The sequence below is a fragment of the Candidatus Tumulicola sp. genome (assembly GCA_035601835.1).
GTDB lineage: Bacteria > Vulcanimicrobiota > Vulcanimicrobiia > Eremiobacterales > Eremiobacteraceae > DATNNM01.
The window spans coordinates 1-57,671 of record DATNNM010000001.1; the positions used below are offsets into that span (position 1 = coordinate 1).

The window sequence follows — 57,671 nt, forward strand, 5'->3', positions numbered from 1 at the left end:
CGGGCACGGCGGCGGTGAGGGCGGCGGTGGTGGTGGCGGCTGCGGCGGCTACAGCGGCGGTTGTAGCGGTGGCGTTTGTGGGGGTGGCTAAAGGCGTTGCCTGCAGCGCGTAGAGCCTGTGCCGCTCTGGTCGTCGCGCTCGCGCTTGCCGCGTGCGCCAAGCAGCAGCAGGCGGTGCAGGCGACATCAAGCGCGACGCCTACTGCGGCTGCGGCCCCAACCATGACGCCTGCAGCTGCGCAAACGGCGTCGCCGCAAGCCGTCGGAAGCGAGACACCTTCGCCGACGCCGACCCCAAGCCCGAATATGCTCACGTTCGAGCAGGGCGCGATCATGCGCGCGTGGCCGCCCACCGAAAAGGATAACGCTCCCGCGGGATTCCTCGCCGGGCAGGGTTGGGAGTGGAAATCGCGCGCCGGCGCATCTGGACCGTTCACCTTCGTGTTCGAGTTTCCGGTGCCGACGAGCATCGAGCGCATCGAGTTGACCCGGCGATCGGGAACGCCGCCCCCAAGCCCTCAAGAGCCCAACACCGAATCGCTGCACCTCGAGGGATCGAGCACCGCAGGAGACTCCGGCTACAGCGACCTCGGCACGTTCCAAATCAAAGCCGATAGCCAGCCGGAGGCGCAGTCGATCGCGCCGGGAGCCAAAGCCCGCTGGCTGCGCGCGACCATCCAGCCGCCGAGCGGCGAACAGGCAGCAGACCTCTCAGAACTCGCGGTGTACGGCACGCCGGACGCAAACCTGGCGAACAAGCCGCTTGCCGGCACGTGGTTGCTGTTCTGGAATCCGGAGAGCACCGACGATCCCATGTTTGCCTCCGGCAAGCTCACGGACTCACCCGATTGGAAAAAGAACAACGCTCAGCACTACTTGTGGAAGATCATCCAAAAGGGTTCGGAGCTTCGCGGTATCGAGTGTGACGAAAGGGGCGGTTTCTACGAGGAGATCGGCGCCACGCAGGACGGGCCACACATCACGTGGGTGCCGATCGGCGTCCGCACCGAGCGGAATCCCGGCATTCTCTATCCTGAAGGCAACGTGCTCGTCGGCGGCGGCCGCAGCAACTATATCGCCATGCGCATCAGCGACGCCAACAACTGCAATCCGCCCAGCAAGCCGTACGGACACGGCAAGAAAGTGCTCGTGCTGACGCCCAACGCCGACGCCGGGCAATACTTGCCTTATGAGTTCGCGTCGCGCGACGATCCGCTCTACAACGGCTTTCGCTACATCCCCGGATACGCCGCGCTCTTCCAAGCCTCGGAACTGGCCGGCATCGATACCGTCGCCCTGATCGACGTGTGCGGTGCCGAGAGCGAATTTGCGAAGTGGCAATCGGCCTCGTTCAACGATTTTATCGCGGCAGGGCATAAGCTCATCATCCAAGACTCGGACGCGTGCACGAAGACCGGCTACTCGTTCTTGCCGTATCCGTTTACGACCTCAAACCCGGGCGCGCGCGGAGAGCACGGCAAGAATCTGATCCTCGTCGAGTCGAGCACCCTGGGCAGCGACAAGACCGATCCGGCCCACTTCATCGACGCGACCGCGTATGCGAAAAGCTTGTACAATCAACTCGGCGACGCCAACACCGTGACGTCGCAGGATCCGCATTGGTGCGGACACTTCTTCGGAACGAACGCGCTCAACGTCAATGGATTCATGCACATGTTCGCGACGTATGGGCGCGGAATGATCATCTACGACGGATTCGATCGCGACGACAACTCAGTCCCGGAGTACCAAAAATTGGTGCGCCTCGAGCTGCAGCAGAAAGTTCCATACGACTTCAAATGCACGCAGCTGGTCACCAGCGGATTTCTCGTGTCGCCGTCTGTCGAGCAAAAGCTCATGCCCGGCGCTGCCAAGACGCTGAAGTTCCCGCTCGAGGTTCTGGCCAACCAGGGCTATGCGGGTACGGTGACGCTGGCGGCGGCAGCCCCGCCGGATGCGCCGTGGCACACCGCGCTTTCAAAGACTGAGGTCGAGCTCAAGGGCGATACCAAGCCGTTTGTGTTGTCGCTCGACGTTCCGGCGAAGGTCAAAGCCGGCCGTTACATGTTCACCGTCACCGGCACGGATGCGAAGAATCAAGCCGCGCACGCGACCATCGTGCTGCTCGTCAGCAAGCCGGCGCTCGAGAGCGCTTTGACCAAGAGCAAGCGCATCCGCATCTACGGCATCCACTTCGACTTCAACAGCGCCACGGTCCGACCGGAGTCCGGACCGGTGATCCACGAGATCGCTGACGCGCTAACGCATCACCCGGAATGGAAGCTCACGATCGAGGGTCATACCGACAACGTCGGCGGCAACGCCTACAATCTCGACCTGTCGAAACGGCGCGCCGCCGCGGTCAAGGCGATACTGGTGGCGCAGTATCGTATTCCAACGGCGCGGCTTGCCACTGCGGGATACGGCGCGACACGCCCGGTCGCGACGAACAATACAGACGCCGGCCGCGCGCTGAACCGCCGCGTCGAACTCGTGCGGCAATAACCACGCTGGCATGTAGGGTTCCGATCGAAGCTCGGATGTAGTTATGTAGCGTTCCGAGCGAAGCTCGGATGTAGTGCCGGGGCTTTAGCCCCGGAAAGGATTCGATGCAAAAGGCGCTTCTGGTGGTATTTGCGGCGATTCTAATCGTCGGCTGCGCGAAGCAGCAGGCAGCAGTGCAAGCGACGCCGAGCGCCACAGTCGCGGCGACCACCACGCCGGGAGAAGGCGCCAGCGAGTCGCCGCAGCCGGCTGAAAGCGTGACGCCTTCGCCGACCCCAACTCCGACGCCCGTGCCCAACCTGCTCGCGCAGAGCGCGATCGTGCGCGCATGGCCTCCAACAGCCGCCGACAACTCGCCCGCAGCGCTGCTCAACGACGAGCAATGGCAGTCGGCACCGGGCGCGACCGGCACTCTGATCTTTGTCTTCGAGCTGGCGGCGCCGGCGAGCGTCGGACAATTCGTCCTTTCGCCTTCCAGCACACCGGCGACCGACCCGCAGAAGGTGAGGGTCGAAGGTTCGTTGAGCGGCGCCGATACGGGCTACAGCGACATCGGCACGTTCACGATCGATTCCACGGGCAACGTCACGACCTTCCCAGTCGAGCCGCCGGCGCACGCGCGTTGGCTGCGAGTCTCGTTTGAGCAGCGCGGCACAACAGGCACGACGCTCCACCAATTCGAGGCGCATGGCGTGCTCGACGCGATCGCGCCGGCGAAGCCGATGGCTGGTACATGGCTGCTCGATCAGTGGACGAAGATGCCGAAGGCGACCGATGCGATGTGGAAACTGCCGGGCAGGCTGCCGCAAAGCTTCGATTGGAAGGCCTTTAAAGACTCGCACTCGCTGCTCAAGGTCATCGCGCTCGGGAACGAGTTCCGGGCGCTCGAGTGCATCGACCTTGGCACAAGCGGGATCGGCTACTCGGGCACGCAAGCCCTCACCCAGGACGGCGCAACTGTGCTTTGGCAATCCATCGGCGAGCGCATGACCTTCGGACCCGGAACGCTGAACGTCGAAGGCAACGTGCTCGCAGGGAGCGGATACATGGCGCTGCGCCTCAGCGACGCCGTGAAGTGCAACCCGCCAGCGCCTCCCAAAGGCCACGGCAAGCCGGTGCTGGTGCTGGCTCCGGGCGGCGATCCGACCACGTTTTCGCCCTACGATGATCCCGAGACGTACCCTGGCTTTCGTTTCATTCCGCAATATGTAGGACTCTTCGAGCCATCGCAACTAGCGGGGATGGACAGCGTCATCCTGCTCAACGTGTGCGACGGGAGCACGATCTTCGCGAAAGCCCAAGCATCCGCGCTGCTCGAGTTCGTCGCCTCCGGGCACAAACTCATCATCCGCGACGCCGACAGCTGTACGCAATCGGGCTACGCTTTCATGCCGTACCCGTTCACGACGAACAACCCCGGGGCAAAAGGCAACCACGGCAATAACCTCGTCCTCGTGGAATCGAGCGAACTCGGCAGCGGCGACCGCGGCGACCGTGCGCATTTCATCGACGCGAGCGCCTATGCGAAACATCAATGGAATCAGCTGGGCGACGCGAATACCGTCATTTCGCAGGATTCCCACTGGTGCGGACATCTATTCGGCACGAACTCGAACGGCGTGAACGGCTTCATGGAGATGTTCGCTCCGTACGGTCGCGGCCTTCTCATCTACAATGGATTCGACGTCGACGACTGGCGCGTTCCCGACTACCGGAAGCTCGTCAAATTGGAGCTCTCGCACCCCGTGCCTTACAACCCGCCCTGCACGCAGCCGGTTTCGAGCAGTTTCTTGGTCTCGCCATCGACGAACAGGCAGCTCGCGTCGGGCACAGCGTCTCGGCAGAAATTCGATCTCATGGTGCTCGCCAATCAGGGCTACGCCGGCTCGGTCAGTCTCGTCGCCAAAGCGCCGGCCGAGGCGCCGTGGGTCACAACGCTTTCGAAAAGCCAGGTCGAGCTCAAGGGGGACACCAAGCCGCTGACATTCTCGATCGACGTTCCGGCGGACGCGCGACCGGGCTCGTACTCTTTTTTGGTCAAGGGCATCGACGCGAAGGGGCAGTCGGCGCAAGCGACCATCACGCTGACCGTGGCCAACCCACCGCCCAAAAAGATCGAGCGCGCGCTCGAGAAGAGCAAGCGTATCGCCATCTACGGCATCCATTTCGATTTCAACAGCGCGACGGTGCGCAAAGAATCGCAGCCGGTCATCCGCGACATCGCCGACATACTCAAACAGCATGCGGATTGGAAGCTGACGATCGAGGGTCACACCGACAACGTCGGCGGCGCCGCCTACAATCTCGATCTTTCGAAGCGGCGCGCCGAAGCGGTGAGGAGTATCTTGGTGACACGCTATGCCATAGCGGCGGCTCGGCTGTCCTCGGCGGGTTACGGCTTCACCCACCCAAAGGCGTCTAACGCCACCGAAGCGGGTCGCGCCGAAAACCGCCGCGTGGAGCTGGTCCGCCGCTAAGCCTGCAGCGCCGCCACGAATTCGCGAACGGCCGAGGCATCAGCCGTGCCATTCGCGCCGTCAATCGTGACGAAACCGCGGGCTCCGGCCGGCGCCCGCGGCGGCGTGCCGTTGAGATAAGCGACGAGCAGGACGGTTTCGGTCAGGAGCGGCGCCCACTCACCGGGCGAGGCGGCGAGCGCGCCCAGCGGCAATGCGCAGCGCAACCACGCTGAATCGCATTCTTTGAGCGCGCGCTTGCAGTCTTCCGGCGTCGCGACGAGCATGCCGCCGGTCGGCTCGAGCGCGAGCGTGACATTGCGCAGTTTTGCGTGGCCGCTCGCGTGCTTCAAACCGCGGATGAGCTCGCGCCACGCGATGCCGGGAGACCCGGAAGCAGCGCCGCATGAAAAGCGGACCAGCGGTGCGCCGATGGCGAGTGCGACGTCGAGCGCTTCTTTGATTTGCTCGACGTCGGAGTCGACGTTCGCCCCGAACGCGACTTCGGACTGGGCACCGGCGACCGTCAGAGCGCGGTCCACGCAGAGCTTTTTGATCTGAGCGAGATATTCGACGTCAGTGCGAGGGAAGTGGGAAACGCACGGCTCGATCCCGTCCAGTGGCAGATCGCCGGCGCACAGGTCGATCCACTCGAGCTGCGTCATGGAGCCGTCGCGAAAGGCTTGAGCGAATGGACGCGAACTGCACGAAACCTGCATGACCTGCCCGGCGTTCTGCGGCATGTAGGTGCACGCCCTTCGAGCGGGCGAAATGAGCCCCTCATGGCAAAGACCGAAAGACCGCTCGTGCTCTTCGTGTGCCAAGGCAACATTTGCCGAAGCCCGATCGCCACGGCGCTGGCCGCCGACGCAGCGCAACGCGTTGGACTCGATATCGAAGTGGCGAGCGCGGGGACGTCCGCACTCATCGGCGATCCAGCCGAACCTGGCGCGCTCGCGTGCATCGCGGAGCTGGGTTTGGACATCGGCGCCCACCGCGCGCGCCAAGTCACGCCTGAAATGATCGAGGGCGCGATCTTCGTGGTCGCGGCGACCGCAGCGCAACGCGACTGGCTGCAGCGCTTGGTTCCGGAACGGCGGGATCGCATCGCCTCCTTTGGAGACATCACGTCGCTCGGCGACATCCCGGACCCGTGGGGGCGAAATTCCAGCGAGTACCGGCGCGTGCGCGCGCTCATCGAAGAGGGCATGCCGGCGCTGATGGCCGCCGTGCGCGAGCGCCACAGCGCGGCAAAGGGCGCGCCCTCGCGTTAGCGGAACGGACGCAACGTAGGATCATGTCCAAAAAAGTCTTTCGCATCGCCGTGGGCTGCGATCACGCCGGCTTCCTTTACAAGACCAAAATAGCGGAGCGTCTGCGCGCTTTAGGTCACGAAGTCGTTGATTTCGGCACCTACTCAACGGACCCGGTCGACTATCCGCTCGTCGGTTTCAAGGTAGGCGAAGCCGTCGCCGGCGGCGAGTTCGAGCGCGGCGTCTTGGTGTGCGGTTCGAGTTTGGGCATCGCCATCGCCGCCAACAAGGTCAAGGGCGTGCGCGCCGTGCCGATCAGCGAGCCGTATTCAGCGCGCCTTTCGCGCCAGCACAACGACGCGAACATCATCTGCTTCGGCGAACGGCTGACCGGCTGGGAGATGGTCGAAGAATGCCTCGACGTCTGGCTGCACGCGGAAGCGGAAGGCGGGCGGCACGCGCGCCGCGTCGGCGAGATCAACGACTACGAACCGGCGGGCAAGGAGCGGGTATAGCATGAACGCGCGACTGCTCGAGCAGACGGCCCTAGCCGCCACCGACCCCGAGATCTATCAAGCCATACTCAAAGAGGAAGAACGCCAGCGCCGCAATCTCGAGCTGATCGCGTCGGAGAACTACGTGAGCGCGGCGGTGCGCGAAGCCGCCGGCTCCGTGATGACCAACAAGTACGCCGAAGGCTACCCCGGCCGGCGCTACTACGGCGGATGCGAGTTCGTGGACATCGCCGAAACGCTGGCCATCGAGCGCGTCAAAAAGCTGTTCGGAGCGGAGTATGCCAACGTGCAGCCGCATTCGGGCGCGCAAGCCAACATGGGCGTGTATTTCGCCGCGTTTTCGCCCGGCGACACGATCCTCGGAGCCGCGCTCGACCACGGCGGCCATCTCACCCATGGCAGCAAGGTCAGTTTCAGCGGCAAGCTGTATCGCGCGATGACCTACGGGGTCAACGCCAAGACCGAGCAGTTCGACTATGACGAGATCCGCGCGCTCGCGCGAGAGCATAAGCCGAAGATGGTCGTCACCGGATGGAGCGCGTACTCGCGCATTCCTGATTGGAAGGCGTTCGCCGACATCGCGCACGAGGTCGGCGCGGTGTTGTTGGCGGACATCGCCCACGTCGCAGGCTTGGTGGCGGTAGGGATCCACCCGTCGCCGGTCGGCGTGGCGGATTACGTCACGACGACGACCCACAAGACGCTGCGCGGGCCGCGCGGCGGCGTGATCATGTGCGATGTCGAGCGCGGCAAAGGCATCAGCAAGACGATCTTCCCCGGCATTCAGGGCGGCCCGCTGATGCACATCATCGCTGCCAAAGCGGTGGCGTTCGCCGAGGCGTCGCGGCCCGAGTTCGCGGTCTACGCGCGCCAGGTCGTCGCCAACGCACAAGCCCTGGCGAGCGGGCTCGTGGCGCACGGGCTGCGCATCGTCAGCGGCGGCACCGACAATCATCTGATGCTGGTGGACGTCTCGGTGCGCGGGCATACCGGCAAGGACGTCGAGACGTATCTCGATGCGATCGGGATCACCGTCAACAAGAACACGATCCCATTCGACAAGAATCCGCCCGCAGTAGCCAGCGGCGTGCGCATCGGCACGCCGGCGATCACCACGCGCGGGATGAAAGAGACCGAGATGCGCGAGATCGCGGACATCATCGGCGCGGCGATGGACGATATCGGGGCCCGCGCGCGAGTGGACGCGCTGCGCAATCGCACGTTCGCCTTGACCAGCCAGTTCGGTGTGCCGTGACGCATGCTGAGGCCGGACTGAAATCCGGCACACCACATGCTTTTGCGAACCTCACGCTCGTCGAGCACCCGCTCGTACAGGATAAGCTAGGCCGGCTGCGCGACGCTGCGACTCCCGACAAAGAATTCCGGGAGCTCTGCACCGAGCTCGCCACGCTCGTGGCGTTTCCGGCGACCGCCGACCTCGAGACGACCGAGACGACGGTGGCCACGCCGCTGGACTGGTGCCCTGCCCAAAAATTGACGCGCGTCCCCCTGCTCGTGCCGATCCTGCGCGCCGGTCTCGGACTCGTGCCGGGGTTCCATGCGCTGATGCCACAAGCGCACGTCGCCCATATCGGCGTGTATCGAGATCCCGATACGCTGGAGGCCGTGCCGTACTATTTGAACCTGCCTGACGATCTTCGCGGGCGCCGCGCTTTCGTGCTCGACCCCATGCTCGCGACCGGTGCGTCGGCGGTGGCGGCCGTCAACCTGCTGGTCGAACGCGGTGCAGCGATCGAGGACCTGCGTCTCATCGCATTGATCGCAGCGCCCGAAGGCGTGTCACGCGTCTGTGCGGCGCACCCGAGCCTCAAGATGTTCTCGTGCGCCCTGGACAAGCATCTGAACAGCCACGGGTACATCATTCCGGGTTTGGGCGACGCCGGCGATCGCCTTTTCGGCCGCGGCGCCGGACGAGTTCCGCAGACGCGCGCGCGATGAAAGAAGTTTTGGCCCAAAAGCCCGGGTCCGCGGACGCCGATCGGCCTTCATGGGACGAATACTTCATCGCCATCACCCGCGCAGTCGCCACGCGCGCGACCTGCTCGCGCCGCTCCGTCGGCGCGGTCATCGTCAAAGACAAACGCATTCTGGCGACCGGCTACAACGGCGCGCCGGTCGGCATGCGCCACTGCGACCACTCCGACGGCGGCGACATGCGCAACGGCCATTGCACCCGCTCCACTCATGCCGAGCAAAACGCGATCGTCCAGGCCGCACGCTACGGCATCCCGATCGCCGGCGGCTCGATGTATTGCACCGATAGCCCCTGTCTGACGTGCGCGAAACTCGCCATCAATGCAGGGCTCGTGCGTATCGTGTATGAGGACGCCTATCCGGACGAACTCGCCGCTCAGATGTTGTTCGAGGCCGGGGTGAAAGTCGAGCGCATGGGCGGGAGCACGGCGTGATCCAGTTCGCGCACTTCGACTTCAATATCTACGTCATGTGCGGCGCGACGTTTGCCGTGGCGCTCATCGTCTGCCTGCTGTTCACGCCGCTCGTGCGTCGCATGGCCTTCAAGGTCGGCGCCTTCGATCAGCCCGACGGCGACCGGCGCGTCCATGTCGAACCCACGCCGCGCCTCGGCGGCATCGCCATCTACCTGAGTTTCATGTTGTCGCTGTTCGTCATCCTCAATATCGCGCTGAACAACAACCTCGTGATCGTGCGTTTCTTGAGCGACCGCGACCTCGCGCACATCATCGGCTTGCTCTTCGGCGGAACGCTCATGATGGGAGTCGGGTTGTGGGATGACATCATGCATATGAGCCCGCAACGCAAATTCGCAGCGCAGTTCGTCGTGGCGCTCATCGCAACCGTGCTGTACGGCTTCACGATCTATCATTTGAAGATCCCGTTCATCGGTCCAGTCGATCTCGCGTGGTTCGGCATCCCCTTCTCGTTGTTCTGGTACCTCGGCATGGTCAACGCCATAAACTTCCTGGACGGGCTGGACGGCCTCGTGGCAGGTTACGCCGCGATCGCCTGCGTCAGCCTCGCGATCGTATCGATCATGCACGGACAGTATCTGGTGGCGATCATCGCCTCGACGCTGGCCGGGTCCGCGCTCGGCTTCTTACCTTATAACTACAATCCGGCGCGCATCTTCATGGGCGACAGCGGCGCGCTCTTCATCGGCTTCGTGCTGGCCAGCATCGGGGTGATGGGCACCGAGAAGGAAGCGGTCGCCATTTCGCTGGCCGTGCCGCTGCTCGTGCTGGCCCTGCCGATCCTCGACACCGCAAGCGTCATCGTTCGCCGGATCCGCAACCGCACGCCCGTGTTCGCCGCGGACCGCGAGCACATGCATCACCGCTTGCTCGATCTCGGGCTGTCGCAACGTCAGGCGGTCATGCTGTTCTACGCCGTCGGCGGCCTGCTCGGCGCCGCGGCCATCGCGCTCTCGCGGTTTGGGGGATCGCGCACCTTTTGATGTGCCCCCTGCGCGTCGCCGTCGTGTTCGGCACGCGGCCCGACGCCGTCAAGATGGCGCCGGTCGTGCACGCGCTCTCCGCCGACTCGCGTTTCACGTGCGTGACGGTCGCCTCGGCGCAGCACCGCGAGATGCTCGACGAAGTGCTTGGGCTCTTCGGCATCAGGCCCGAACACGATCTGGAGGTGATGAGCGAGGGCCAATCGCTCACCGATGTGACGACCCGCGTCTTGGAGCGCCTCGATGCGGTGCTCGCAGACGTCCGTCCCGACGAGGTGCTCGTGCACGGGGACACGACGACCTCGACCGCCGCGGCCCTCGCCGCATATTATAGGAAGATCCCGGTCGGCCACGTCGAGGCAGGCCTGCGCACCGACACCATCTACGAGCCCTTTCCCGAGGAGATGAACCGGCGCCTGACCGGCGTGATCGCGACGCACCACTTCGCGCCCACGCCCACCGCGCGCGCCAACCTGCTCCGCGAGGGCAAGGCTCCCAACAGCATCGTGGTCACCGGCAACACGGTGATCGACGCCTTTTTGTGGGTGCACGAACGCATCGGGCCGGACGACGTGCCTGAGGTCGCTACCAAGCGGCTGTTGTTCGTGGAGGCGCACCGCCGCGAGAACTTCGGCGAACCGCTCGAAGCCGTCTGCCGCGCGCTCGGCTCGGTCGTGGAGCGGCACGGGGATCTCTCGCTCATTTGGCCGGTGCATCCCAACCCTGCGGTGGTCGAGACCGCGCGCCGCCTGCTGCAAAACCGGCCTCGCGTGCACTTGGTGGCACCGCTCAGCTATCGAAAACTCGTCGGCGCGATCAGCCGCGCGACGCTTGTCGCCACCGATTCAGGCGGATTGCAAGAAGAGGCGCCGTGTCTAGGCAAGCCCGTGATCGTGCTGCGCCGCGTCACCGAGCGGCCTGAGGGATTGGCGGCGGGGACCCTTCGCTTGGTCGGCACCGATGAGAAGGTCATCGCCGACGCGCTCAACGAGTTGCTCGACGACCCGGCAGCGTACGAGCGCATGGCGCGCGCTTCAAATCCGTACGGCGATGGTCAAGCCGCACGCCGCGTCGCAGACGCGTTGTGGGCGTTCCATCGCAACGCTCCGATGCCCGACGAATTCGATCCGTCAAGGCCCCCGACGCTGCCGAAAGCGGTGCGATGAAACCGAGCGAGCCGCTCGCGTTGTCGCGTCTGAGCGGCGCGGGGTTCACCGTGGTCGGCACGATCATCGTCGGTTTCGCGCTTGGGTTGCTGGCGAACAAGTTCTTGCACGCGCCGTGGGCCGTGCCGGTCGGCATCGTGGCCGGCTTCGTCGCGGGCATGGTCTCGATGTTCCGCCAACTCGCCCGCTAGGTAATGTAGTGCCGGGGCTTTAGCCCCGGAGTTCCTCAAGACAGGACGCTCCTTCCGCGCGCGCGAAAAGCCGTCGTTCCTATGGAAGGCTTCCGCCAATTTTGGGCAGCGGTGGCAATACGCAGCCTCATTTTGACGGCTGGCGGCCTCGCCGTGCTGTTCGTGGTTCGAGAATGGGTAGCGGCCCTAGCCCTGCTGGCCGGCTGCCTTATCGGCTTGGCCTATCTTTTCCACATCGCTGGAAGCTTCAACCGGCTGATGAAAGGCGGCAAATTCTATCTGCCGTTCCTCACGATCGAGTCGCTGGTCCGCGTGCTGCTTGCGGGCGCGGCGCCTTTCTTCATCGTCGGGCGGCATGGCTGGCTCGGCTATTTCACGTACCTTGCCGGATTTGTCGCACCGCTCGCCATGAGTCTTCTGACCTATAGCCAACAAATCAATGCGGACTGCGCGAAAACGGGCAAACGCCCGCGCGAAGTTCCGCTAGGATAAAGAAAGCATGCAGCAAGGCGTCGGCGAGCACCCTCTGTGGCACGTGCCGTTTCTGCCTGCGCCGTTCAACACGGTGCATGCCGACACGGTCGTGATCACATGGCTCGTCATGGCGATCGCGCTCGTCGCCGTCGGCGCTCTTGCCGCTGCGCATCCCATCACCGTCGTTTCCAAGCGCTACAGCGTTATGGAGTTGATCGTCAGCTTCGCCAGCGACCTGGCGACCGGCATCCTGGGCAAAAACGGCGCGCCCTACGTCCCGTTCGTCATATCGCTGTTCATCTTCATCCTGTTGATGAACGAGATCGGCTTGTTCCCCTTCATCGGCAAGTCTCCGACCGCCGACTTGAACACCACGGCCGCGCTGGCCGTCACCACGATCCTGCTCATCCAGCTCATCGGCATCCGCAATCATGGGCTCGGCTACTACAAGCATCTGATCATCAAACCGTGGGTTCTCGGCGTCTTGATGCTGCCGATCAACATCATCGACGAACTCGCGAGACCTGTGACGCTCGCCATGCGGCTGTTCGGCAACATCTTCGCGGGCGAGGTGTTGCTGCTCGTCATCGCCGTGGTCATCGGCGCGCATCTCGGTCTCATCTCGGCGGTCGCCAACGGCCTGCCGGTAGTCGTCTACATCTTCAACTTGCTGGTCGGCCTCATCCAGGCGGTGGTCTTCTCACTCTTGACCATCGCGTACCTCATCACTCCGACACAAGAGTCAACGGAACACTAAGAAGGGAGCACACGGACGTGGAAAACGCAATCCTCACCGCTTCGGTCATTTTGAGCTTCGCCCTCATGGTGGGCTTCGCTGCTTTCGGCTCGGCTATCGGCGACGGCATCATCGGGAGCAAAGCCGTCGAGTCCATCGCGCGCCAGCCGGAAGCCCGGCCGAACATCTTTTTCTTCTACTTCCTCGGCTTCGGCATCCTTGAGTCGTTCCCGATCATCGCGATCGCTCTCGCGTTCTTCTTGCTCATCGGCGGCGGCGGTCTTGGGATCATGAAGGCTCTCAAACCCCTTCTCGGACCGTGACGGCGCGATGCTGCTGAGCCTCGACGGCACCTTCCTCCTTCAAATCCTGAACTTCCTCGTGTTCTGGACGCTGTTGAATTTCTTGTTCATCGGTCCGACACAGCGTGCCATCGCGGGGCGGCAGCGCCATATCGCGGAGCTCTACGCCAAAGGCGACGAATACCTGGCGCAAGCCGGCGCGCTGCAAGCGGAAGCGGAAGCGATCTACGCAGAAGGGCGACGCGCGACCGACGAGATCATGCGCGGCGCCTCATCGCAAGCTTCCACGGAGGTCAGGGCGATCGAGAACAAGGCCGTCGAAGAAGGCAGCGCCATCGTCCAACTCGCACACGCGACGGTCGCGAGCGAGCGCGCCACGGCTGTGGCCGCGCAAGGGCCCTTCGTTCAAGAATTGGCGAGAAGCATGGTGGCGAAGGCCGTGAACGGAGACGCGGCGTGAACGGGGTATTCGAGTTCAGCGGCTTCGATCCGATCTTCGTGGCCAAGCTCATCGATTTCGTGATCTTTGTCGCGGGCCTCGTCTACGTCTACAACCGCTGGATCAAGGGAGCGCTCGTCGCGCATCAGGAAGCGCAGAATCGCGCGGTTGAGGAAGCGCTGATCTATCGCGACCGCGCCGAGAAAAGCGTGGAAGACGCCAAACAAGCGGTGGAAAAGGCCAAGCTGGATTGCGTGCGCATGCTCGAGCTCGCGCGCGCCCAAGCGCAGCGCCTCCTCGTGGACGAACGCACGGGCGCCGAAGAATATGCGGCGCGCATCGTCGCACACGCCCAAGGCGAGCTCGACCGCGAGCGCTACCGTGTGCGCCGCGAGCTGCTCGAAGAAACGGTGCAACGCGCGCACGCTGCGGCGCACGACATCGCCAAGAACGAATTGTCCGACGCGCAGCAGCGTGCGCTGATCGAGCGCTTCACGAACGAGTTGGAGAGCGCGCGCCGTGCTTAAAGAAAGCATCGCCGCACGCTACTCGGCAGCGCTTTTCTCGCTCGCCAACGAGCAAGGCGAATTGACCGAGACGGTGGAGCAGCTCGACGCGGTGGTGGCGGCGATCCACAAGGACGCCGCACTCGCATCGTTCTTCGCCTCGCCCGTCGTGGACCGGGAAGTGAAGCAAGGCATCCTCCGTCGCACGCTCGAGCGCAAGGTGAGCGAACTGGCGCTGAACTTCGTCCTGCTGCTGGTCAGGAAACGCCGCGAGACTTTGCTCGACATCATCGCGCGCCAGATGCAGGAGCTGCGCGAACGCGAAGCGGGCCGCCAAGCGGCGGATATCGCGACCGCCAAACCGCTGTCGAAGCGAGAGCTCGACTTGCTGGCCAAGCGGCTTTCCCAGATCCACGGGCGCACGATCATCCCGCAGCCCAAGGTCGTGCCCGAGCTCTTGGGCGGCGCGGTCGTGAAAGTCGGCGACCGCTACACCGACGCGAGCGTTTCGGGCAAGCTCGAAGAATTGCGCCGCCACCTGCTGGCGGTCGAAGACCTCCAGGCGCCGCTGTCGCCCAACGGAAAGGCATAGACTAGGCATGATCAACGCCGACGAAATCGCCGGAATACTCAAGCAGCAGATCAAGGCTGCGCACACCGAGACGCGCGAGGACGAGGTCGGCACCGTCATCGAGGTCGGCGACTCCGTGGCGCGCGTCTATGGGCTGAGCGCCGTCGGCCTGAACGAGCTGGTGCAGTTCCCCAATGGGCTTTACGGCATCGCCTTCAACCTCGAGGAAGACAACGTCGGCGTCATCATCTTGGGATCCGACGTGGAGATCAAGGAAGGCGCCACCGTGCGCCGCACGCGCAAGATCGTCTCGGTGCCCGTCGGCGACGCGATCGTCGGGCGTCTGCTCGATCCGCTGGGCCAGCCGCTCGATGACAAAGGTCCGGTCAACGCCGCAAAAACGCGCCCGATCGAAACGCAGGCGCCGGGCGTCGTGCAGCGCCAGCCGGTGCACCAGCCGCTGCAAACGGGCATCAAATCGATCGACGGGCTCATCCCCATCGGGCGCGGCCAGCGCGAGCTCATCATCGGCGACCGCCAAACCGGCAAAACCGCGATCGCGCTCGACACGATCCTCAATCAAAAAGGCCAAAACGTCATCTGCATCTACGTCGCCATCGGGCAAAAGGCGTCGACGGTCGCGCAGATCCACAAGCTTCTCACCGACAACGGCGCCATGGAGTACACGACCATCGTCGCCGCCAACGCCTCGGATCCGGCGAGCATGCGCTACATCGCCCCGTACTCAGGCTGCGCCATGGGCCAGGAGCTGATGTACGCGGGCAAAGACGTGCTCATCATCTACGACGATCTTTCCAAGCACGCGCAAGCGTATCGCGAGATCTCGCTGGTGTTGCGCCGGCCACCGGGCCGCGAGGCGTATCCGGGCGACATCTTCTACCTCCACTCGCGCCTGCTGGAGCGCGCGGCCAAACTCTCGGACGAACTCGGCGCCGGCTCGCTCACCGCGCTGCCGGTGATCGAGACGCAGCAAGGCGACGTCTCGGCCTACATCCCGACCAACCTGATCTCCATCACGGACGGGCAGATCTATCTGGAGACCGGACTGTTCTTCAACGGCATACGCCCGGCGGTCGACGTGGGACTGTCCGTGTCACGCGTGGGCGGCAACGCGCAGACCAAAGCCATGAAGGCGGTCGCGGGTCAGTTGCGCCTCGAGCTGTCGCAGTATCGCGATCTTGCGGCCTTCTCCAAATTCGCGTCCGATCTCGACAAGGCGACCCAAGCGCAGTTGACGCGCGGCGAGAAGATCACGGAAACGCTCAAGCAGCCGCAGTTCGAACCGCTGCCGCTCGAAAAACAGGTCATCCAGATCTACATCGCGGTGCGCGACTTCTTGGCAGACGTGCCCACCGAACGCCTCAGCCAGTTCCATCGCGAGTTCTTCGAGTTCTTGCAGACCGCGCATCCGGAGGTCGCCAAGACGATCGCCGAGAGCAAAGAGCTGGGCGACGACGTGAAAGCGACGATCGACAAAGCGATGCCCGAGTTCAAGCAACGCTTCGCAAAATCAGCGGTCGTAGCCGCGAAGTAAGATGCCGACACTCCGTCAGATCCGCGACCGCGTCAAGTCGCTGAAGAGCACGCAGCAGATCACGCGCGCCATGAAGATGGTGGCCGGCGCGCGCATCCGCCGCGCCGAACTCGCCATGCGCAGCGCGCGACCGTACGCGGACGCGATGGGCCGCATGCTCGGCGAGCTTGCGCGGGCCGGCGCGGGCCGCGACCATCCGCTGCTGCTGCCTCGCGACGTTTCGATTCGCGGCGTGGTGCTCCTGACCGCCGACAAGGGCTTGTGCGGTGCGTTCAATTCGAATCTGGTGCGGGCTGCGCTCGCGGAGGCGCAAGCAGCGCAAACGCGCCTGTACCTTGTCGGCACCAAGGGCGAAGTGCAGCTGCGGCGCCAGCCGCAACCCAAGGCGGCGTTCTGGCCGCTGCAAAGCAAGCCGTTTCCCGAACTCGCGCGCGAACTGGCCGCCAAGATCTCCGACGACTTCCTCGCGGGCGAGGTGGATCTCGTGACCCTCGTGTCGAGCCGCTTCGTATCGACGATGGTGCAGCGGCCTACCTCCCTGCAGTTGTTGCCCATCGCACCGCCTGCTGCCGACGACACGGCGGCGGAACAGCAGGGGCCGCGCAACGCGTTCGAGTTCGAACCCGATCCGAAGCACGTGCTGGCAGCGCTCCTGCCGAAGTACCTCGAGTTCACGCTCTACCAGGCGCTGCTGGAGACGCAAGCGTCCGAGTTCGCCGCGCGATTGATCGCCATGACCAACGCCACCGACAACGCCGGCAAGATTATCGACGAGCTGACGCTCGTCATGAACAACACGCGCCAAGCGGCGATCACCAAAGAGATATTGGAGATCGTCGGCGGCGCCGAGGCTCTGAAAGGCTAAGCGAGCATGGCAGGCACCGGAAAAGTCACTCAAGTGTTAGGCAACGTGGTCGACGTCTCGTTCAGCGCCGAGACATTGCCGAACATCTATACCGCGCTGCTGGTCGACCTGGCCGGCGCCGACGGCAAACAGCACGAGCTCACTCTCGAAGTGCAAAGCGAGCTCGGCAACAATCAGGTGCGCTGCCTCGCCATGGGCGGCACCGAAGGGCTGGTGCGCGGTCAGGACGTGCGCGACACAGGCCAGCCGATCACGGTGCCGGTGGGTGAAGGCACGCTCGGGCGCATTTTCAACGTGCTGGGCAACACGATCGACTCCGCCGCGCCGGTGAAAGCGGCGGCGCGCTATCCGATCCATAGACCGGCTCCCAAAGTCGACGAGCAAGACCCGACCACGATCATGTTCGAAACCGGCATCAAAGTCATCGATCTCATGGCGCCGTACGTGCGCGGCGGCAAAGTGGGTCTGTTCGGCGGCGCGGGCGTCGGCAAGACCGTCTTGATCCAGGAACTCATCCGCAACATCGCAGCCGAGCACGGCGGCTTCTCCGTCTTCACCGGCATCGGTGAACGCACGCGCGAAGGCAACGATTTGTGGATGGAGATGAAACATTCCGGCGTCATCGACAAGACGACGCTCGTCTTCGGCCAGATGGACGAGCCACCTGGGGTGCGGCTGCGCGTCGGACTTGCGGGCGTGACGATGGCGGAGTATTTCCGCGACGAGCAGGGCAAAGACGTGCTGCTGTTCATCGACAACATCTTCCGCTTCATGCAGGCCGGCTCGGAAGTTTCGGCGTTGCTGGGGCGGATGCCGTCGGCGGTGGGCTATCAGCCGACGCTCGCCTCGGAAATGGGCGCGCTCGAAGAGCGCATCACCTCCACACGCAAGGGTTCGATCACGTCGGTGCAGGCGGTGTACGTGCCCGCCGACGACCTGACCGACCCGGCCGTAGCGACGACATTCTCCCACCTCGACGCCACCACGGTGTTGTCGCGCTCGATTTCGGACAAAGGCATCTACCCGGCCGTCGATCCGCTGGCCTCGAACTCGCGCATCCTCGAACCGCGCTTCGTCGGCGACGAGCACTACCAAGTCGCGCGCCGCGTGCAAGAGATCTTGCAGCGCAACAAAGATCTGCAGGACATCATCGCGATCCTCGGTGTCGAGGAACTGTCGGAGGAAGACAAAGTCGCGGTGCGCCGCGCGCGCCGCATCCAGCGTTTCTTGAGCCAGCCGTTCTTCGTGGCCGAAGCCTTCACGGGCCGCTCCGGCAAGTACGTGCCGCTCAAGGAGACGATCGCGGGCTTCAAGGAACTCGTCGAAGGAAAACTCGACGATCTGCCGGAGCAGGCGTTCTACATGTGCGGCAACATCGACGAGGCGAAGGCCAACGCCGACAAGATGAAGTCAGCCGCCTAAGCCGATGCCGGCTCTGACCCATCTCTCGCTCGTCACGCCCGCCTCGATCAAATTCGACGGCGACGTCGAGATCGTCATCGCGCCGGGCGCGGCCGGCGACCTGGGCGTGCTGGCCAACCACGCGCCATTGCTGACCTCGCTGCGCGCCGGCGTCGTCAAAGCCAACGCCGTCGAAGCGGGGCGCATCGAGTTCGCGGTCGACGGCGGCTTCATGCAGGTCGTGAAGGATCGCGTGATCGTGCTCACCGAGACCGCGCTGACCGCCCAAGAGGTGGATGTCGAAGCCGCGCGCTCGGACCTCAAGCGCGCCGAGGAGGCGCTGGCTTTGAAAAAAGGCGGCGACGAAACGGACGAGCGCCAAGCCAAAGCCTGGGCGCAGGCCCGTCTCGACGTCACGCATCGACCCGTCAGCGCGTAAGCGGGCGGACAGGTCGCAGGCGCAGAAGACTCGTCTGAGTGGAAGAACGTCCGAGCTCGCTACGCTCGCTCGGAACACTACATTGGCCGCGCGGAGCCGATAATAGGGGTAGATGTTAGATCCTTTTGAGGGCCTGCACACCAGGCTGATCATCGAAGGCGGCAGACGTCTCGAGGGCGTTCTCGACGCGCCCGGCGCGAAGAACGCTGCGCTGCCGATCATGGCCGCTTCCGTCCTCGCCGAAGGCGAGGTCGTGCTGCATCACGTGCCGCGCATCACCGACGTGGACGTCATGGCCGCCATCCTCGAAAGTCTCGGCGCGCGCGTACGCGAACAACCGGGCGGCACGCTCGTCATCGACACGTCATCGGTCAACTCGCACGCGGCGCCGTACGCGCTGGTGAGCCGGCTCAACGCATCGTTCGACATCACCGGCGCGCTGCTCGCGCGTTTCGGGCGCGCCGAAGTGCCGCAGCCCGGCGGCTGCATTCTCGGTCCCCGCACCGTCGATCTGCACTTGAAGGGTTTCGAAGCGCTCGGCGCGGCCATCAATCTCGAGCACGGCTCCATCGTCGCGGTCGCCGAGCAACTCAGCGGCGCGAACATCGCGCTGGCGAAATCCAGCGTCGGCGCGACGAAGAACATCATGCTCGCGGCGAGCAAAGCTCGCGGCACGACGACGATCGAAAACGCGGCCCAAGAGCCCGAGGTCGTCGATCTCGCCGACTTCCTCAACCTCATGGGTGCGCGCGTGCGCGGTCAGGGAACGTCCACCATCCAGGTCGAGGGCGTGCGCCGGCTGCATGGCGCCGAGCACACCGTGATCCCAGACCGCATCGTAGCCGGCACCTATCTGATGGCCGGGGCGATCACCGGCGGCGACGTCACCGTGCGCGGCATCGACCCGGTCATGCTGGCCGGACTGACCGACAAGCTCGAAGCGACCGGCTGCCGCATCACGCCCGAAGGCGTCAGCGTGCGGGTCCAAGGGCAGCCGAAGTGGGCTCCGGTCGATGTGATGACCGCCCCATACCCGGGTTTTCCGACCGATTTGCAGGCCCCGTTCGTCGCATATTTAAGTCTTGCGGTCGGCACCTCGCTGGTGGAGGAGACGATCTTCGATGCGCGCTTCGTGTACGTGAGCGAACTCGCGCGCATGGGAGCGGATATCAAGGTGTCGGGGCGCAGCGCGGTGGTCCGAGGCGTCGACAAACTCAAGGATGCCGTGGTCGAGGCGCCGGACATCCGAGCAGGCGGGGCCCTGGCGCTCGCGGCTCTGGCGGCGGAGGGGACGAGCGAGATCGGCGGGCTCGAGTTCATCGACCGGGGCTATGAGTTCTTCGAGGAGCGCCTTGCGTCGCTGGGCGCGTCTGCGGCGCGGCGCAGCGGAGTCGCGCCCATCATGCCGAAAGCCGATATCACTATCACCGAAAAACTACCGCGCGTGGTCACGCCCTTCCGGGCGCGTTCGTAAAGGCATCAGAATTTGGAAATCGGGATCGATCTAGGGACGGCCAACGTTCTCGTGTACGTGCGCGGCAAGGGCATCGTGCTGCGCGAGCCGTCGGTGGTCGCGCGCGACACGCGTAGCGGTAAGACGCTCGCCGTCGGCGAGGAAGCCCGCTTGATGCTCGGCAAGACGCCGAGCTCCATCCAAGCCATTCGCCCGTTGCGCGACGGCGTCATCGCCGACTTCGAAGTCACCGAAGCGATGCTCAACTATTTCATCAAGAAGGTCACGCGTGACAACGGTTTCTTCTCGTTCCTCCGGCCGAAGCCGTCGGTCACGATCTGCGTGCCCGCCGAGATCACTTCGGTCGAGGAGCGCGCCGTGCGCGACGCCGCCAAACTGGCGGGCGCGAGGAGCGTGGACATCATCGAAGAACCGATGGCGGCAGCGCTGGGCGCCGGCTTGCCGATCGACGGTCCAAACGGCAACATGGTGGTCGATATCGGCGGCGGCACCACGGATGTCGCAGTGATCTCGCTCGGCGGCATCGTGGCCGCGCAATCGATCCGCGTGGCCGGCAACAAGCTCGACGAAGCGATCACGCGGCACATCCGGCGCGTCTACAACCTCATGATCGGCGAACGCACGGCTGAAGATATCAAATTGCAAGTGGGCTCCGCGTACCGGCTCGATCAAGAGCTGACGATGGACATCCGCGGTCGCGATCTCATCAACGGTCTGCCGAAGACGGTCACGATCACGTCCGAAGAGGTGCGCGAGGCCATGTCCGAGCCGCTCGGGCAGATCGTCGACGCCGTGAAGGCCGTGCTGGAGAAGACGCCTCCCGAATTGGGCGCCGACATCATCGATCGCGGGCTCGTGCTGACGGGCGGCGGCGCACTGCTGCGCGGCCTGGACGCGCTGCTCAGCGAGGTGACCGGCATCCCCGTGATCGTCGCGGACGATCCGCTCTCGTGCGTCGCGATCGGCACCGGTCTGCGGGTGCGTCTCTGACGTGAGATCCCTCGCGGCGGAGCCGGTCTACGCCGCGGACGACGGCGAGCCTGGCTACCGTTACCCTATCGACAGACTTCTCAACGGCACGAGCCTCGGCAACCCCGAAACGTTTCTCAAACTGACCCCGCAAAGCGACGTGGCGGGGTTGTGGAGCGCGCTCGACGATCAGGAGTATTGCGGGCGCTGGGTCACGCACGTCTACGTCGGCGGTGAACGGTCGCGGGCCATCGAGACGACCTTCCGCCCCGCCTTCCAAGAGACGGCATATAGCTGCGGCGCGCTGTCCGTTCGCAAGCGCACCTTTTTGCCCATGCTCGGCGAGCACTTGCAAGTGGTCTACCAAGTCGTCGAGGTCGAGAATCCGACCAACGAGCCGTATGACGCGGCCATCATGTGCGACGTGCACTACCCGGCGTTCGTGTGGCCGGGCATGTACAAGGTGCCCGACGAGGTGCAGCGGGCCAAGCGCATGGAGAACCGCGAGCAGAACCACGTCATCGTGTCGACGACCATCGGCCGCGAGCACGAAGTGCGCGTGTTCGGAGCCGACGCCGAAGTCGTCGCAACCTATGCGGGCGATCGTGGGTTCTCGCGTACCTTCCGCGCGCACGTGCCGCCGCGCGCGAGCGCGCGCGTGTCCGTGACGATGGTGATCAGCGACAAAGGCGATCGCGCGGCGCTCGCGTCGAACCGCAAAGCGCCGCGCGCTGACGTCGCGCTCGCGCAGACCGAAGCGTTCTACCGCGACCTGGCGCGCACCGCGGACGTCAAGACGCCGGATCCGCTGATCAATCGCGCGTTTGATTGGGCGAAGATCAACACCGTGCGCGTGCAGCACCGCTTTCCCGCCGGCTGGGGATTCACCAATGATCCCTCACAAGACATCGTGGTGGTGCGCGATGCGGCGTGGTACGCGATGGGATCCGACTATGTCACGCCGCAATTCACGCGCGGAATGATGGATCTGGTGGCCGAGCACGGCATCGAAGACGGCGGCAAGATCACCGAATATATCCTCGCGTGCGCCGATCCGCCGGTCAGCGCCGATTACGATCTCAACATCAATGATGACACGCCGCTCATGGTCGGCGCGGTGTATCACCACTATGCGGTCACGGGCGATCAGGACGTGCTGGCGCGCTACTGGCCGATGGTGCGCGGGGCGTGCGATTGGATCCTCGCGCAGATCGTGGACGGGCTCGTCTATTCGCATTCGCAGGAAGCCAACGTGTGGGGCATCGCGGGCTGGCGCAATATCATCCCGCAAAGCCAGATCAGCGGCACGGTGACGGAGATCAACTGCGAGTGCTCGTACGCGCTGCGGCTCGCCGCTCGGCTCGCACAGGACGCGGGCGACGGCGCGCGCGCGGAGAGGTACCTGCTCGCCTCCGAGCGCCTTCGCGATGAGATCAACCGCCGGCTGATCAGCGACAAACACGGCTTTTACCTCCTCAACATCGACCCCGAAGGCGTGCCGCACCACGACCTCACGGGCGATCAGATCTTTCCGGTGATTTTCGGCGTCGCCGACCAGACGCGCAAGCGAGCGATTTTGGACCTGCTCTACACCTCGAACTTTTGGACCCCGTTCGGCGTGCGCACGGTGGCGCGCGGCCAGGAAGAGTACGATCCCGACTACGGTCTGCAGCTCATGGGCGGCGTATGGCCAAATCTGACCGCCTGGGTGGCGTACAGCTCAAAGACATATTCGCCGCGCAAACTCACCGCGGGCATGCGCAACATCTGGAAGATCAGCGAAGTCGAGAACCCGCGCGCGTATCAGAACGTCGTGCCGGGGCTGTTCCCCGAACGGCTGTCGGGCGAGTCATACAAGAGCCGCGGCATGGCGATGAGTCCGTGGATGCCGCCGACGTACGTGTGGCTCACCTTCGAAGGACTGCTGGGCTTCGAGCCGACCGTCGACGGACTGCGCATCAATCCCCATCTGCCCTCCGACTGGAAATGGGCCGGCGTGCGCAACGTGACGGTGCGCGGCGAGACGATGTCCTGTTTTTATTACCGGCGCGTGTTGTACACGACGCGGCCGGTGGCATCGCGCAGCAAATGCGTCGTCTTGGACCAGGACGTCAGCGAGCACGTGGAAAGCGATGCGCCGTTCACGCTGGCGCTTCGCAACGCGGAGCGGACGCTCGTCTTCATCGGGACCGACGAGCCCGGCACGTACCGCGTGACCGTCAAACCGCCGCTTACGGGCGAGGTCGAACGGCATGAAGTCGTGCTGCGCGCCGGGGACGCGCGCATGCTCGAACTCCGCAAAAAAAGAAAATAAATCCTTGGTGTAGTGCCGGAGCTTTAGCTCCGGAGCCCCGGAAGTCAGCCCCTGATCAGCTTGACGATGTGCGCGCTGACCTTGAGCAGGCGATAGCGCGCGTTTTGCACGCGGGTGCGTGCGCGGCTGTGGAGCTCGCGGCCGATGGCCAGCGGTATGAGCGCGGCAGAGGTGGCCGCAAAGATAAGAGCGAGACCGGCGTAGAAGAGTTGCTCTCGGATGCGACCCATGCTCACTCGATTGGCCGCGACCGCACAAGCGGCCTTCACCGGATGAAATGCCCGCTCGGCGCACACTGCGCGTAAACGGCCTGCCCGATGCGGGCGCGCTTCGCGACGCGGCGGCGTGCGTGGCCGGCGGCGGCATTCTCATTTTTCCCACCGATACCGTGTACGGCATCGGTTGCGATCCCGACGACTTCCAAGCGGTCGCCGCGATTTTCTCCGCCAAGCGCAGAGCGGCGCATAAGCCGCTTGCCGTACATGTCGCCGAGCCGGACGAGGCGCGATTGTTCGCGCGCGTGCTGACCGTGGCCGCTGAGAGGCTCATGCACACGCTGTGGCCCGGTCCGCTGGCGATCGTCGTCGAGCGAGCGCCCGGTCGTGCCGCAGCCGCTGCATGCGATGGAGCGACGCTTTCGCTGCGCTGCCCTGACGACGCCGCATGCGCGAGCATTTTGCGTGCGACCGGTCCGCTTGCTGCGACGTCCGCGAACTTTTCGGGGAAAGCAGCGTTTACAGGAAAGAGTGAAGATGAGAGCATGCTGCCCGACGCCGACCTCGCGATCATCACAGGTCCGACTCGCGGCGGCCGAGAAAGCACCGTCCTCGATTGCACGAGCAATGCCGTCCGGGTGCTCCGCCACGGAGCACTTGAAGAAGCGCAGATTTCACGCGCCCTCGCAGGCTGCGAGGGCGTTTCGTTGGTGACGTAGACTGATTTTCAAAAAGATCCACTACCGGTTCGCTTCCGCAGTGTTGCTCGCGCTGACGGTCGTTGCGGCGCCTGCGGTCGCCGATATCGGCAGCGTTCGCATCGGCCGTTTCACGGTGGAGTTCAGCAGCGCGAACCTCAACCTCAAGAGCGGCGATTTCACCATCACCGGCGGACTCAAAGGCCACAGCAGCGACGGCGACTTCAGCGCCGACCGCGCCTTCGGGAATCGCGAGCGCAAGCAGATAACGTTGGTGGGTCACGTCGTCGCGCACCGGCACGGCGCGGGTTTTGGATCCCAACCCGTCGTCCTGACGAGCGATACGGCGGAAATCGATGAGAACCTGCGCCGCTACAGCGCGTCGGGAAACGTTCTAGCGGTCGAGGGCGCTCGCTCGATGAGCGCCGCGCGCATCACCATGGACGACGCCTCTCACCTCGTCACCTTGAGCGGCGGAGTGCACGTGTCTCAGCCGCCGGGAAACACGGTCGACACCGACACGATCGTGTATCATGACGACACCGGCGACATCATCATCCCGGGTCCGCTGCGCGGCTCGTCATCAGATGCCGACTTCCGCGCTGACCGCGCGCTCGGGAATCTCTCGCGCGACGAGCTGACGCTCATCGGGAACGTGGTCGCGCATACCAGCGGCGGCGGCAAGCCCGGCGAGGAGACGCAGCCGCTCACGGTACAAGCCGACCAAGTGCGCATGGAATCGGCCGTCAAACGATTCAGCGCCATCGGGCACGTGCGCGTCACCCAAGAGGGAAAGCCGGCGCCCGGCGCCACCACGACCGGTGCGCGAACGCTTGAGACCGAGAACGTCACGTACAATACCGACAGTGGCGACATCAAGGCTCCGGGCGAAGTGCGCGGTGAAGTCGACCAAGGCGCCTTTCGCGCCGATTCGGTCAGCGGCAACACGCGAACCCAGGAGTTCGATCTCGTCGGTCACGTCAAGGTGACGCGTACGCGCGCGACGGCCAAGAAGGCCTCGGCCTCAAAGCCCGTGACGTTGACGGCCGATCGCCTGCACGTCGCGCAGCGCAAGAAGCTCTACCTCGCGACCGGCAACGTCAAACTGATCCAAACCGATCGAACTATCGGCGCGCCGAGGATGACGCTCAATGACGTCAGCCACGTGGCGACCCTGACCGGTGGAGTCCACGCCGCGCAGGCGCCTGATCGCGTCGCCGACACCTCCCAGGTGAGCTATCACACCGATTCAGGCGATTTCGTGGTGCCGACCGAAATCACCGGGCACTCGAAGACCGACACGTTTCGCGCGGACCGCGCTTTCGGCAACGCCGCCAAGAACGTCTACACCCTGGAGGGCCATGTCAAACTCCAGCGCAGCGGCGGATTCGGCCAGGCTGACAGCTCGAGGCAGGCGACCGCGCTCGAGTGCGAGCGCTTTCGCATCGACGCCGCGGCCAAGATCTATACGGCCACCGGAAGCCCGAAGCTGACGCAGGGCCAACGCACGCTCAGCGGGCAGATCATCACGCTCGATGACAATACGCATCTGGTCCACGTCACGGGCGGAGCACATGCCGAACAGCCGCCCAACAGAAAATTCGATGCGCCGGAACTTGTCTACGACACCCAGACCGACAACTTCAAAGCGGTCGGAGGCGTGACCGTCACGTTCCCGGTGCAGCGCGCAACGCCGACGCCCACGCCCACTCCGGCGCCCAAGGGAAAGAAGGGCGCCACGCCGGCATCGTCTGCGACGCCCGCGCCGTCGCCGACGGCAGCCGCTACTTCGTCACCCTCTCGATAGCGGTGAGGTCGCGCACATCTTGCGGCTGCGGGGCCCCGTTGTGAAACGAGAAGTTGCCGACGAACGGCCTTTGCACTTTCATCCAGGATCGCGACTTTGAGATGTCGGCAGCGCCGTCGAGCATGAAGAACGCCATCTTGACGCGCTGCGCTCCGACCGCGCCGGTTCCGGGCATTTTGTACGCCGAGTAGCGCGCCTTGTAGAAGGCGACGACCTGTTCGAACGAATCGGTGCTCGTCCAGACCCCTACGTGCGTACCCGGCGCCAGCTTCTCCGCCTGTTTGGCCGAGGCCACATCGGGTTTGGAATGAGGATAGGGGACGAAGCTTTTGGCGGCTGCCAACGCAGCGGCCGGCAAGAGCGCGCATAGAACCAAAGCGGCAAGTAAACGCATGACGTCCTCCTCGGATGGTTATGGTTCGAAAATAGTCCGGTCTTTCAATGCATCGGGCAGATGCTGCTGTTCGACGACGGCGCCTTCGAAATCATGCGCGTATTTGTAATCTTTGCCGTAGCCGAGCTTCTTCATGAGATTCGTGGCGGCATTGCGAAGGTGCAGCGGCACGGGCAACGTGCCCGTTTCTTCGATAGCCTCGACCGCCTTGGCGTACGCGCGAAGGCCCGAGTTGCTCTTGGGCGCGAGCGCGAGATAGAGCGTCGCCTCGACCAGCGGCAGCATCGCCTCAGGCATGCCGATCGCGTGCGTGGCGTAGTGCGCTCCAGTCGCGACCTGCAAGGCCTGCGGATCCGCTAAGCCGACGTCTTCGGCGGCGAGAATCACGATGCGGCGAGCGAGGAACATCGGGTCCTCGCCCGCCTCGAGCATCCGCGCGAGCCAATACACGGCTGCGTGCGGGTCGCTGCCGCGAACCGACTTGATGAACGCCGAGATGAGATCGTAATGCTCGTCGCCCGCCCGATCGTAGCGCAGCGCGCGGCGCTGCATGGCCTCTTCGACGTCGTGGGCGTTCAGCAGCGTGGCGCCGCGACCGGCGGCGATCTCGACGGCGAGCTCCAACGCGTTCAAGCCCGAGCGCGCATCGCCGTCCGCCAACGCGATCAAACGCGCGCGCGCGTCGGGATCGAGCGTGACTAGGCCGGCCAGCCCACGGACTGGATCGGCGATCGCGCGATCCACGATCGTGCCGATCTCTTGATCCGTCAGCGCTTTCAAGACGAACACGCGGCTGCGCGACAGTAGCGCGTTGATGACCTCGAACGACGGATTCTCCGTCGTGGCGCCGATGAGCGTGATGTCGCCCCGCTCGACGTGCGGCAGCACCGCGTCCTGCTGCGCTTTGTTGAAGCGGTGGATCTCGTCGATGAACGCGATGGTCTGCCCGCGGCCGGCCGAGCGCGCACGCTTCGCATCGGCCACGATGCGCCGCAGATCGGCGACGCCTGCGGTGACCGCGGACAAACCGACGAAACGGGAGCGCACCGCCGCGGCGATCACGCGCGCGAGCGTCGTCTTGCCGCTGCCGGGCGGTCCCCACAGGATCATCGAGGGGATCTTTCCTTGCGCGACGGCTGCGCGCAACGCCGTGCCTTGCCCTACGATGTGCTCTTGGCCGACGAATTCTTCGAGCGTACGCGGGCGCATGCGCGCGGCGAGCGGCGCGCCCGGCGGGAGCGGCTCATCGCGCTCGCCGAACGGCGCGTCGATCGGAAACAGCGCAGGTTCATCGGACATCGTCAGCAGGGCTTCGCGCGCAGGCGCTCCAGACCCCGCGGCGAAGCGTGGTCAAGCGACCCGGAGACTAAGCTTGAAGACGGTTTATCTGGACAACGCAGCCACTACCGCCGTGCGCCCGGAAGCGCTCGAGTCGATGCTGCCGTTGCTGCGCGGCGATTTCGCCAACCCCTCGAGCGCGCACGCGAGCGGACAGCGCGCGCGCAACGCTCTCGATCAAGCGCGCCTAAAAACCGCTCGCGCGCTAGGCGCCGCCCCCAAAGAGATCGTGTTCACCGGCGGCGGCTCCGAAGCGGTTTGCTTGGCGCTTTTCGGCATCGTCGAAGCGCATGGGGTTCAGCGTCTCATCACGAGCGCGATCGAGCACCATGCCGTGCTGCACGCGGCGGATGCGTTGCGCGAGCGAGGCGTGATCGTCAGCGTGTTGCCGGTGAATCGCGATGGGTTTGTCGAGGTGGGAACGCTGGAGCAAGCGCTCGATGAGGGCACGTCTCCACCAACGCTCGTCAGCATCATGCACGCCAACAATGAGATCGGTACCATTCAAGACGTGAACGCGCTCGCGAAGCTGGCGCACGCGCGCGGAGCGTTTTTCCATACCGATGCCGTTCAAAGCGTGGGCCATATCGAATTGGACGTCCGTGCGCTCGGCGTCGATGCGCTTTCGCTCAGCGCGCACAAATTCGAGGGGCCGAAAGGCGTCGGCGCTCTTTACGTGCGCGAGGGCATGCGCGTCACGCCGCGTGTCTATGGCGGCGGCCAAGAGAGCGGCATGCGCGCGGGCACCGAAAATGTCGCCGGCATCGCCGGCCTTGCGGTCGCGCTTGACCTCGCGGTTCAAGAGCTCGCGAGCGAGCGGCCGCGCATCGAGGCGCTGCGCGATCGGCTCATCGACGGAGTGCTCAAGAGCATTCCCGGCGCGGCTCTCAACGGATCCCGCGAGCGGCGCCTTCCGAACAACGCGAATCTTCGCTTCGATCGCATCGAAGCCCACACGCTGGTACTGGGTCTCGACGTCGCGGGTTTCGAAGCTTCGACCGGAAGCGCGTGCACGTCCGGGTCGCTTGACCCCTCGCACGTGTTGACCGCGATCGGCACCTCGGGTCCGGCGGCGCGGGGCGCGCTTCGCTTTTCGCTCGGTCGCCAAACACAACCCCAAGACATCGACCGTTTACTCGACGTCCTGCCGGGTATCATAAGTAAGTTGCGTGCGCTCTCTCCGGTCCTCACCGTCGCCGGTTAGCCGTGGGGCAGGCAGGTAGCCGCCCCTCCAAGAATCAGTCAAGCCCTCGGAGGCCTGAACCGACGTCGTGACCTCACAAGACTTCATGTGGCTTGCCATCGGGCTAGCCAGCCTCATCATCGCGGGAGCGCTTGCTTTCGCGTTGGTCCGCTTCGCAGCGGTGCTCGGTCGTGCCGACGAAGCGCTCGGCAAAGCCGAGGAGAAGCTGGACAAACTCGAACCGCAGCTGACGCAAGCCCTCGGGCATGTCAGCGGCATCGCGGCCAACGTGGACACGATGGTCGGACGCGTGAACAAGATCACCGAGGTCGCAGAAAAAACCGTCGGCGTCGTCGCGAAGACCGCCGACGCCGCGCAACAAACCATCACGCCCGCGGTCGTCCGCTTCGTCGGGGTTCTGGCCGGGGTAAGCGAAGGTGCGCGGGCATTTTTCAGCTCGCGACAGAAAAACGGACCGACGAGCAAGCCCGGCCCAACGAAATCGCCGGGCGCTTCACGGACGGATTCAGGAGAATAGGACAATGGATAACGATCGCACAAGCTCCGGCATCGGCTTTCTTTCCGGGTTGGTGCTCGGCGCGTTCGCCGGCGCGATTCTCGCAATCGTGCTGACGCCGCAGAGCGGTCAGGAAACTCGTGATTTGATCATGGGGAAGGCGCAGGAAGCGAAGGGCAAGGCTCTCGATATGGCGTCCGACCTCAAGGATCTCGCCAACGATCTGGCCGAGGATCTACGCAAACAAGCCGATGATCTGGCCAAAAAGACCCGCGACACGTACGAAACGGCGCGCACGCGCGTGAACGACGCGCTGCAGACCGGCAAGAACGCCGCCAAGTCGAAAATCGACGATCTGAAGAATGGCTAATCACGTGGACATCGCCGTCAACGTCCGCTCGGTGCCGGGCAAAGACGACGTGCGCGTCGTCGATCTCAACGGCGAGATCGACGTGTACACGTCGCCGAAGGTCAAGGAGACCATCACCGAGCTCATCGACCAGGGTCACTACGCGCTCGTGATCAACCTCGAGAACGTCCGGTATATCGACTCGACCGGCCTCGGCGTGCTCATCGGCGGGCTCAAGCGCGTGCGCGAGCACAGCGGAACGGTGAACCTGGTCTGCACCAATCCGCAGATCAAGAAGATATTCGACATCACGGGATTGGTGAAGATCTTCGGCATCTACGATTCCGAGGCAGCCGCCACCGAGGCGTCATGATCTCACCCGAAATCCAAGGCGAATCGCCGAGCGTCATCGAGCTCCGGATGCCGAGCAAAGCGGAGTGGGTACGAGTCGCGCGGCTTGCGATCGCAGGCATCGCGAGCCGACTGAATTTCACGATCGAAGAAGTCGAGGACCTCAAGCTGGCGGTCGCCGAGGCATACACGAATTGCATCCAGCACGCGGCAGAAAGCGATGATGTTCGCATCCTGTGCGAGGTGCTGCCTGACCGTTTGACCATCACGGTCGAGGACCACGGCAAAGGATTCGACGGGCGGCCGGCAGCCGCCGCGGTCGAAGAGCCGAAGGTCGGCGGGCTCGGCGTTTTTCTCATCCGCAGCTTGATGGATGAGGTGAGCTACGCGGTTGATCCCGCGGCCGGCACGAGGCTCACCATGGTCAAACACCTGCGGAAATAAGGAGCGATGGACGCAACCTCGCGCACGGGTTACGACCAGCGCTTTGACCGGGAACGCGTACGCGCGCTGTTCGCCGAGTACACGAAGAGTCGCCAGTCCGCCCCGCGCGACGAGCTCGTCGTGCTCCACCTCAACCTGGTGCGCTACCTCGCCTCTCGATTCGCCAACCGCGGCGAGGCGCTCGAGGATCTGATCCAAGTAGGGACGTTGGGCCTCATCAAGGCGATCGATCGCTTCGATACCGGTCGCGGCGTCGAGTTCACCACCTACGCGACGCCGACCGTCATCGGCGAGATCAAACGCTACTTCCGCGATAAAGGCTGGGCGGTGAAAGTGCCGCGCCGGCTGCAGGAATTGAACCTGGCGGTGAACCGGAAGCTCGACTCGCTTTCCACATCGCTCGGACGATCGCCGACGGTGAATGATCTCGCGACGGCGTTGGGCGCCACCGATGAAGAGATCATCGAGGCGCAGGAACTGGGGCAGGTCTACAACCTGCTGTCGCTCGATTCGGAGCTGGCGAGCGAGGGTGACAAGAAATCGGCCACCCTGCTGGACTATCTGGGCGCCGAAGATCCCGAGTTGGCGATGCTGGAAGACAAGGCGCTGCTCGAGCGGGCCTTCACCGTGCTCGACCGGCGCGAACGCATCATCCTCTATCTTCGATACTTCGAGAACGTGTCGCAATCGGAGATCGCTGCGCGGCTGAACGTCTCGCAGATGCATGTGTCGCGGCTGCAGCAGCGCGCGCTCGAGAAGATGAAGCGCTGGCTGCAAGACGCCTGAAGGCCTAGAAGAGTAGCCGCCCCGACGCTGAAATCCCCACCGTAGCGACATGAAATCCCAGGACATACGGCGGTCCTTCGTCGACTTTTTCGAACGCAAGGACCACAAGCATGCGCCCGGCGCGACGCTCATCCCCGATGAGATGTCGACGACGTTGTTCACGATCGCCGGGATGGAACAATTCGTGCCCGCCTTCCTGGGCGACGTCTCCCCGCCCGCGCCCCGCGTCGTCACCGTGCAGCGCTGCCTGCGCGTCGCCGGCGGCAAGAACGACATCGAAAACGTAGGACGCAGCGGGCGGCACGGCACGTTCCTCGAGATGCTCGGCAACTTCTCGTTCGGCGATTACTATAAGCGTGAAGCGATCGCGTGGGCGTGGGAGTACTTGACCGAAACACTGAGGCTGCCGGCCGAACGGATTCACGCCACGGTGTACGTGGATGACGATGAGGCCGCGGAGATCTGGCATCGCGACATCGGACTTCCGAACGAGCGCATCAAACGCTTCCGCGAAGACAATTTTTGGGATATGGGGCCGACCGGTCCGTGCGGACCGTGCTCCGAGATATTCTACGACCTAGGACCCGAGGCCGGTTGTGGCAAGCCGACGTGCGGTCCGGGATGCGAGCATTGCGATCGTCACGTCGAATTCTGGAACCTGGTCTTCCAGCAGTACGATCGCGACACCGCCGGCGCGCTGCATCCGCTGCCCAAGAAGTGCATCGACACCGGCATGGGCTTCGAGCGCCTGTGCATGATCCTGGCCGGCAAGACCTCCATCTTCGATACGGATCTCTATCAGGGCATCATCGCAGCCCTGCCGCCGATTTCGGAGCGTCGCGCACCCGCTGCCGAACAAGACGTGCATCGGCGCATCATCGCTGACCACGCCCGGGCTGCGACGTTCCTGGTCGCGGACGGCGTCGCGCCGAGCAACACGGAGCGGGGCTACGTCCTGCGCTTCCTCACGCGCCGCGCGATACGAAGCGGCAGGCTGCTCGGCTTCGCGGACGGATTTCTGTCCGCGCTGGTGCCCGCCGTCATCAGCAGCTTGGTCGATGGGTACCCGGAATTGCGCGCCGAGGACGAGCGCATCATGCGCGTGCTGCAGGCCGAAGAGCATCAATTCGGCGCGACGCTGGCGCGCGGCTCCGCGCGCCTGCTCGAGCGGCTCGAGGAGCTCAAGAAGAAGAAGGCCGGCGAACTGCCGGGCGCCGACGCGTTCGAATTGTACGACACGTTCGGCTTTCCGGTGGACCTCACGCGCGAGATCGCTGCCGAAAGCGGCATCAAGATCGACATGGCAGGTTACCGTGCCGCCATGGAAGCGCAGCGCGAGCGTGCCCGCCAGGACGCGCGGACCAAGCGCGCCGACTTGAACGTGAAGGGAGACCAGGCTGATCTGTCTGAGACGACGAGCTTCGTCGGCTACGAGAGTCTCGAAGCGAAATCGCCGATCGCGGCGCTGCTCGACAAACGGGGCGAGCCGATCGCGCGCTTGGAAAGCGGCCAGGAAGGCGTGGTCGTGCTCGCGCGCACGCCATTCTACGCCGAACGCGGCGGCCAGATGGGCGATCGCGGCGTCATCGCGCGGACGGGCGCCAGTTTCGACGTGCACGACGCCCAGTACCGCGACAAATCCCATGCGCACGTCTTGCACAAGGGCCGCGTCACGGCGGGCGAACTGTCGGTCGGCGACGAGGTCGACGCGATCGTCGATCCGCACTGGCGCCGCGAGATCCGAAGGCATCACACGGTCACGCACTTGCTCCAGCGCGCCTTGAAGGACGCAGTGGGCGACGCGGTCGCGCAGCGGGGCAGCGCGGTGTTTCCGGATCGCACGCGCTTCGATTTCGACTCGCCCGTCGGCGCGCTCTCGAAGCAGCAGCGCGCTGATGTGGCGTCGCGCGTCAACGACCTGATCCGACGCGACTTCCACATCAACGAGACGACTCTGCCGTTCGCCGAGGCGATCGCGCGCGGCGCGATATATATGAAGGGCGAGCACTACGGCGACATGGTGCGCGTCGTGCAATTCGGACCCAGCGTGGAGCTGTGCGGGGGCACGCACGTCGGCTCCACTGGGGAGATCGGGCATTTCGTCCTGCTCGCGGAATCGGCCATCGGTGCCGGCATCCGGCGCGTCGAGGGCCTCGTGTCCGAAGCGGCTGACCGCTACGATAGCAAGCTGCGAGAGACGATCGAGGAGGTGGGCTCGACGTTGTCGACAACACCGGAGCAACTTCCCGATGCCGTCGCCCGCTTGACGCAGCGCCAGCGCGACTTGGAACACAGACTTGCTGCGCTGAGCACGCGGTTGGCGGCCGGAAAAGCCGCAGAACATATCGCAGACGCAAAGGAAGCGGACGGCATCGCCTACCTCACGGTTCGCTCAAGCGGCGATGACGGCGTGGGTCCGCGCGAACTCGCAGACTCGATCCGGGCCAGCTGGCCAAGCGGCGTGCTCGCCGTAGGCGGCGCCGCCGACAGCAACGCCTCGCTGATCGTCACGGTCAGCCCCGACCTCGTGAAAAAAGGCGTCTCGGCTAAGGTCCTGCTCGCGGCCATCATCGGCTTCGTCGACGGCAAGGGTGGCGGTTCACCGGCGATCGCGCAAGGCGCGGGCAAGAATCCGGCGGGTCTGGATGCCGCGCTAGCCGCACTGCCGGACGCGATCAGAAAGTCCCGTGGGAAGACCTAAGCGGGACCTTATGGTCCTGCTGGTGCTGATGCTCTTACCGGCACTTGCCGCGGCAGCGCCCCTGACGCCGGCGCTCGCGCTCGCGAGCTATCAGGCCGCGATGTCGAACCTGCGAAAGCCCCAGAACGTGGTTTTCGAATACGTGCAAACGCGCAGCGGTCCGCATCGCATCATCACCGAGATCCATCGCGTATACCGCGATCAATCAGGCGACGAGCGCAACGAGACGATTTCGGTCAACGGCTCAAAGGTCGCTCCGCCGATAACGCACACCTATCATGCCCGGCCGTGGCCGTACGACGCCGACAAGTTCGCCGCCATGCCCGGCGAGTACGATCTCACCCCCAACGGCAGGGGCCTCGTGTCGGGGAAATCCGTTTACGCATACATCGCAAAGCGGCGCGCGCCGGCGAGCTTCTCGATCGAAGCGCTGTATCTCGCGGTCGAGAGCGGTCTGCCCGTGCGCGCGCGCTTTGCGGTGAGGGGCCCGACCTGCAGCGGTCATGGGTCCATCGATTTCGGCGCATTCGGGTCGTACTGGCTGCCGGTGAGCGTGGCCGTCGGATGCGGCTCGCTTCAAGCCGCTGCGTTGACGGGGACGCCTGAGCCGACGCAATATCGCGAAACGCTCAAGTTCAGCAACTACAGTTTCCCAGCCCTGATGCCCCAAGAGATATTCAACCCGTGAACCGCTGGACCGGGCTGATCTACGTCGCGGCGGTTTTTGTTTTCGCGCTTGCCGCATATCTGGCGTCGTCGGGCGGGGCGGACACGCTCTACAACAACTACGTGCGTCTCGCGGACGCGTGGCTGCACGGCCGCGTTTGGGTGAACTACGCCGGGCCCGGCATCGATGCACTGCGCTACCAAGGTCATCTCTACATCATCGAAGCGCCGCTGCCCGCGCTTCTCGTGTTGCCGCTGGTCGCCATATTCGGACTCGGCGCAAACCAGGCGCTCGTGTGCGTGTTTTGCGGCGCGGCCGCGGTCGCCGCGGCGTACGTGATGCTCGGAAGGCTGGGCGTCTCGCAATCCGTGCATGTCTGGGTGTTGGCGTTCTTCGCGTTCGGCACCGGCCTGTGGTGGTGCACCGCATTCGGCGCGGTGTGGATGTTCGCGCACGTCGCGGGCGTGATGTTCGCGATGTTCGGCCTGGTCGAGTGGTACGGAAAACGCAGAGCATGGCTGCTCGGGCTGCTGTTATCGTGCATGGCGCTGTGCCGTTTCCCCATGGCGATCGCGGCCCTGCCGTTCCTGGCATGGCTGCTCCAGGAGACGCCGTCGCGCGAGCGCTTGCGCGTGCTGGCGGGAGCCGTAGCCGGTGCGCTGCCGCTCTTCGCGCTCTATGTGGTCTACAACGAACTGCGCTGGCACACCGCGTTCGACATCGGCTACACGAATTGGTACCATTTAGACCCAGCCGGACATCCGACCGGGAGTCCGTTCGGCGTGCAGTACCTGCCGCTGAATCTGTATAGCTTCTTCTTGCTGGCGCCGGCGTACGCGCAACATTTCCCGTGGTTCGTCCCCACCGGGATCGGCGTCGCGCTGACTTTCACGAGTCCAGGCATGGCTTTGGCCTTCTTCGCGCCGCTACGCAACCGCGAAGCCATCTGGTTGTGGGTCGCCGTGCTGCTCACGTGGCTACCCTCACTGCTTTACTACGTGAACGGCGCCGAACAATTCGGCATGCGCCACAGCCTGGATTTCCTGCCGTTTCTGCTGCCCCTGGTCGCGCGAGGCCTCGAACATCGGCCCTCCGTCTTCGCGTACTCCCTGATCGTGCTGTCGATCGCCGTCAATGCCTGGGGTCTGTGGTACTCGTGGGCGTTTCACGGTTTCACGGTGGTGCCGCGCCGGTGAAAGAGCCGGCGTTCTCAACGCGCAGCGCCATCGTCTTCGCGGCGGCGTTCCTGGGATATTTCCTGCTATCGCGCAACGATCACACCGCGTACAACAATTTCGTGCTGCTCGCCGATGCCTGGCTGCACGGGCACGTGTGGATCGCCAAACCGGAATCGTGGATCGATGCGCTGCCGTATAACGGGCACTGGTACATCATCAATGTGCCGATCCCGGCCGTGCTGCTGCTGCCGCTCGTCGCCGTCTACGGCGCGAACGCGAATCAGACGATCGTCAGCGTGCTGTGCGGCGCCATCGCGGTGGCCGCGGCCGACGTGACGTTCGGGCGGATGGGAGTGAGCGCGTTCTGGCGCGGTCGCCTGACGCTGTTCTTCGCCTTGGGAACCGTGTTGTGGTGGTGCGCGGCGAACGGCGCCGTTTGGATGTACGCGCATGTGGTCGCCGTCATGTTCGCGATGCTGGCGCTCGCCGAATGGTACGGCCGGCGCAGGCCGTGGCTTCTCGGGATTCTGCTCGCATGCGCCGTCTACTCGCGTTTCCCGATGGTGCTTGCGGTGCCGCCGCTGCTCGTGTGGCTGTGGTTGTCCGCGCCGGCGGAGCGCCGCTGGCGCGACCTCGCCTCATTCGCCTACGGTTTCGTCCCGTTCGTGGCGGCGTCGCTGGGCTACAATTATCTGCGCTACGGCTCGGTGATGGACGTCGGCTACACTCTGTTCTACCACATGGATGCGGTGGGCGGCGGCGGCAAGCAGTACTGCACGTCGTGCACGTACACCGGGTCGCCGACCGGCAGTCCGTTCGCGCTGCAGTTCCTCGCGAAGAATCTCTACAGCTTTTTCATGCTGCCCCCGCAGCTCATCGATCAAGCCCCGTATTTCCAACTGACCGGCCAGGGCGTCGCGCTCACCTTCACGAGCCCTTTGCTCTTCCTGGCGCTGGCCGCGCCGGTGCGAAAGATCGAATCGATCGTGATGTGGGCCGCGGCGTTGCTGGTCGCGGTGCCCTCGCTCCTCTATTACTTGAACGGCTGCGAGCAATTCGGCATGCGTCACAGCCTGGACTTCACGCCGTTCTTGATGGTGCTGCTCGCCCGCGGCGTCGAGCGCGTGCCGCTGCTCCTCTCGCTCGTGCTGTTGGCATACTCGCTGGCTGCCAATCTGTTCGGCATGATCCATCCGTTCACGCCGGTCCCCTGCGGCTAAGGCTTAAGATTGTGTTAAGCACGAGCGAACAGAGGGGGCGTGCGCCTGGTTCAGCGAACGCGTGCGAGTAGATGACCGACCAGCGGGCCGCGCCATCGGCCAAGATCCTCGTCGTCGACGACGAGGCGACGATACTCCAGACGCTGCGCTTCAATCTCGAAAAAAACGGCTATGCTGTGTGCACCGCCGGTGACGGGCGGAAGGCGTTGAGCGTTGCTGAATTGGAGAAGCCGGACCTGATCGTCTTGGACATCATGCTGCCGGAGCTTGACGGCATCGAGGTCTGCCGCGAGATCCGCAAACGCTCGAGCGCGCCCGTGCTCATGCTCACCGCCAAAGATCAAGAGATCGACAAGGTGCTCGCGCTCGAGATCGGCGCGGACGACTACATCACCAAGCCGTTTTCGATCTACGAGCTGTTGGCGCGCATCAAGGCGCATCTGCGCCGGATGCAAGCGACGCAGCAGCCTTCGGAGACCGCAGTGCTGCGCGGCGGCGAGGTCGAGCTCGACGCCGGCCGTCACCGCGTGACCAAACGCGGGCAAGCGGTCGAACTCGCTCCCAAAGAGTTCCGCCTGCTTCAAGTGCTGCTCGAGAACAAGGGCCGCGTCGTGACCCGGCAAGCGATGCTCGATCGCGTCTGGGGATTTGATTTCTACGGTGATCTGCAGACCGTCAACGTGCACATCCGCTGGCTGCGCGAAAAAATAGAGGACGACCCGAGCTCCCCGAAGCACATCCAAACCGTGCGCAGTCGCGGTTATCTCTTCAGGGAGTAGGCGCCGCTCTTACCGAGATCATGTCATTCCTCTTTGATCCGTTTCGCCGGAGCCGAGCCGAACAAACGGCTTCGCCGGTGAACCCTCCCGCCTCCGAAGCCGAGTTACTTGCGAACGCGCTCGCCGATCGCTTCGACGCGCTGGTGGAGGCGCTTCCGGTGGGCGTCATCGTGGTCGGCGCCAAGGGGCAAGTGCGGGTCTTCAATCAGGCTGCCGCTGAGATTTTCGGCGTCGCCCGCGAGCGCGCGCTCGCGCGCTCGCTCATCGAGAGCGTGCGCAGCTTCGAACTCGATCGCCGTTTGACGGCAGCTTTGCGCGACGGGACGGAACAGACCGCGGAACTCGAGTACGTGGCAGGCGTGGAACGTCGGATGGAGGTGACGACGCGCCCGCTGCGCAGCCCGAACGGACCGCGCGAGGCGGTCGCGGTCATCACCGACATCACCCGTGTCCGCGAACTGGAAGCGATCCGCCGAGATTTCGTGTCCAATGTCTCGCACGAGCTGCGCACTCCGCTGACCTCGGTGAAGATCATCGTCGAAACGCTGCAGGCCGGGGTCAACGCGGGTGTGCAGAAGGAATTTCTCGCGAACATCGCGCGCGAGACGGATCGCATGATCGCGCTGGTCGAGGATCTGCTGCGACTCGCCAAAATAGAAAGCGGCGCGATCGAGCGGCCTTTCGAGGCGGTGGACTTGGCCGAGCTGTGCCGCGAAGTCGTCGACATGCAAGCGCCGCGAGCTCTTGCTCTCAACGTCGACCTGCGCCTGATCGCGCCGCCGAATCCCGTCATCGTTTCGGGCGACCGAGACAAACTCGTCCAAGTCGTCGTCAACCTGCTCGACAACGCGTTGCGCATCGTGCCCAGCGGCGGCAAGATCGAGGTGGCGATCCACGGCGAGCCTCAATACGCGGAGCTCACCGTCGAAGACAATGGGCCCGGTATCCCGTCCGCGGCCCTGCCGCACATCTTCGAGCGGTTCTACGTCGTCGAGCGCTCGCGCTCGCGCGTCTCCGCGGGCACGGGTCTCGGCCTTGCGATCGTGAAACACATCATGGAGCAACATGGGGGCTCCGTCACAGCGGAGAGCGAGCTCGGAGTCGGCACGACCTTCCGCTGCCGCTTCAGGAAATCTTAACCGGTCGTAAGGCGTTGCCCAGAATGGTTTACAAACGGGCCGCACAGGCCTATAATTGTAGCGTTGTGAGCCAGCCTCGGAGTATGTAGCGTTCCGAGCGGAGCTCGGAAGAAGAGAGGTACCTTTTTCATTGGGTCGCGAAAGTTTTCATAGGATCCTCGATGAGACGCAGCAAGACGTGCTGCGTCTGGGCAGCCTCGTCGAAGAGGCCATCGCCCGAGCCGTCGATGCGTTGACGCGTTCCGACGTCAAGCTGGCCGAAGAGATCATAGAGGCCGATGACATCATCGACGACCTCAACGTCCGCATCGAGACGAATTGCCTGAATCTGCTGGCGCTGCAGCAGCCCATGGCCTCCGATCTGCGCACGATCGCGGCCATGCTCGACATCATCATCGATCTCGAGCGCATCGGCGATCACGCCTGCGACATCGCCAGGATCACGAAGAACCTTGCGAACGAGCCGCAACTCAAACCGTTCATCGACATCCCGCGCATGGCGAGCAAAGCGCGCGAGATGCTGCGCGAATCGCTTGACGCGTTCGCCAATCATGACGCCAGCATCGCGCACAAAGTGCCTGAGAAAGATGACGAGGTCGACCGGCTCTACCGCAACGTCTTCAAAGAGCTGATCGGGTTCATGGCCAAGGATCCCAAGGCCATCAACGTCGGCAGCAATCTCATTTTGGTCGCCCTGTATCTCGAGCGCATCGCAGACCACGCGACCAACGTCTGTGAGCGCGTCGTATATATGGTCGAGGGGGTTCCGAAGAACCTCAAGCGCTCCGTGGTCGAGATCAACGAGGCGATCGCCCGCAGCGACGCCATCCTGCAGGCCGGCAAGGCCGAGAGCGAAACCGCCGCCTCGTAGAAATCTCCTTAACCCGTTCTTAAGGCCGTCTTAACGTTGGGGTAAGCCCACTGCGCTACGGTTGATTCAGGTCGCCGCGTCGCCACGCCCATCCCACAAGAGGAGCCCACTAGTGAAGCGCAAGACTTTCACGCGAAGCCTGGCCGCCGTCGCGGCGGTCAGCGTTCTCGCCCCCGTCGCCGCGTTGGCCGACATGCAATTCGTCGGCGCGGGCGCGACGTTTCCGACCCCGTTTTTCTCACGCGCGTTCTATGCGTACAGCCAAGACCACCCCGGCATCACGGTCAACTACGCGAGCATCGGCTCGGGCGGCGGCATCGCTCAGCTCACTGCCAAGCTCGTCGACTTCGGCGCTTCCGACGTTCCGATGAACGCGAAGGAACTCGCCGCCGCCTGGGACGCCAACGGCAAGGTCATCCAACTGCCGGATACGCTCGGTGGGGAACCCATCGCCTATAATGCCCCGGGCCTTCCAAAACACATCAGGCTGACCGAAAAAACGCTCGCCGACATCTTCCTCGGTCACGTGGCGAACTGGAACGACCCGTCGATCGCCGCCGTCAATCCTGGGGTCAAGTTCCCGAACCTGGCGATCCTCGTCGTACATCGCGCCGATGCGAGCGGTACCAGCTACCACTTCACGGACTACATGGCGAAGATCAGCTCTGAATGGAAGACGAAGGTCGGCGTGGGCAAGACGGTCAACTGGCCGACCGGCGTCGGCGCCAAAGGCAACGAAGGCGTGGCCGGGCAGATCCAGAACTCGCCGGGCGCTGTCGGATACATCGAACTCGCCTACGCGCTGCAAAACGACATGGCGTACGTAGCGCTGCAGAACAAAGACGGCGCCTACGTCCTGCCGACGGTCGACACCATCAGAGCCGCTGCCGCGCAAAAGCCTAACGTCAATGCGGTTGATTTCTCGGTCACCGACATGGCGGGCAAGGACAGCTACGGGATATCGGGCTACTCGTGGATCATGGTCTGGCAGAACCAAGCGGACCCGGCGAAGGGGCGGCAGCTTCAAGATCTCTTGAAGTGGCTCGTCACCTCGGGTCAACAATATGCGAAGAAGGTCCACTACGTCGCCCTCCCCGATAACGTCCAGCAGGAAGCGCTCAAGGCGATCGCCAGCATCCACACCTAAGCGTGCGCGGGACGCACGACGTCGAAGAGGCGGTGTTGGCCCAGGCGACAAACCTGGGCCCACCGCCTTACCTGACTTCAGCGGGGAGCATGTCACAAGAAACCGTTGAACTCGCGAGCGCGACCGCCTCGAAAGTTCAGCGCACGCCGCATGTGCGGTCGTCCCCGTTGGGCGACCGGATATTCTCGATTCTCTTGTATGCGGCGGCGTGGATCGTGCTCGCGGTCGTCGTCGCGCTTTTCCTCGTGCTCCTCAAAGCCGCGATTCCCGCGATCCAGGCCACCGGCATCAAGCCATTGCTCAGTCAGGTCTGGAGTCCCAACGACGGACAGTTCGGCGTCCTGTCGTTCGTGTACGGCACGCTCGTCACGTCGATCATCGCGCTGGTGGTCGCCGGGCCTATCGGGATCGGCGCAGCGCTCTTCTTAGCGGAACTGGCCCCGCGTCGCTTAGCGACCCCAGTGGCCATGCTCGTCGAGTTGCTCGCCGCGGTGCCCAGTGTCGTGTACGGCGTGTGGGGGCTCTTCGCGCTCGCGCCGTTCATGCGCGTTTACATCGAGCCCGCGCTCGCCAAGACGTTCGGGTTCTTGCCGCTGTTCCAGGGGCCGATCTACGGCGTCGGCATGTTGACCGGCGGCATCATCTTGGCCATCATGGTCGTTCCCACCGTCGCCGCGATCTCGCGTGACGTCTTCGAGGCAGTGCCCAACGAACAGCGCGAAGGCATGCTCGCGCTCGGCGCGACCAAGTGGGAGATGCTCACAAAGGCGGTGCTGCCATACGCGCGCTCCGGCGTCCTCGGCGCACTCGTGCTCGGCGTGGGACGCGCGCTCGGCGAAGCGATGGCCGTGGTCATGGTCATCGGCAACAAGCCCGCAATCGCGGCGTCGCTCTTCGCGCCCGGTTACACGATGGCAAGCGTGCTCGCCAACGAATTCTCAGAAGCGACCGGCAAAGTCTACATCTCGATGCTGATCGAGATCGGACTGTTGCTCTTCGTCGTCAGCCTGATCGTCAACGTCGTCGCGCGGCTTTTGGTGTGGAGCGTCAGCCGGCGTGTGGGACGCTAGCGCGATGCTGAAATCGCTGCTCGTCCGCCGTTTCTGGAGCGCTTTCATGTCGGTCGTCGCGGCGTTGTGCGCCGGCCTTGCTGCCACCGTGCTCGCGCTCATCGTCGTGTTCGTCGTCACACGCGGAGCGAAGGCGCTCAATTGGGCGTTCTTCACGAAGTTGCCGATGCCGGTCGGCATGGAGGGCGGGGGCGTCGCCAACGCGATCGTGGGCAGCGGCGAGATCATCCTAATGGCGTCCCTGGCAGCGGTGCCCATCGGCGTGATCGCCGGCATCTACCTCGCGTTGTTCGGCCGGGGGCGCTTGGCCGCGTCGGTGCGCTTCTTCAGCGACGTGTTGACGGGCATGCCTTCCATCGCCATCGGCGTGTTCGCGTATGCGCTGGTGGTGCTGCCCATCGGGAAATTCTCGGCGCTGTCCGCATCGGTCGCGTTGGCGGTGATCATGCTGCCGATCGTCGTGCGTACGACCGAGGAGGCCGTGCGCCTCGTCCCTTCGACGATCCGCGAAGGCGCGCTGGCTTTGGGATTGCCGGCTTGGAAAGCGACCATGATCGTCACCGTGCCGAGCGCGCGCCCCGGCATCGTCACCGGCACCCTGCTCGCAGTCGCCCGCGTCGCGGGAGAGTCGGCGCCGCTGCTGTTCACGGCGTTCGGCAGCCAGTTCTGGGCCAAAACCGTGTTCGGGCCGACCGCCGCGCTGCCGCTGCTCATCTTCAACTACGCGATTTCACCCTACCCCGACTGGCAGCAGATCGCGTGGGGTTGCGCCTTCGTCCTCGTCGTGCTGGTGTTCGCGCTGAATCTCATCGCACGGCTTGCATTCTCGTCGCAGATCCACGCCCGCTAAGAAGTAAGGCAGGAACGCTCCGTGGCCACAACCGCAATCCAAACGAAATCCTTGAACGCCTACTACGGCCCGCATCTGGCGGTACGCGACGTCAATGTGGAGTTCCAGACGGGCGCCATCACCGCGCTCATCGGGCCGTCCGGTTGCGGCAAGACGACGCTGCTACGGTGCCTGAACCGCATGCACGAAGTCATCCCGAACGCGCGGGTCGAGGGCGAGGTGCTGCTCGACAACCAGAATCTCTATAGTCCGGGCGTCGACCCGACCGATACGCGCCGCCGTGTCGGCATGGTGTTCCAGCGAGCGAATCCGTTCCCGACGATGTCCATCTACGACAACGTGATAGCCGGCGTGAAACTGACCGGCAAGGTCCGCGGTCAAGCGGCGTTGCGGGAAGTGGCCGAGACCAGCTTGCAACGGGCGGCGCTATGGGACGAAGTGAAAGATAAACTGCAAGAGTCCGGATTGTCGCTATCCGGCGGTCAGCAGCAGCGTTTGTGCATCGCTCGCGCGCTCGCGGTCGAGCCGGAGGTGCTGCTCATGGACGAGCCGGCGTCTGCGCTGGATCCGATATCGACCACGAAGATCGAAGAGCTGATGCGCGAGCTCAAAGGCGCCTACACGATCATCATCGTCACCCATAACATGCAGCAAGCGGCGCGCGTGTCCGATTTCACCGGCTTCATGCTGGCCGGCGAGTCTGCGACCGGCGAACTCATCGAATTTGACGTCACGTCGAAGATGTTCACCACGCCGACAGACAAGCGTACGGAAGACTATATCACCGGCCGCTTCGGATAGTTTAGGTCGCTCAGAAACTACGGAATGTAGTGTTCCGAGCGAGCGAAGCGAGCTCGGAGAAGCCCCCGTAAGGAAATCCTAGGCACCTCGGCCAAGGCAAGCGCGTGGGTTTCTTCGAGCGCGCGTTTGTGTGGTTCGCACGATTGTGCGCATCGCTGGTGATCTGCATTCCCTGGCTGCTTGGCGCCGTGCTTGGCGCTGCGACGCTTGTCGCCATGGCGGGTTATTCGGCGCCCGAACGGTACACAGCGCTAGTACCTCTCGCGATCGCCACGATCGGCATCGGGCTCATCGCCACACTGATCGGCGCAACCGCGGGAACGGGCCTCGCCCTGCTGGCTCACGCGGTCGCGTCAGCGGGTACGCGCCGTCTGCTGCTCGTGATCGTCGGAATTCTTTCATCAACGCCGGCGATCGCAGTCGGTGTGGCCATGGTGGGGCTGCTCGCGTACTGGCACGGGGTCGCCGGAGCCGGACCGTTCGTTCCGGTGACGCTGGCGGTCGCGATCCTTGCGACGCCGCTCGCGAGCCGGCACGCGCTGCGGGAACTGGCGAAGTTACCGCCCGATCTGCGCCAAGCGGCCGCGGCAACCGGTGCTGATCCGGTGAGAATCGCCTTTAGCGCGATTTTTCCGGCGGCCCGACGCGGCATCGCGGCCGCATTCCTCGCGGCGTTCGCCGCCGCCATCGGCGAAGCAACAGCAGCGCAAGTCATCTTCGCCAACGTGCCTGACCCCAACGGCTCGGCCGGCCCCGCGACGCTCGCCGCTGTCGTGCTCGCCGGCGGCGCGGATGGGGTGGAGGCCGTAGCGCTCGCACCTGCGTGCCTGGTGCTCCTCGTCCTTGGGTTGATTCCGGTGATATTGAGCCGGGGCGTTGAGCGGAGCGCGTCGTGAGCGCGAAAATGCCGCTCGCGGCTTTGTGGTCCTGCGCCGGGTTTTGCGTGGCGGCGCTGGCGCTCGTGGCCGCGGGCTTAGGCATCAACGGTTGGAATGACTTCCTTTGGGTGCTGCAGGCACCGGCCCCGGTGGGGATCTGGCTTGCGCTTGAAGCGTCGGCCGTCGTCTTGGCTATCGCACTGCCGGCGGTCGCGCTCCTGGGCTTCGCGGCCGCCGGCGCCGCGATCGATGCGAAGATCGGCGGATTCCTGGCCAAGTTCACGGAACCGGCGGCAGATTCGCGGATCGCCACGGCTTCGGTGGTGGTGGGCACCGTCATCCTAATCGTGGTGGTCTCCGCCGGCTACCGGCCAGACATCCTCTCGGCGTCGCTCGCGCTGATCGTCGTCAATCTTCCGGCCATCACCGGCCGATTCGCGCGCGCCCTTCGCGCGGTATCGGTCGTCCGTCTCCAAGCCGCCGCCGCCACGGGCGCCGGTCCGGTCCACATCTTCTTTTTCGTGCTCGCGAGGGCAGCAGCCAAAGGCCTGGTCGCGGCGGTGCTCACCACGGCCGCCCAGATGCTCGGTGAAACCGCAGCGCTGGCCGTCGCTTCGCGCGCGGCGCTTGGAGGCTCGCATTTGAAAGCCAGCACGCTTGGGGCTTGGCCTCTCGCCGTCGATCTTTGGACGCGTGCGTCAGCTCACGCCGACTTGAGCGCTGTGTCAGCGGCGACGCTGATCCTCACCCTCATTATCTTGTTGTTGCGAAGCGTCGCGCATGCTCTGACCCCGCGCGCCGCGAATCCGAAACCAACATGAAGGCGACGCTCGCCTGGACGGGCCCGAAAGTCGAACTGAGCGACGTGAGCGTGCGCTACGCTGAAGCCGTAGCCTTGAACAAAGCCTCTTTGAAAGTTCCGCACCGCACGACCATCGCCCTGATCGGAGCGAGCGGCTGCGGCAAGACGACGCTGCTGCGGGCGATCAACCGCCTGCACGATCTCGACGAATCGGTTCGCATCAACGGCAGTGTGAAACTCGATGGGGTTGAGATGTTGGCGTCGGGCGTCGACGTGTATGCGTTGCGCCGTCGTGTCGGTATGATCTTCCCCCGCCCCACCGTCATGCCCGGCACGGTCGCTGACAACGCGGTGTTCGGCATGCGCGCGCAAGGCATTCGCGACCGACGGGAGCTCGAGGACGGCTGCGAGCGCGCGCTGCGCCGCACGCTCTTGTGGGAATATACTATCGCCAGCGGCTCGATGCTCAAGCCGGCGGACTCGCTGCCCATCGACCTCCAGCAGCGCTTGTGCATCGCGCGGGCGCTTGCGGTTGATCCCGAAGTGCTGTTGTTCGACGACCCGACTTTCGAATTAGACCCCATTGCGGCCGGTGGCATCGAAGACATCATCGCGCGCCTGCGGCGCGATTGCACGGTGCTCTTGGCGACCAACGATCTGCAGCAAGCAGCGAGGCTCTCCGATGTCACGTGCTACATGGCGGGGGGCGAGATCATCGAGGCGGGGGACACGCCGGTCCTTTTCAGCAGGCCCGCGAACGCGCGGACGGAAGACTTCCTCGCCGGTCGCGCATCGTAGTAGTGCCGAGGCTCATACCCCCGGAAAAGGACATGCCATTGAAGACCACGCTCGACGCCTCGACCATCCTCGGGCCGCTGCAGCCCGATGGCATGCATTACTACGATTCAGCGCTCGACGTCGTCGGGAACACCCCGCTCGTGCGCCTCAAGCGCGTGATGGATGGCGCGAAGTGCACGGTGCTGGCCAAAATCGAGTTGGTGAATCCGGGCGGCTCGGTCAAAGATCGGCCCTCGCTCACGATGGTCGCCGATGCTGAAGAGCGCGGCTTGCTGCGCCCCGGCGGCACGATCGTCGAAGCGACCTCCGGCAACACCGGCACCGGGCTTGCCATGGTGGCCGCCATCAAGGGCTACCGCTGCATCTTGGTCATGCCGGACAAAGTGAGTGAGGAAAAAATCAGACTGCTGCGCGCGTACGGCGCGGAGGTGGTGATCACGCCGACCAAAGTGCCCGCCAGCAGTCCGGAGTCGTATTACGGCGTCGCGGCCAAGCTGGCAAGTGAGATACCCGGCGCGTTTCAACCCAATCAATTCGCGAACATGCTCAACCCGATGGCGCACGAGCGGACGACCGGTCCGGAGATCTGGCAGCAGACCGCGGGCAAGCTGACGCATTTCGTGAGCGGCATCGGCACCGGCGGGACCATCTCAGGAGTGGCGCACTACCTCAAGAAGCAAAACCCGCGCGTGCTGGTGGTGGGCGCTGACCCCGAAGGCTCTATTTATTCGGGCGACACGGCGAAATCGTATAAGGTCGAGGGCATCGGAGAAGACTTCTTGCCCGCGACCGTAGATCTGAAATCGATCGATCGCATCGAGCGGGTTTCCGACAAAGAGTCGTTCCTTATGGCGCGGCGCATCTGCCGCGAAGAGGGTTTGCTGGTGGGCGGCTCCTCGGGAACCGCGGTGGTCGCCGCCGTGCGCGTCGCGCGCGAATTGCCGGCCGACGCGATCATGGTGGTGCTGCTTCCGGACAACGGTCGCGGGTATCTCTCGAAGATCTTCAACGACGAATGGATGCGCGCCAACGGTTTTCTCGGAGAGCACGGGCGCGCTGCGCGGGTGAGCGACGTGCTGGCCGCCAAGGGCGAGCTGCCCCCGATGATCACGCTATCACCCGAGGATCCGGTCAAGCGCGGCATCGAACTGATGCGGGAATTCCAGATCTCGCAGATCCCAATCGTCAATGCCGCCGGCGACATGGTCGGCAGCATCAACGAGGTCTCGGTCATGCAGCTGATCTACGACCGCGCCGACGTCGCGCACGCCGCGGTCAAAGACGTCATGGCGCGTCCGTTTCCGGTGCTCGACGAGCTCGATGAGGTCGAACGCGCTTTCAAGGAGCTTTCGCTCGGCCACGCGGCTGTGGTCGTCGCGCGCAAGGGGCACCCCATCGGCGTGCTCACCAAGATGGACATCATCTCGTACCTCTCGGCGAATTAGAGGATCGCATGGACTTTGCTACGCGGGCCATACATGTCGGGCAAGAATCCGATCCGACGACCGGCGCGACCATCGTGCCGATCTACCAGACGTCGACCTACACGCAATCCGCGCCGGGCGTCCACAAAGGCTTTGATTACTCCAGGACCGTGAATCCGACGCGCGTCGCGCTCGAGCGCTGCTTGGCGTCGCTCGAGAACGCGCAGTTCGGGCTGTGTTTCGCAAGCGGCATGGCCGCCACGGCGGCGGTGATGAACATCCTTTCGCAAGGCGATCACGTGATCGTCAGCGATGACTTGTACGGCGGCACGTTCCGGCTTTTCGACAAGGTGCTCGCGCGTTATGGTCTGACGTTCACCTATGTCGACGCGACCGACGTGCGCAACGTCGAGTCGGCGATGCGCGCTTCGACGCGCATGGTCTGGCTCGAAACGCCGACCAACCCGCTGCTGCGTCTGGCCGATATCGGCGCCATCGCGGCCGGCTGCCGCAAGCACGGCGTGCTGCTGGCGGTGGACAACACGTTCGCGACGCCGTATCTGCAGACGCCGCTGGATCTCGGGGCTGATCTCGTGGTCCATTCGACGACCAAATATATCGGCGGCCATTCGGACGCAGTGGGGGGTTTCGTCGCCTCCAACAAAAAGGAGCTGCACGACATCGTCAAGTTCCATCAGAACGCGGTCGGCGGCGTGCCTGGCCCGTTCGATTGCTTCTTGGTGCTGCGCGGCGTCAAGACGCTCGAGATCCGCATGCGCGAGCACGAACGCAACGCGCGGGCGGTGGTGGCGTACTTGGACGGCCATGCCGACGTCGCGCGCGTGTATTATCCCGGTTTGCCGGCACATCCGCAGCACGAGCTCGCGCAGCGCCAGATGCGTGGTTTCGGGGGCATGGTGTCCGCCGTGCTCAAAGGCGGACCGGAACGGGCGCGCGCGTTCGCATCGCAGACGAAGCTCTTCGCGCTCGCCGAGAGCCTGGGCGGCGTCGAGTCGCTAGTCTGTCACCCCGCGTCGATGACGCATGGTTCGATTCCGAAGGAAGTGCGCGAAGCGCGCGGCGTGACCGAAGGGCTGTTGCGCTTCTCCGTTGGGATCGAGTCGGCGACCGATCTCGTCGCCGACATCGAGCATGCGCTCGCCGCGACCCGCTCCCTCGCCCCCGTCTAAAACGCGCCCTGATGTAGTGCCGGGGCTTTAGCCCCGGAAACCGTCGAAAGGATCGCAATGCTACGAGGACTTGCCTTCACGCTCGCATGCGTTTGCCTGCTCGCCATTTCTGCCGTTGCCGCTCCCACCGCGCAATATGAATTGAAGCACACCTACGCCTTGGGCGGCGAGGGCGGTTGGGACTATCTGACCTTTGACCCCGTCGGCAAGCGGATGTTCATCCCGCGCTCGACTCGGGTCGACGTGGTCGACCCATACAAGGGCACGGTCATCGGGTCAATACCGAATACGCCCGGCGTGCATGGCGTAGCCCTGGCGCCGGAGTTCAACAAGGGTTTCACGAGCAACGGCCGCGAGAACACGGTGACGGTGTTCGACACGAGAACGCTCGCAGAAACCGGGCGCATCAAGATCGACGGTACCAACCCGACTCCTGATGCGATCGTCTACGATCCAGCTTCCAAGCGCGTCTTCAGCTTCAACGGCCGCGCCAATAGCGCGACGGTGATCGATGCGGCGACATCGACCGTGGTGGCCACCATCCCCTTGGACGGCAGGCCGGAGTTCGCCGCGCCGGACGGCAAGGGGATGCTCTTCGTCAACATCGAGGACAAGGGGGAACTGAGCGTCATCGACGCTCGCACAGCGACGGTGAAGAACACCTGGCTGCTGCCTGCGTGCAAGTCGCCTACGGGTCTTGGCATGGATCAGAAAAGCCGCAGGCTGTTCTCCGCGTGCGCCGACAGCAAGAACATGATGATCGTCGACGCCGACAGCGGCAATGTAATAGCGACGGTGCCGATCGGCGACTTCTGCGACGCGGTGGCGTTCGACCCGGTCACGCGGCTGGTGTTCGCACCGGCTTTCGACGGCACGCTCACCATCATCCGCGAGGATACGGCGGACAAGTTCGACGTCGTGCAGACCACGAAGACGCAAGACTCCGCGCGCACGATGGCGCTCGACACGATCGACCACGACATATATCTAGCCGCGGCGAAATACGTCCCCGCGACGCCGGCTCCGGGCGACACGCAACCGCGCCGGAGCATGGTGCCGGGCTCGTTCGTGCTGCTGGTGATGTCGGCCCGGCCGTAAGCCGTAAGCGCCGGTCCTCTAGGTCAGGCTTCTATTTGCGCGCCCATGAGGCGCGACATATCAGCCGCCTCGCGGCCCACCGCCCCGGCGATTTCCGTCAATTGCTCGCGATCGACGTGACGCGAAAAACCGGCGACCCAAATGACGGCGACCAACTGTTTCGGCGGCCCGAAGATCGGCGCAGCGGCGGCGCGCATGCCGTCGACGTATTCATCCACGTCGATCGCCGCGCCGGCGGCAGCCGCTTCTTCGGCGGCTTGCCGCATCCGGTCCGGATCGGTGATCGTGTTCGCGGTGAATGGCCGCAGACGCGTGGAACTCAGAAACGCCTCGCGCTCTTGCGAATCCCACGCTCCCAGAACCGCTTTGCCGACGGCCCCCGCCATCAATGGGATGGAAGATCCAATGGGAGCCGAGATCGACATGGTGGGGCGGCCATGGACCAGGTCCAAAATGGTGACTTGGCCGTCTGAAGGGATGCCCAGGAAGCTGGTCTGTTCGGTCTGAGCAGCAAGCCTTTCCAAGCTCTGCCTGGCCAGCTCGCGCAAATCGTGCCGCCCGAGCGAGCGGGAGACCAGCGCATGCAAGCCGCGCCCCACTCGGTATCGTTTGAGGCCGTTCGGCGACTCGATCATGCCAAGCGCCTCGAGCGTGTTCAGCAGCCCATGGACCGTGCTCTTGCCGAGACTCAAGCGTCTCGCCAGCTGCGAAACCCCGAGCGGCTCCCCTGCGGTGCTCAGCGCCTCCAGAACTCGGAAAGCCTTTGCCACGGCGGGGACCAACGCGGGTGCCGCGCCGCTGACGCTCGAATCTTTTTCGCCGTTCGCCCGGTTGGCCTCACCGTTCTCTGGCGTGAACATCCGTCAAATCTTTACAGGGGACGGCTGCTATGGCCTGCCTTCTACGAACCGCTAGGTAGGACTGATCGTGCAATTTGAAAGCGAAGCGCAACGCGCCCTCGACACGGCCAGTGCGCGGGGCGCGGACTACGCCGACGTCCGCTTCGGCGTCGTCCGCGACGAACACCTCGAAGTCCGCAACGGCGTCGTCGTCAGCTTGAGCGACGCCGACAGCAGCGGCTTTTCCGTGCGCGCTCTTTTCAACGGCGCATGGGGCTTCGCGTCGTCGGCCAACATCGAGGTTGCGGAGATCGACAGCGTCGCCGCGCGCGCGGTCGAAATCGCCAAAGCAAGCGCAAGCGTCAAGGCGCAGGGGCTGCACCTGCTGCCGGCCGGCAAGTTCATCGACACGTACGCCACGCCATTCGAAATCGACCCGTCTTCCATTGCTCCGAGCGAACGCGTCAAATACTTGCTCGATGTCGAGGCCGCGGTTCGCTCCGTCAAGGGCGTGACGGTCGCGCGCGCATGGATGGACATCTGGCGGACGAAGAAGATCTACGCGAGCACCGAGGGGAGCCGGATCGAGCAGGACCTTTGGCAGTGCGGCACGGCGCTTTCCGCGCTGGCCGTCAGCGGCTCGGATGTCCAGGACCGCACCTATCCGGGTACCAACGGACTTTATCAAACCGGCGGCTACGAGATCATCAAGAAGGCGCACCTGCTGGAAAACGCCCAACGCGTCGGCGAAGAGGCGGTCGCGCTGCTGAGCGCGGACCAGTGTCCCTCCGGAACGATGGACATCGTGCTGTCGAGCGACCAAGTGTCGCTGCAGATCCACGAATCCATAGGCCACGCCCTTGAGCTGGACCGCGTGCTCGGCTGGGAGGCTAATTTCTCAGGGACCTCGTTCGCAACGCTCGACAAACTCGGAACGTTTCGATATGCTAGTCCGCTGGTCACCGTCGTGTGCGACATGACCTGCCCCTTGGGTTTCGCCACCCACGGCTACGACGACGAGGGCACGCGCGCCAAGTCCGTCGACCTCATACGGAACGGCACGCTGGTCGGGTACATGGCCGGCCGCGACACCGCGCAAACCGCGAACGTGGAGCTTGCCGGTTGCGTGCGCGCCGAATACTGGGGCCGGTTGCCGATGATCCGCATCGGCAACGTCAACCTGCAGCCGGGAACGACGCCCGAAGAAGCCCTGTACGACGGCATCAAGCAGGGCGTGTTCATGGAGAGCAACCGCTCGTGGTCGATCGACGACAAGCGGCTCAACTTCCAGTTCGGGTGTCAGATCGGCTACGAGATCAAAGACGGCAAGAAAGGGCGGCTGCTCAAGAATCCGACCTACGCCGGCATGACGCCGACATTCTGGCAATCGTGCGACGCCATCGGCGACAAGGCTTCGTGGACCGCGCACGGCACGCCAAACTGCGGCAAGGGCGAGCCGATGCAGACCGCGCGCTCGGCGCAGGGCGCATCGCCGACGCGCTTTCGCAACGTGAACGTGGGGGTCGGCTATGCCGGTTGATCTCGGAACCGATCGCGCGGCGCTGGATGAGGTGCTTCGCAGCGCGCTCGCCGTGTCGAAGGCCGACGAGACTGAAGTGCTCGTCTTCGGCAGCGACGCTTCTCTCACGCGCTTCACGCACAACTACATCCATGAAAACGTCGCCGAAAACGCTTGGCAATTGAGCATTCGCGCCGTGGTCGGCAAGCGCCAGGGCGTCGTCTCAACCACGCGACTCGACCCAGCCGGCGTGGCGGACGCCGCCGGGAGGGCTCTGGAGAACGCTCGCTTGTCTCCGGAGGATGAGCATTTCCCAGGCTTGCCATCGGACAACAGCCCGTTCGACGATATCCCCGCGCCATACGACGAGGCGACCGCGAGCTTGAGCGCGCAAGCGCGCGCGGACGCGGTGCGCGAAATCGCAGGCGTGATGAAGCCCCGCAATCTCCATGCCGCGGGTTATGTATCCAGCCGGCGCGATACATTCGCCGTCGCGAACTCCAAAGGCGTGTCGCGCTTTTTCCAGGCGACCGACGCGGGCATGAACATCAAGGCGATGGGCGATGACTCGAGCGGCTATGCCGAGGGCTTCTCGCGGCGCTTCAGCGACCTCTCGCCGCGCAAGCAGGCCGAGCGCGCGGCGCAGAAGGCGGCCGCGGGCGCGAAACCACACGTGCTCGAGCCCGGCGAGTACACCGTGATCCTCGAAGCGCCGGCTTTTCGAGAATTCCTCATCTATCTATCGTGGATCGGCTTCGGCGCGCAGCCATTCGAGCAAGGCTCCTCGTTCATGAGCGGCAAGCTCGGTCAGCTTATCGTCGGCAGCAACGTCACCATCCGCGACGACTTCACCCACCCGCTGACGAACGGCGTGCCGTTTGACGCCGAGGGCGCGCCGCGCTGGCCCGTGACGTTGATCGGCGACGGAATGGCCAAAGACGTGGTCTATGACTCGTACTACGCGGCGAAACTGAACCATGACAACACCGGGCACGCACTGCCTGCGCCCAACCCCGAAGGGCCGCTGCCCTTGAACGTCATCGTCGACCCGGGCGAGAGATCGGAGGCAGAATTGGTCGCAAGCGTGCAGCACGGCGTGCTCGTCTCGCGTACTTGGTACATCCGGATGGTCGACCAAAAGCAGACGATCATCACCGGGATGACCCGAGACGGCCTATTCTTGATCGAGCACGGGCAGATCGCGCACGGCCTCAAGAACATGCGCTTCAACGAGTCCATCCTCGGCGCGCTCGGCCGCTGTGAACTCGGCCGCGAACAAGTGCGTTCGGATGCTCACGTCGTGCCGGCCGCGAAGATCGAAGGCTTCCACTTCTCCAGCGGCACCGAGTTCTAGCGAGAGGGTTCGGTCAGCGGGCGGCGCGGTTCGTTCGTCGGGAGCATGCGCTTTGCGTGCGTCTCGATCTTGAGTGCTTGCGCGATCGCTGAGACGTCGCTCGCGAGAGCCTTGCCCCGCGCGTCAGCCGCGCATTCGAGGTCGCCCGAGCGCTGCCCGCGCCACCAGACGAAGGTCGAGGTGCCGAACGATGCGCTCTTCATGCATTGCATGATGGGCATTTGCGAGAGGCGCGCACCAGCGCGCATGTCAGCGAAGAATTTGTTGGCCACAGCGGCCGACACGCGAGCCTTGGCTCGCGTATTGCCCGCCACGTATTCGGCGACTCCCGATGACTGCACGACGATGCGATATCCCAGCGCGTTCGTCGATCCGGTATTGAGGATGACCGCAGCGCCTTTAGGAACGGGCAAGTAGGGCACTGGGGCGGCGGCGAGGACAAGTGCAGGCACCAGCGCGGCAAGCGCGCTCAGGCAAAATAAGGCGACTGATTTCTTCACGTCAATAAAACGCCGAATGCGGCTGATTTAGTTCTCCGAGTTGCGCTCGGAACGCTACTATGGCTTGGAAAAGCCGTCCCGGAGGGCGCCAGCGGCACGGTGGCCAATCCTACACGTCCCGCCGAAGTGGCGAAACTGGCAGACGCGCAAGTTTCAGGTACTTGTGTCCGAAAGGACGTGCAGGTTCAAGTCCTGTCTTCGGCACGCGTCCGGGGCTAAAGCCCCGGCACTACAAGATCGATATTCCAGGGGGTTTTATGGCGTCCACACTCGATCGCTCCGCAGCCCAGTCCGCGTCCAATGTCTGGCAGATGGCGCAGCGCCAGCTCGACGAAGTCGCCACCTTCATCGGGCTCGACGACTCCGTCCATGCATACCTGCGCGAACCCAAGCGTGTCCTGACCGTCTCGATCCCGACGCGCATGGACAACGGTACGCTCAAAGTGTTCGAGGGGTATCGCGTTCAGCATAATCTTTCGCGCGGGCCAGGCAAGGGCGGCATCCGATTCCATCCCGACGTGACCCTCGACGAGGTCAAAGCGCTCGCCATGTGGATGTCCTGGAAATGCGCGCTCGTCAACATCCCGTTCGGGGGCGCGAAAGGCGGCGTCATCTGCGATCCCAAGCACATGTCGATGCAAGAACTCGAGAACATCACGCGCCGCTATACGAGCGAGATCTCCATCATCATCGGGCCGGAGAAAGACATCCCCGCGCCCGACGTCTATACCACACCGCAGATCATGGCGTGGATCATGGACACCTACTCCATGCAAAAGGGCTACACCATTCCGGGCGTGGTCACGGGCAAGCCGCTGGCGATCGGCGGATCGCTTGGGCGCGACAAGGCGACCGCGCGCGGGTGTCTGCACGTCGTGAACGAGGCGCTCAAGGAGCTCGGGCGTACGCCTGCCGGCACGCGCGTGGCGATTCAAGGCTTCGGCAACGCCGGTCTGCACGCGGCGGAGCTGATGGCGGCCGACGGATACACGATTGTCGCCGTTTCGGATAGCCAGGGCGGCGTGGCCAATCCAAAAGGACTCGACGTCCCCAAACTCATCGCTTTCAAGGGCGAGACGGGCACGGTGGTCGGGTTCTCCGGCGGTCAGAGTTGTTCCAACAAGGAAGTGCTGGAATACGATTGCGACGTGCTGGTTCCGGCAGCGCTCGAAAAAGTCATCACCGCGGAGAACGCGCCGCGCATCAAGGCGAAGATCATCGCCGAAGCGGCTAACGGTCCGACATTGCCCGAGGCCGATGCGATTCTCTTCGAACGCGGCATTATGGTGCTGCCGGACATCTTGGCCAACGCCGGCGGCGTCAGCGTGTCGTACTTCGAGTGGGTGCAAGACCTCCAGGAAAGCTTCTGGGAGGAAGACGAGATCAACGAGCGTCTGAAGCGCAAGATGGTGCGGGCGTTCCGCGAGACGTTGGAGCAAGCCAAGCGCCTCAAGTGCGACATGCGCCGCGGGGCGTACGTCGTCGCCGTGGGCCGTGTGGCGGAGGCGACCAAGCTGCGCGGGGTGTATCCATAGGCGGGAGCCGGAGCAAAGTCTGGCATAGGACATCGAGGGAGGGCGCGGACCATGCGATCTCAACCCTTCGCGCGACGCGAATTCCTTGGACTCGTGGCAGCCGGAGGTGCCGCGGCTACCGGCGCCACCGTCTGGCCTTCCCTCGCATTAGGGAAAGGCTACATGCTCGAGGTCAATCACCAACCGGCCGATCTTGAAACCCCGCTGGAGCAGCTCAACGACGCGTGGCTGACGCGCAACGAATGGTTCTTCGTGCGCAGTCACATGGGTCCGCCGCGGGCGCCCATCGATGCAGCTGCGTGGCGGCTCGGCGTCTGGGGAACGGTGAACGCGCCACTGCAACTGAGCCTGCGCGATCTCAAGCATGGCTTCGAGCAGGTGAGCGTCAGCTGCGTGCTCCAGTGCGCGGGCAACGGGCGCTCCCTCTACACGCCGAAAGTCCCCGGTGCCCAATGGCGCTATGGCGCGGTCGGCAACGCCAAGTGGACCGGTGTGCGCCTCGCAGACGTTTTGAAGGAGGCGGATCTGGCGACCGACGCCAAGTTTCTCATCATCCGGGGTCACGACGAGCCGGTGCTCAAAGCGACGCCCAAGTTCGTGCGCGGATTTCCAATGGATAAAGCGATGGATCCCTACACGATCCTCGCCTACGAGATGAACGGCAAGCCGCTCCCGGAATTGCACGGCGCGCCGCTGCGCATGATCGTGCCCGGCTGGGCCGGCGATCATTGGATGAAATGGCTGCACACCATCGAGGTGCGCAACGTCGGCACCGAGGACGATGCCGGCTTCTGGACCGCTTCGGCATATCGCTATCCGAACAACCCTGGAGCGCCCGGTGTCGCCGTGCCGCTCGATCAAACGCACCGGCTGTCCGCGATGAACGTCAAATCTATCATCACGAATCCGCTTGACGGCAGGCGACTGACTTCAGGCAGCCTCGCCGTCGAAGGCGTGGCGTTTTCCGGCTTACCGACCATCAGGAGCGTGGAAGTGTCGGTCGACGATGGCGCGTGGATGTCCGCCCAGTTAGGCTCCGAGCAAGCGCCGTACTCGTGGCGACGCTTCTCGTACAAAACCAACCTTACTCAAGGCCCGCACACGATCGCAGCGCGAGCGACGGACGAAACCGGGGCGGTCCAACCCGAAACAGCTGCATGGAATCCGTCCGGCTACATCAACAACGCGATCATGAAAGTCAACATCAATGTGGGGGCAGCATCATGAGTGCGCATATGAGAGCGCCATCGCTGCTCGCTTTGGTGGTCATCGCCGCCGTAGCGTTCGCTTGGAGCGCGGGCGTATCGCCCGCCTACGATATTATGGGCACGGGCGCGCTCCCCGACGCACCGGCGCGCCAACTCGTGATCCAGAACTGCATGATTTGCCACAGCGCTCAGATCATCACGTCGCAGCGGCTCGCTCCCAAGACGTGGCTGGCTGAAGTCAACAAGATGATCAAGTACGGCGCGCCCGTCAAGGACGCTGACAAACAGGCGATCGCGGATTATCTCGCGGCTTCGTTCCCCGTGAGCAAGGCGCCATTTGAGCCCGAAGCCATCCCCGTCCCTTAGCGGCCACCAGAGCGGCATGGCAGAGTTCGAACGCCTGACTGAGCCGATGGTGCGCGACGGCGAACGCCTG

60 protein-coding genes and 1 tRNA gene (1 of these 61 running past the window's edge) are annotated in these 57,671 nt (G+C 64.3%); 55 read left to right on the forward strand and 6 right to left on the reverse strand.

All coding sequences use genetic code 11. The features are described from left to right. The first annotated feature begins 96 nt into the window (after positions 1-96). Both VN934_00005 and VN934_00010 read left to right on the forward strand, forming a co-directional pair. Positions 97-2,505, forward strand: coding sequence for an OmpA family protein (locus VN934_00005; protein ID HXM17172.1), 2,409 nt, complete (start codon positions 97-99; stop codon positions 2,503-2,505). A gap of 104 nt (positions 2,506-2,609) precedes the next feature. After that, complete coding sequence (locus VN934_00010; protein ID HXM17173.1) at positions 2,610-4,982, forward strand: OmpA family protein; 2,373 nt, start codon at positions 2,610-2,612, stop codon at positions 4,980-4,982. On the opposite strand, the gene VN934_00015 is transcribed toward VN934_00010, so the two are convergent. Continuing rightward, positions 4,979-5,704 (reverse strand): TIM barrel protein, encoded by a 726-nt coding sequence (locus VN934_00015; GenBank protein HXM17174.1) that lies wholly within the window; start codon positions 5,702-5,704, stop codon positions 4,979-4,981. The two genes, VN934_00010 and VN934_00015, sit on opposite strands and share 4 nt — an antisense overlap. Before the next feature lie 39 nt (positions 5,705-5,743). Between VN934_00015 and VN934_00020 the strand changes: the two genes are divergently transcribed. The 21 genes from VN934_00020 (at position 5,744) to VN934_00120 (ending at position 23,585) form a co-directional block, all read left to right on the forward strand. Beyond that, the gene (locus tag VN934_00020) at positions 5,744-6,235 is read left to right on the forward strand and encodes a hypothetical protein (GenBank protein ID HXM17175.1); all 492 of its coding nucleotides are present in this window, start codon (positions 5,744-5,746) and stop codon (positions 6,233-6,235) included. A gap of 23 nt (positions 6,236-6,258) precedes the next feature. Beyond that, a complete protein-coding gene (gene rpiB, locus VN934_00025; GenBank protein HXM17176.1) occupies positions 6,259-6,729 on the forward strand; it encodes a ribose 5-phosphate isomerase B in 471 nt (156 codons plus the stop codon). A 1-nt stretch (position 6,730) separates the two neighbouring features. After that, positions 6,731-7,984, forward strand: coding sequence for a serine hydroxymethyltransferase (gene glyA, locus VN934_00030; protein HXM17177.1), 1,254 nt, complete (start codon positions 6,731-6,733; stop codon positions 7,982-7,984). Beyond that, complete coding sequence (upp, locus tag VN934_00035) at positions 7,981-8,688, forward strand: uracil phosphoribosyltransferase (GenBank protein HXM17178.1); 708 nt, start codon at positions 7,981-7,983, stop codon at positions 8,686-8,688. Before glyA ends, upp begins: the two co-directional genes overlap by 4 nt. Beyond that, positions 8,685-9,158 (forward strand): cytidine/deoxycytidylate deaminase family protein, encoded by a 474-nt coding sequence (locus tag VN934_00040; GenBank protein HXM17179.1) that lies wholly within the window; start codon positions 8,685-8,687, stop codon positions 9,156-9,158. Before upp ends, VN934_00040 begins: the two co-directional genes overlap by 4 nt. Continuing rightward, positions 9,155-10,183 (forward strand): MraY family glycosyltransferase, encoded by a 1,029-nt coding sequence (locus tag VN934_00045; GenBank protein HXM17180.1) that lies wholly within the window; start codon positions 9,155-9,157, stop codon positions 10,181-10,183. Before VN934_00040 ends, VN934_00045 begins: the two co-directional genes overlap by 4 nt. Then, positions 10,183-11,349 carry a UDP-N-acetylglucosamine 2-epimerase (non-hydrolyzing) gene (gene wecB / locus VN934_00050; protein ID HXM17181.1) on the forward strand — a complete coding sequence of 389 codons (1,167 nt, stop codon included), beginning with the start codon at positions 10,183-10,185 and terminating at the stop codon, positions 11,347-11,349. The genes VN934_00045 and wecB overlap by 1 nt, the downstream gene beginning before the upstream one ends. Further along, positions 11,346-11,540: an AtpZ/AtpI family protein gene (locus tag VN934_00055; protein ID HXM17182.1), complete on the forward strand. Its 195-nt coding sequence runs from the start codon at positions 11,346-11,348 to the stop codon at positions 11,538-11,540. The genes wecB and VN934_00055 overlap by 4 nt, the downstream gene beginning before the upstream one ends. A gap of 111 nt (positions 11,541-11,651) precedes the next feature. Further along, entirely contained in the window at positions 11,652-12,032 is a 381-nt protein-coding gene (locus VN934_00060) for a hypothetical protein (GenBank protein HXM17183.1), read from the forward strand. 7 nt (positions 12,033-12,039) lie between these two features. Next, positions 12,040-12,771 carry a F0F1 ATP synthase subunit A gene (atpB, locus tag VN934_00065; GenBank protein ID HXM17184.1) on the forward strand — a complete coding sequence of 244 codons (732 nt, stop codon included), beginning with the start codon at positions 12,040-12,042 and terminating at the stop codon, positions 12,769-12,771. Positions 12,772-12,788: 17 nt separating this feature from the next. After that, complete coding sequence (atpE, locus tag VN934_00070) at positions 12,789-13,073, forward strand: ATP synthase F0 subunit C (GenBank protein ID HXM17185.1); 285 nt, start codon at positions 12,789-12,791, stop codon at positions 13,071-13,073. A gap of 7 nt (positions 13,074-13,080) precedes the next feature. Continuing rightward, the gene (locus VN934_00075) at positions 13,081-13,512 is read left to right on the forward strand and encodes an ATP synthase F0 subunit B (protein ID HXM17186.1); all 432 of its coding nucleotides are present in this window, start codon (positions 13,081-13,083) and stop codon (positions 13,510-13,512) included. Further along, positions 13,509-14,018, forward strand: coding sequence for a hypothetical protein (locus VN934_00080; GenBank protein HXM17187.1), 510 nt, complete (start codon positions 13,509-13,511; stop codon positions 14,016-14,018). Before VN934_00075 ends, VN934_00080 begins: the two co-directional genes overlap by 4 nt. Beyond that, a complete protein-coding gene (gene atpH, locus VN934_00085; protein ID HXM17188.1) occupies positions 14,011-14,589 on the forward strand; it encodes an ATP synthase F1 subunit delta in 579 nt (192 codons plus the stop codon). Before VN934_00080 ends, atpH begins: the two co-directional genes overlap by 8 nt. Before the next feature lie 7 nt (positions 14,590-14,596). Continuing rightward, a complete protein-coding gene (atpA, locus tag VN934_00090; protein HXM17189.1) occupies positions 14,597-16,123 on the forward strand; it encodes a F0F1 ATP synthase subunit alpha in 1,527 nt (508 codons plus the stop codon). A 1-nt stretch (position 16,124) separates the two neighbouring features. After that, positions 16,125-16,988: an ATP synthase F1 subunit gamma gene (gene atpG / locus VN934_00095; GenBank protein ID HXM17190.1), complete on the forward strand. Its 864-nt coding sequence runs from the start codon at positions 16,125-16,127 to the stop codon at positions 16,986-16,988. Positions 16,989-16,994: 6 nt separating this feature from the next. Next, complete coding sequence (atpD, locus tag VN934_00100; GenBank protein ID HXM17191.1) at positions 16,995-18,410, forward strand: F0F1 ATP synthase subunit beta; 1,416 nt, start codon at positions 16,995-16,997, stop codon at positions 18,408-18,410. A gap of 4 nt (positions 18,411-18,414) precedes the next feature. Then, positions 18,415-18,828, forward strand: coding sequence for an ATP synthase F1 subunit epsilon (gene atpC, locus VN934_00105; GenBank protein HXM17192.1), 414 nt, complete (start codon positions 18,415-18,417; stop codon positions 18,826-18,828). Positions 18,829-18,940: 112 nt separating this feature from the next. After that, positions 18,941-20,302, forward strand: coding sequence for a UDP-N-acetylglucosamine 1-carboxyvinyltransferase (murA, locus tag VN934_00110; protein HXM17193.1), 1,362 nt, complete (start codon positions 18,941-18,943; stop codon positions 20,300-20,302). A gap of 12 nt (positions 20,303-20,314) precedes the next feature. Further along, entirely contained in the window at positions 20,315-21,292 is a 978-nt protein-coding gene (locus VN934_00115) for a rod shape-determining protein (GenBank protein HXM17194.1), read from the forward strand. Between the two features lies 1 nt (position 21,293). Continuing rightward, complete coding sequence (locus VN934_00120; protein ID HXM17195.1) at positions 21,294-23,585, forward strand: amylo-alpha-1,6-glucosidase; 2,292 nt, start codon at positions 21,294-21,296, stop codon at positions 23,583-23,585. Positions 23,586-23,629: 44 nt separating this feature from the next. Here the strand turns inward: VN934_00120 and VN934_00125 are convergent, their stop codons facing one another. Continuing rightward, positions 23,630-23,815 (reverse strand): hypothetical protein, encoded by a 186-nt coding sequence (locus VN934_00125; protein HXM17196.1) that lies wholly within the window; start codon positions 23,813-23,815, stop codon positions 23,630-23,632. A gap of 47 nt (positions 23,816-23,862) precedes the next feature. Here VN934_00125 and VN934_00130 point away from each other — a divergent pair, with 47 nt between their 5' ends. Both VN934_00130 and lptC read left to right on the forward strand, forming a co-directional pair. After that, complete coding sequence (locus VN934_00130) at positions 23,863-24,519, forward strand: L-threonylcarbamoyladenylate synthase (GenBank protein ID HXM17197.1); 657 nt, start codon at positions 23,863-23,865, stop codon at positions 24,517-24,519. A gap of 43 nt (positions 24,520-24,562) precedes the next feature. Continuing rightward, positions 24,563-26,305 carry an LPS export ABC transporter periplasmic protein LptC gene (gene lptC / locus VN934_00135; GenBank protein HXM17198.1) on the forward strand — a complete coding sequence of 581 codons (1,743 nt, stop codon included), beginning with the start codon at positions 24,563-24,565 and terminating at the stop codon, positions 26,303-26,305. On the opposite strand, the gene VN934_00140 is transcribed toward lptC, so the two are convergent. Together VN934_00140 and VN934_00145 are read right to left on the reverse strand one after the other, a co-directional pair. After that, complete coding sequence (locus VN934_00140) at positions 26,283-26,699, reverse strand: hypothetical protein (protein ID HXM17199.1); 417 nt, start codon at positions 26,697-26,699, stop codon at positions 26,283-26,285. The genes lptC and VN934_00140 overlap by 23 nt on opposite strands. An 18-nt stretch (positions 26,700-26,717) precedes the next feature. Continuing rightward, positions 26,718-27,998, reverse strand: a complete 1,281-nt coding sequence (locus tag VN934_00145) for a replication-associated recombination protein A (GenBank protein HXM17200.1) — start codon at positions 27,996-27,998, stop codon at positions 26,718-26,720. Between the two features lie 73 nt (positions 27,999-28,071). Between VN934_00145 and VN934_00150 the strand changes: the two genes are divergently transcribed. The 23 genes from VN934_00150 to VN934_00260 all read left to right on the forward strand — a co-directional run bounded on the left by VN934_00150 (position 28,072) and on the right by VN934_00260 (position 50,280). Next, entirely contained in the window at positions 28,072-29,241 is a 1,170-nt protein-coding gene (locus VN934_00150; protein HXM17201.1) for a cysteine desulfurase family protein, read from the forward strand. A gap of 67 nt (positions 29,242-29,308) precedes the next feature. After that, positions 29,309-29,758, forward strand: coding sequence for a hypothetical protein (locus VN934_00155; GenBank protein ID HXM17202.1), 450 nt, complete (start codon positions 29,309-29,311; stop codon positions 29,756-29,758). 4 nt (positions 29,759-29,762) lie between these two features. Then, complete coding sequence (locus VN934_00160) at positions 29,763-30,107, forward strand: YtxH domain-containing protein (protein ID HXM17203.1); 345 nt, start codon at positions 29,763-29,765, stop codon at positions 30,105-30,107. Continuing rightward, positions 30,100-30,459, forward strand: a complete 360-nt coding sequence (locus VN934_00165) for an STAS domain-containing protein (protein ID HXM17204.1) — start codon at positions 30,100-30,102, stop codon at positions 30,457-30,459. Before VN934_00160 ends, VN934_00165 begins: the two co-directional genes overlap by 8 nt. Next, a complete protein-coding gene (locus VN934_00170; protein ID HXM17205.1) occupies positions 30,456-30,881 on the forward strand; it encodes an ATP-binding protein in 426 nt (141 codons plus the stop codon). Before VN934_00165 ends, VN934_00170 begins: the two co-directional genes overlap by 4 nt. Before the next feature lie 6 nt (positions 30,882-30,887). Then, positions 30,888-31,667 (forward strand): SigB/SigF/SigG family RNA polymerase sigma factor, encoded by a 780-nt coding sequence (locus VN934_00175; protein HXM17206.1) that lies wholly within the window; start codon positions 30,888-30,890, stop codon positions 31,665-31,667. 49 nt (positions 31,668-31,716) lie between these two features. Next, positions 31,717-34,368 carry an alanine--tRNA ligase gene (gene alaS / locus VN934_00180; protein ID HXM17207.1) on the forward strand — a complete coding sequence of 884 codons (2,652 nt, stop codon included), beginning with the start codon at positions 31,717-31,719 and terminating at the stop codon, positions 34,366-34,368. Positions 34,369-34,378: 10 nt separating this feature from the next. Then, entirely contained in the window at positions 34,379-35,056 is a 678-nt protein-coding gene (locus tag VN934_00185; protein HXM17208.1) for a hypothetical protein, read from the forward strand. Continuing rightward, positions 35,053-36,231 (forward strand): hypothetical protein, encoded by a 1,179-nt coding sequence (locus VN934_00190; protein HXM17209.1) that lies wholly within the window; start codon positions 35,053-35,055, stop codon positions 36,229-36,231. The genes VN934_00185 and VN934_00190 overlap by 4 nt, the downstream gene beginning before the upstream one ends. Beyond that, the gene (locus VN934_00195) at positions 36,228-37,433 is read left to right on the forward strand and encodes a hypothetical protein (GenBank protein HXM17210.1); all 1,206 of its coding nucleotides are present in this window, start codon (positions 36,228-36,230) and stop codon (positions 37,431-37,433) included. The genes VN934_00190 and VN934_00195 overlap by 4 nt, the downstream gene beginning before the upstream one ends. A 71-nt stretch (positions 37,434-37,504) precedes the next feature. Beyond that, a complete protein-coding gene (locus VN934_00200; GenBank protein HXM17211.1) occupies positions 37,505-38,212 on the forward strand; it encodes a response regulator transcription factor in 708 nt (235 codons plus the stop codon). A gap of 20 nt (positions 38,213-38,232) precedes the next feature. Continuing rightward, a complete protein-coding gene (locus VN934_00205) occupies positions 38,233-39,351 on the forward strand; it encodes an ATP-binding protein (protein ID HXM17212.1) in 1,119 nt (372 codons plus the stop codon). Positions 39,352-39,481: 130 nt separating this feature from the next. Then, positions 39,482-40,222, forward strand: coding sequence for a phosphate signaling complex protein PhoU (gene phoU, locus VN934_00210; protein ID HXM17213.1), 741 nt, complete (start codon positions 39,482-39,484; stop codon positions 40,220-40,222). Positions 40,223-40,334: 112 nt separating this feature from the next. Then, entirely contained in the window at positions 40,335-41,369 is a 1,035-nt protein-coding gene (gene pstS, locus VN934_00215) for a phosphate ABC transporter substrate-binding protein PstS (GenBank protein ID HXM17214.1), read from the forward strand. A 2-nt stretch (positions 41,370-41,371) separates the two neighbouring features. Beyond that, entirely contained in the window at positions 41,372-42,439 is a 1,068-nt protein-coding gene (gene pstC, locus VN934_00220) for a phosphate ABC transporter permease subunit PstC (GenBank protein ID HXM17215.1), read from the forward strand. Next, the gene (pstA, locus tag VN934_00225) at positions 42,426-43,289 is read left to right on the forward strand and encodes a phosphate ABC transporter permease PstA (GenBank protein HXM17216.1); all 864 of its coding nucleotides are present in this window, start codon (positions 42,426-42,428) and stop codon (positions 43,287-43,289) included. The genes pstC and pstA overlap by 14 nt, the downstream gene beginning before the upstream one ends. 21 nt (positions 43,290-43,310) lie before the next feature. Beyond that, positions 43,311-44,090, forward strand: coding sequence for a phosphate ABC transporter ATP-binding protein PstB (gene pstB, locus VN934_00230; protein HXM17217.1), 780 nt, complete (start codon positions 43,311-43,313; stop codon positions 44,088-44,090). A gap of 104 nt (positions 44,091-44,194) precedes the next feature. Beyond that, positions 44,195-44,986 carry an ABC transporter permease subunit gene (locus tag VN934_00235; protein ID HXM17218.1) on the forward strand — a complete coding sequence of 264 codons (792 nt, stop codon included), beginning with the start codon at positions 44,195-44,197 and terminating at the stop codon, positions 44,984-44,986. After that, a complete protein-coding gene (locus VN934_00240; GenBank protein ID HXM17219.1) occupies positions 44,983-45,789 on the forward strand; it encodes a hypothetical protein in 807 nt (268 codons plus the stop codon). Before VN934_00235 ends, VN934_00240 begins: the two co-directional genes overlap by 4 nt. After that, positions 45,786-46,568, forward strand: coding sequence for an ATP-binding cassette domain-containing protein (locus VN934_00245; GenBank protein HXM17220.1), 783 nt, complete (start codon positions 45,786-45,788; stop codon positions 46,566-46,568). The genes VN934_00240 and VN934_00245 overlap by 4 nt, the downstream gene beginning before the upstream one ends. 38 nt (positions 46,569-46,606) lie before the next feature. Beyond that, positions 46,607-48,013 carry a cystathionine beta-synthase gene (locus VN934_00250; protein HXM17221.1) on the forward strand — a complete coding sequence of 469 codons (1,407 nt, stop codon included), beginning with the start codon at positions 46,607-46,609 and terminating at the stop codon, positions 48,011-48,013. An 8-nt stretch (positions 48,014-48,021) separates the two neighbouring features. Continuing rightward, positions 48,022-49,182 (forward strand): cystathionine gamma-synthase, encoded by a 1,161-nt coding sequence (locus VN934_00255; GenBank protein HXM17222.1) that lies wholly within the window; start codon positions 48,022-48,024, stop codon positions 49,180-49,182. Positions 49,183-49,239: 57 nt separating this feature from the next. Beyond that, positions 49,240-50,280 (forward strand): hypothetical protein, encoded by a 1,041-nt coding sequence (locus tag VN934_00260; protein HXM17223.1) that lies wholly within the window; start codon positions 49,240-49,242, stop codon positions 50,278-50,280. Between the two features lie 23 nt (positions 50,281-50,303). Here the strand turns inward: VN934_00260 and VN934_00265 are convergent, their stop codons facing one another. Beyond that, positions 50,304-51,140 (reverse strand): IclR family transcriptional regulator, encoded by an 837-nt coding sequence (locus tag VN934_00265; protein ID HXM17224.1) that lies wholly within the window; start codon positions 51,138-51,140, stop codon positions 50,304-50,306. A 67-nt stretch (positions 51,141-51,207) separates the two neighbouring features. On the opposite strand from VN934_00265, the gene VN934_00270 reads away from it, so the two are divergent. Together VN934_00270 and VN934_00275 are read left to right on the forward strand one after the other, a co-directional pair. Continuing rightward, positions 51,208-52,659, forward strand: coding sequence for a TldD/PmbA family protein (locus tag VN934_00270; GenBank protein HXM17225.1), 1,452 nt, complete (start codon positions 51,208-51,210; stop codon positions 52,657-52,659). After that, positions 52,649-53,992 (forward strand): TldD/PmbA family protein, encoded by a 1,344-nt coding sequence (locus VN934_00275; protein ID HXM17226.1) that lies wholly within the window; start codon positions 52,649-52,651, stop codon positions 53,990-53,992. Before VN934_00270 ends, VN934_00275 begins: the two co-directional genes overlap by 11 nt. Here VN934_00275 and VN934_00280 read toward each other — a convergent pair. Beyond that, positions 53,989-54,492 (reverse strand): hypothetical protein, encoded by a 504-nt coding sequence (locus VN934_00280; protein ID HXM17227.1) that lies wholly within the window; start codon positions 54,490-54,492, stop codon positions 53,989-53,991. The two genes, VN934_00275 and VN934_00280, sit on opposite strands and share 4 nt — an antisense overlap. Positions 54,493-54,612: 120 nt before the next feature. Here VN934_00280 and VN934_00285 point away from each other — a divergent pair. From VN934_00285 to fdhF, 5 genes are all read left to right on the forward strand, one after another. Beyond that, positions 54,613-54,696, forward strand: a tRNA-Leu gene (locus tag VN934_00285). A gap of 53 nt (positions 54,697-54,749) precedes the next feature. Further along, positions 54,750-56,027, forward strand: a complete 1,278-nt coding sequence (locus tag VN934_00290) for a Glu/Leu/Phe/Val dehydrogenase (GenBank protein ID HXM17228.1) — start codon at positions 54,750-54,752, stop codon at positions 56,025-56,027. A gap of 51 nt (positions 56,028-56,078) precedes the next feature. Then, positions 56,079-57,254 (forward strand): sulfite oxidase, encoded by a 1,176-nt coding sequence (locus VN934_00295; GenBank protein HXM17229.1) that lies wholly within the window; start codon positions 56,079-56,081, stop codon positions 57,252-57,254. 8 nt (positions 57,255-57,262) lie between these two features. Continuing rightward, positions 57,263-57,601 carry a hypothetical protein gene (locus VN934_00300; protein ID HXM17230.1) on the forward strand — a complete coding sequence of 113 codons (339 nt, stop codon included), beginning with the start codon at positions 57,263-57,265 and terminating at the stop codon, positions 57,599-57,601. A gap of 16 nt (positions 57,602-57,617) precedes the next feature. Beyond that, positions 57,618-57,671, forward strand: the 5' portion of a protein-coding gene (gene fdhF / locus VN934_00305; GenBank protein ID HXM17231.1) for a formate dehydrogenase subunit alpha. The gene runs 1,827 nt beyond the window's last position; 54 of the gene's 1,881 nt are visible here — the first part of the coding sequence; its start codon is at positions 57,618-57,620; the stop codon falls past the right edge of the window.

What these genes read in the sequence shown, in the direction of transcription:
- VN934_00275 (HXM17226.1), top strand. Translation starts at nt 52,649, where the DNA reads ATGCCGGTTGATCTCGGAACCGATCGCGCGGCGCTGGATGAGGTGCTT.
- glyA (HXM17177.1), top strand. Translation starts at nt 6,731, where the DNA reads ATGAACGCGCGACTGCTCGAGCAGACGGCCCTAGCCGCCACCGACCCC.
- VN934_00200 (HXM17211.1), top strand. Translation starts at nt 37,505, where the DNA reads ATGACCGACCAGCGGGCCGCGCCATCGGCCAAGATCCTCGTCGTCGAC.
- VN934_00145 (HXM17200.1), bottom strand. Translation starts at nt 27,998, where the DNA reads ATGTCCGATGAACCTGCGCTGTTTCCGATCGACGCGCCGTTCGGCGAG.
- atpB (HXM17184.1), top strand. Translation starts at nt 12,040, where the DNA reads ATGCAGCAAGGCGTCGGCGAGCACCCTCTGTGGCACGTGCCGTTTCTG.
- VN934_00055 (HXM17182.1), top strand. Translation starts at nt 11,346, where the DNA reads ATGAAACCGAGCGAGCCGCTCGCGTTGTCGCGTCTGAGCGGCGCGGGG.
- VN934_00020 (HXM17175.1), top strand. Translation starts at nt 5,744, where the DNA reads ATGGCAAAGACCGAAAGACCGCTCGTGCTCTTCGTGTGCCAAGGCAAC.
- VN934_00010 (HXM17173.1), top strand. Translation starts at nt 2,610, where the DNA reads ATGCAAAAGGCGCTTCTGGTGGTATTTGCGGCGATTCTAATCGTCGGC.
- VN934_00075 (HXM17186.1), top strand. Translation starts at nt 13,081, where the DNA reads ATGCTGCTGAGCCTCGACGGCACCTTCCTCCTTCAAATCCTGAACTTC.
- VN934_00255 (HXM17222.1), top strand. Translation starts at nt 48,022, where the DNA reads ATGGACTTTGCTACGCGGGCCATACATGTCGGGCAAGAATCCGATCCG.
- VN934_00295 (HXM17229.1), top strand. Translation starts at nt 56,079, where the DNA reads ATGCGATCTCAACCCTTCGCGCGACGCGAATTCCTTGGACTCGTGGCA.
- VN934_00015 (HXM17174.1), bottom strand. Translation starts at nt 5,704, where the DNA reads ATGCCGCAGAACGCCGGGCAGGTCATGCAGGTTTCGTGCAGTTCGCGT.
- VN934_00290 (HXM17228.1), top strand. Translation starts at nt 54,750, where the DNA reads ATGGCGTCCACACTCGATCGCTCCGCAGCCCAGTCCGCGTCCAATGTC.
- VN934_00160 (HXM17203.1), top strand. Translation starts at nt 29,763, where the DNA reads ATGGATAACGATCGCACAAGCTCCGGCATCGGCTTTCTTTCCGGGTTG.
- alaS (HXM17207.1), top strand. Translation starts at nt 31,717, where the DNA reads ATGAAATCCCAGGACATACGGCGGTCCTTCGTCGACTTTTTCGAACGC.
- VN934_00300 (HXM17230.1), top strand. Translation starts at nt 57,263, where the DNA reads ATGAGAGCGCCATCGCTGCTCGCTTTGGTGGTCATCGCCGCCGTAGCG.
- VN934_00165 (HXM17204.1), top strand. Translation starts at nt 30,100, where the DNA reads ATGGCTAATCACGTGGACATCGCCGTCAACGTCCGCTCGGTGCCGGGC.
- atpD (HXM17191.1), top strand. Translation starts at nt 16,995, where the DNA reads ATGGCAGGCACCGGAAAAGTCACTCAAGTGTTAGGCAACGTGGTCGAC.
- VN934_00265 (HXM17224.1), bottom strand. Translation starts at nt 51,140, where the DNA reads ATGTTCACGCCAGAGAACGGTGAGGCCAACCGGGCGAACGGCGAAAAA.
- VN934_00185 (HXM17208.1), top strand. Translation starts at nt 34,379, where the DNA reads ATGGTCCTGCTGGTGCTGATGCTCTTACCGGCACTTGCCGCGGCAGCG.
- rpiB (HXM17176.1), top strand. Translation starts at nt 6,259, where the DNA reads ATGTCCAAAAAAGTCTTTCGCATCGCCGTGGGCTGCGATCACGCCGGC.
- VN934_00260 (HXM17223.1), top strand. Translation starts at nt 49,240, where the DNA reads ATGCTACGAGGACTTGCCTTCACGCTCGCATGCGTTTGCCTGCTCGCC.
- atpC (HXM17192.1), top strand. Translation starts at nt 18,415, where the DNA reads ATGCCGGCTCTGACCCATCTCTCGCTCGTCACGCCCGCCTCGATCAAA.
- VN934_00175 (HXM17206.1), top strand. Translation starts at nt 30,888, where the DNA reads ATGGACGCAACCTCGCGCACGGGTTACGACCAGCGCTTTGACCGGGAA.
- atpA (HXM17189.1), top strand. Translation starts at nt 14,597, where the DNA reads ATGATCAACGCCGACGAAATCGCCGGAATACTCAAGCAGCAGATCAAG.
- VN934_00140 (HXM17199.1), bottom strand. Translation starts at nt 26,699, where the DNA reads ATGCGTTTACTTGCCGCTTTGGTTCTATGCGCGCTCTTGCCGGCCGCT.
- VN934_00205 (HXM17212.1), top strand. Translation starts at nt 38,233, where the DNA reads ATGTCATTCCTCTTTGATCCGTTTCGCCGGAGCCGAGCCGAACAAACG.
- VN934_00130 (HXM17197.1), top strand. Translation starts at nt 23,863, where the DNA reads ATGCCCGCTCGGCGCACACTGCGCGTAAACGGCCTGCCCGATGCGGGC.
- VN934_00170 (HXM17205.1), top strand. Translation starts at nt 30,456, where the DNA reads ATGATCTCACCCGAAATCCAAGGCGAATCGCCGAGCGTCATCGAGCTC.
- murA (HXM17193.1), top strand. Translation starts at nt 18,941, where the DNA reads ATGTTAGATCCTTTTGAGGGCCTGCACACCAGGCTGATCATCGAAGGC.
- atpG (HXM17190.1), top strand. Translation starts at nt 16,125, where the DNA reads ATGCCGACACTCCGTCAGATCCGCGACCGCGTCAAGTCGCTGAAGAGC.
- wecB (HXM17181.1), top strand. Translation starts at nt 10,183, where the DNA reads ATGTGCCCCCTGCGCGTCGCCGTCGTGTTCGGCACGCGGCCCGACGCC.
- VN934_00040 (HXM17179.1), top strand. Translation starts at nt 8,685, where the DNA reads ATGAAAGAAGTTTTGGCCCAAAAGCCCGGGTCCGCGGACGCCGATCGG.
- VN934_00245 (HXM17220.1), top strand. Translation starts at nt 45,786, where the DNA reads ATGAAGGCGACGCTCGCCTGGACGGGCCCGAAAGTCGAACTGAGCGAC.
- VN934_00125 (HXM17196.1), bottom strand. Translation starts at nt 23,815, where the DNA reads ATGGGTCGCATCCGAGAGCAACTCTTCTACGCCGGTCTCGCTCTTATC.